This window comes from Acidovorax sp. ACV01 (genome assembly GCF_014851495.1).
Lineage (GTDB): Bacteria > Pseudomonadota > Gammaproteobacteria > Burkholderiales > Burkholderiaceae_C > Acidovorax > Acidovorax radicis.
The window spans coordinates 797,307-852,611 of sequence record NZ_JACUZT010000001.1 but is presented as its reverse complement, the minus strand read 5'-3'; the positions used below and the strand labels follow the sequence as shown (position 1 = coordinate 852,611).

57 protein-coding genes (2 of these 57 running past the window's edge) are annotated in these 55,305 nt (G+C 62.1%); 23 read left to right on the top strand and 34 right to left on the bottom strand.

The genetic code is table 11. The annotated features are described in order from the left end of the window. Positions 1–279, top strand: the 3' portion of a protein-coding gene (locus tag IB243_RS03925; protein ID WP_192425091.1) for a hypothetical protein. Its footprint begins 42 nt before the window's first position; 279 of the gene's 321 nt are visible here — the last part of the coding sequence; its start codon lies off the left edge, out of view; the stop codon is at positions 277–279. 80 nt (positions 280–359) lie between these two features. Here IB243_RS03925 and IB243_RS03920 read toward each other — a convergent pair whose 3' ends face one another. The 3 genes from IB243_RS03920 to IB243_RS03910 all read right to left on the bottom strand — a co-directional run bounded on the left by IB243_RS03920 (position 360) and on the right by IB243_RS03910 (position 2,324). After that, on the bottom strand, positions 360–704 hold the full coding sequence (locus IB243_RS03920) for a VOC family protein (protein ID WP_192425088.1): 345 nt from the start codon (positions 702–704) through the stop codon (positions 360–362). 72 nt (positions 705–776) lie between these two features. Next, entirely contained in the window at positions 777–1,139 is a 363-nt protein-coding gene (locus IB243_RS03915) for a VOC family protein (RefSeq protein WP_192425086.1), read from the bottom strand. 132 nt (positions 1,140–1,271) lie between these two features. After that, complete coding sequence (locus tag IB243_RS03910) at positions 1,272–2,324, bottom strand: site-specific integrase (protein ID WP_192425084.1); 1,053 nt, start codon at positions 2,322–2,324, stop codon at positions 1,272–1,274. A 129-nt stretch (positions 2,325–2,453) separates the two neighbouring features. On the opposite strand from IB243_RS03910, the gene IB243_RS03905 reads away from it, so the two are divergent. Further along, positions 2,454–3,464 carry a DNA-binding protein gene (locus tag IB243_RS03905; RefSeq protein ID WP_192425082.1) on the top strand — a complete coding sequence of 337 codons (1,011 nt, stop codon included), beginning with the start codon at positions 2,454–2,456 and terminating at the stop codon, positions 3,462–3,464. Between the two features lie 39 nt (positions 3,465–3,503). Here the strand turns inward: IB243_RS03905 and IB243_RS03900 are convergent, their stop codons facing one another. Then, positions 3,504–3,968 carry a hypothetical protein gene (locus IB243_RS03900; RefSeq protein ID WP_192425080.1) on the bottom strand — a complete coding sequence of 155 codons (465 nt, stop codon included), beginning with the start codon at positions 3,966–3,968 and terminating at the stop codon, positions 3,504–3,506. Positions 3,969–4,478: 510 nt separating this feature from the next. On the opposite strand from IB243_RS03900, the gene IB243_RS03895 reads away from it, so the two are divergent. The 6 genes from IB243_RS03895 (at position 4,479) to IB243_RS03870 (ending at position 11,990) form a co-directional block, all read left to right on the top strand. Beyond that, the gene (locus IB243_RS03895; RefSeq protein ID WP_192425078.1) at positions 4,479–5,225 is read left to right on the top strand and encodes a hypothetical protein; all 747 of its coding nucleotides are present in this window, start codon (positions 4,479–4,481) and stop codon (positions 5,223–5,225) included. A gap of 80 nt (positions 5,226–5,305) precedes the next feature. Further along, positions 5,306–7,177, top strand: a complete 1,872-nt coding sequence (locus IB243_RS03890; protein WP_225584685.1) for a hypothetical protein — start codon at positions 5,306–5,308, stop codon at positions 7,175–7,177. A 45-nt stretch (positions 7,178–7,222) separates the two neighbouring features. Next, entirely contained in the window at positions 7,223–8,239 is a 1,017-nt protein-coding gene (locus tag IB243_RS03885; protein ID WP_192425074.1) for a hypothetical protein, read from the top strand. A gap of 908 nt (positions 8,240–9,147) precedes the next feature. Beyond that, positions 9,148–9,651: a hypothetical protein gene (locus IB243_RS03880; protein WP_192425072.1), complete on the top strand. Its 504-nt coding sequence runs from the start codon at positions 9,148–9,150 to the stop codon at positions 9,649–9,651. Beyond that, positions 9,641–10,888, top strand: a complete 1,248-nt coding sequence (locus tag IB243_RS03875; protein WP_192425070.1) for a hypothetical protein — start codon at positions 9,641–9,643, stop codon at positions 10,886–10,888. The genes IB243_RS03880 and IB243_RS03875 overlap by 11 nt, the downstream gene beginning before the upstream one ends. A 292-nt stretch (positions 10,889–11,180) precedes the next feature. Continuing rightward, entirely contained in the window at positions 11,181–11,990 is an 810-nt protein-coding gene (locus IB243_RS03870; RefSeq protein ID WP_192425068.1) for an SDR family NAD(P)-dependent oxidoreductase, read from the top strand. Between the two features lie 75 nt (positions 11,991–12,065). Here the strand turns inward: IB243_RS03870 and IB243_RS03865 are convergent, their stop codons facing one another. The 4 genes from IB243_RS03865 to IB243_RS03850 are packed head-to-tail and all read right to left on the bottom strand — an operon-like array spanning position 12,066 to position 15,773. Then, on the bottom strand, positions 12,066–13,490 hold the full coding sequence (locus IB243_RS03865; RefSeq protein ID WP_192425066.1) for an MATE family efflux transporter: 1,425 nt from the start codon (positions 13,488–13,490) through the stop codon (positions 12,066–12,068). Beyond that, the gene (locus tag IB243_RS03860; protein ID WP_192425064.1) at positions 13,474–13,980 is read right to left on the bottom strand and encodes a MaoC family dehydratase; all 507 of its coding nucleotides are present in this window, start codon (positions 13,978–13,980) and stop codon (positions 13,474–13,476) included. The genes IB243_RS03865 and IB243_RS03860 overlap by 17 nt, the downstream gene beginning before the upstream one ends. Before the next feature lie 49 nt (positions 13,981–14,029). Next, positions 14,030–15,283: an MFS transporter gene (locus tag IB243_RS03855; RefSeq protein ID WP_192425062.1), complete on the bottom strand. Its 1,254-nt coding sequence runs from the start codon at positions 15,281–15,283 to the stop codon at positions 14,030–14,032. Further along, positions 15,273–15,773, bottom strand: a complete 501-nt coding sequence (locus tag IB243_RS03850) for a MarR family winged helix-turn-helix transcriptional regulator (protein WP_057224451.1) — start codon at positions 15,771–15,773, stop codon at positions 15,273–15,275. Before IB243_RS03850 ends, IB243_RS03855 begins: the two co-directional genes overlap by 11 nt. 73 nt (positions 15,774–15,846) lie before the next feature. Here IB243_RS03850 and IB243_RS03845 point away from each other — a divergent pair, with 73 nt between their 5' ends. Further along, complete coding sequence (locus IB243_RS03845) at positions 15,847–16,398, top strand: PaaI family thioesterase (RefSeq protein WP_192425061.1); 552 nt, start codon at positions 15,847–15,849, stop codon at positions 16,396–16,398. Continuing rightward, positions 16,395–16,808: a lactoylglutathione lyase gene (gene gloA, locus IB243_RS03840; RefSeq protein WP_010458830.1), complete on the top strand. Its 414-nt coding sequence runs from the start codon at positions 16,395–16,397 to the stop codon at positions 16,806–16,808. Before IB243_RS03845 ends, gloA begins: the two co-directional genes overlap by 4 nt. A gap of 132 nt (positions 16,809–16,940) precedes the next feature. On the opposite strand, the gene IB243_RS03835 is transcribed toward gloA, so the two are convergent. Further along, positions 16,941–17,456, bottom strand: coding sequence for an OmpA family protein (locus tag IB243_RS03835; RefSeq protein ID WP_192425060.1), 516 nt, complete (start codon positions 17,454–17,456; stop codon positions 16,941–16,943). A gap of 106 nt (positions 17,457–17,562) precedes the next feature. On the opposite strand from IB243_RS03835, the gene IB243_RS03830 reads away from it, so the two are divergent. Both IB243_RS03830 and IB243_RS03825 read left to right on the top strand, forming a co-directional pair. Continuing rightward, the gene (locus IB243_RS03830; protein WP_057224446.1) at positions 17,563–18,156 is read left to right on the top strand and encodes a gamma-glutamylcyclotransferase; all 594 of its coding nucleotides are present in this window, start codon (positions 17,563–17,565) and stop codon (positions 18,154–18,156) included. A gap of 98 nt (positions 18,157–18,254) precedes the next feature. After that, positions 18,255–18,782 (top strand): superoxide dismutase family protein, encoded by a 528-nt coding sequence (locus tag IB243_RS03825; protein WP_057224444.1) that lies wholly within the window; start codon positions 18,255–18,257, stop codon positions 18,780–18,782. A 14-nt stretch (positions 18,783–18,796) separates the two neighbouring features. On the opposite strand, the gene IB243_RS03820 is transcribed toward IB243_RS03825, so the two are convergent. Both IB243_RS03820 and IB243_RS03815 read right to left on the bottom strand, forming a co-directional pair. Further along, entirely contained in the window at positions 18,797–19,360 is a 564-nt protein-coding gene (locus IB243_RS03820; RefSeq protein ID WP_192425059.1) for an NTP transferase domain-containing protein, read from the bottom strand. An 83-nt stretch (positions 19,361–19,443) separates the two neighbouring features. Continuing rightward, positions 19,444–20,211, bottom strand: a complete 768-nt coding sequence (locus tag IB243_RS03815) for an SDR family NAD(P)-dependent oxidoreductase (RefSeq protein ID WP_192425058.1) — start codon at positions 20,209–20,211, stop codon at positions 19,444–19,446. 100 nt (positions 20,212–20,311) lie between these two features. On the opposite strand from IB243_RS03815, the gene IB243_RS03810 reads away from it, so the two are divergent. Continuing rightward, positions 20,312–21,220 (top strand): LysR family transcriptional regulator, encoded by a 909-nt coding sequence (locus IB243_RS03810; protein WP_192425057.1) that lies wholly within the window; start codon positions 20,312–20,314, stop codon positions 21,218–21,220. 29 nt (positions 21,221–21,249) lie between these two features. Here the strand turns inward: IB243_RS03810 and IB243_RS03805 are convergent, their stop codons facing one another. The 3 genes from IB243_RS03805 to IB243_RS03795 all read right to left on the bottom strand — a co-directional run bounded on the left by IB243_RS03805 (position 21,250) and on the right by IB243_RS03795 (position 24,774). After that, positions 21,250–23,541 carry a xanthine dehydrogenase family protein molybdopterin-binding subunit gene (locus IB243_RS03805; RefSeq protein WP_192425056.1) on the bottom strand — a complete coding sequence of 764 codons (2,292 nt, stop codon included), beginning with the start codon at positions 23,539–23,541 and terminating at the stop codon, positions 21,250–21,252. A 15-nt stretch (positions 23,542–23,556) separates the two neighbouring features. Then, entirely contained in the window at positions 23,557–24,018 is a 462-nt protein-coding gene (locus tag IB243_RS03800; protein WP_192425055.1) for a (2Fe-2S)-binding protein, read from the bottom strand. A 183-nt stretch (positions 24,019–24,201) separates the two neighbouring features. After that, positions 24,202–24,774: a TetR/AcrR family transcriptional regulator gene (locus IB243_RS03795; RefSeq protein WP_192425053.1), complete on the bottom strand. Its 573-nt coding sequence runs from the start codon at positions 24,772–24,774 to the stop codon at positions 24,202–24,204. A 149-nt stretch (positions 24,775–24,923) separates the two neighbouring features. Between IB243_RS03795 and pdxH the strand changes: the two genes are divergently transcribed. The 9 genes from pdxH (at position 24,924) to IB243_RS03750 (ending at position 32,411) form a co-directional block, all read left to right on the top strand. Continuing rightward, on the top strand, positions 24,924–25,562 hold the full coding sequence (gene pdxH / locus IB243_RS03790) for a pyridoxamine 5'-phosphate oxidase (protein WP_370540308.1): 639 nt from the start codon (positions 24,924–24,926) through the stop codon (positions 25,560–25,562). Between the two features lie 40 nt (positions 25,563–25,602). Further along, entirely contained in the window at positions 25,603–25,998 is a 396-nt protein-coding gene (locus IB243_RS03785; RefSeq protein ID WP_057271623.1) for a VOC family protein, read from the top strand. A gap of 104 nt (positions 25,999–26,102) precedes the next feature. After that, positions 26,103–26,762: a TetR/AcrR family transcriptional regulator gene (locus IB243_RS03780; RefSeq protein ID WP_192425049.1), complete on the top strand. Its 660-nt coding sequence runs from the start codon at positions 26,103–26,105 to the stop codon at positions 26,760–26,762. Between the two features lie 303 nt (positions 26,763–27,065). Next, complete coding sequence (locus tag IB243_RS03775; protein WP_029412874.1) at positions 27,066–27,359, top strand: hypothetical protein; 294 nt, start codon at positions 27,066–27,068, stop codon at positions 27,357–27,359. A 232-nt stretch (positions 27,360–27,591) separates the two neighbouring features. Further along, on the top strand, positions 27,592–28,593 hold the full coding sequence (locus tag IB243_RS03770; RefSeq protein ID WP_192425047.1) for an NADP-dependent oxidoreductase: 1,002 nt from the start codon (positions 27,592–27,594) through the stop codon (positions 28,591–28,593). A gap of 77 nt (positions 28,594–28,670) precedes the next feature. Continuing rightward, a complete protein-coding gene (locus IB243_RS03765; RefSeq protein ID WP_192425045.1) occupies positions 28,671–29,375 on the top strand; it encodes an SDR family oxidoreductase in 705 nt (234 codons plus the stop codon). 51 nt (positions 29,376–29,426) lie between these two features. After that, positions 29,427–30,395 (top strand): alpha/beta fold hydrolase, encoded by a 969-nt coding sequence (locus tag IB243_RS03760; protein WP_192425043.1) that lies wholly within the window; start codon positions 29,427–29,429, stop codon positions 30,393–30,395. Positions 30,396–30,458: 63 nt separating this feature from the next. Then, the gene (locus IB243_RS03755) at positions 30,459–31,259 is read left to right on the top strand and encodes an SDR family oxidoreductase (RefSeq protein ID WP_192425041.1); all 801 of its coding nucleotides are present in this window, start codon (positions 30,459–30,461) and stop codon (positions 31,257–31,259) included. 75 nt (positions 31,260–31,334) lie between these two features. Continuing rightward, on the top strand, positions 31,335–32,411 hold the full coding sequence (locus tag IB243_RS03750; RefSeq protein WP_192425039.1) for an alkene reductase: 1,077 nt from the start codon (positions 31,335–31,337) through the stop codon (positions 32,409–32,411). 284 nt (positions 32,412–32,695) lie between these two features. Here IB243_RS03750 and IB243_RS03745 read toward each other — a convergent pair whose 3' ends face one another. Beyond that, a complete protein-coding gene (locus IB243_RS03745) occupies positions 32,696–33,652 on the bottom strand; it encodes an AEC family transporter (RefSeq protein ID WP_057224425.1) in 957 nt (318 codons plus the stop codon). A gap of 248 nt (positions 33,653–33,900) precedes the next feature. Between IB243_RS03745 and IB243_RS03740 the strand changes: the two genes are divergently transcribed. Continuing rightward, positions 33,901–34,443, top strand: a complete 543-nt coding sequence (locus tag IB243_RS03740; protein WP_192425037.1) for a DUF1697 domain-containing protein — start codon at positions 33,901–33,903, stop codon at positions 34,441–34,443. Between the two features lie 35 nt (positions 34,444–34,478). Here IB243_RS03740 and IB243_RS03735 read toward each other — a convergent pair whose 3' ends face one another. The 19 genes from IB243_RS03735 to IB243_RS03645 all read right to left on the bottom strand — a co-directional run. Continuing rightward, on the bottom strand, positions 34,479–35,168 hold the full coding sequence (locus IB243_RS03735; RefSeq protein ID WP_192425035.1) for an HAD family hydrolase: 690 nt from the start codon (positions 35,166–35,168) through the stop codon (positions 34,479–34,481). 50 nt (positions 35,169–35,218) lie between these two features. Next, positions 35,219–36,304 carry an ABC transporter ATP-binding protein gene (locus IB243_RS03730; protein ID WP_192425034.1) on the bottom strand — a complete coding sequence of 362 codons (1,086 nt, stop codon included), beginning with the start codon at positions 36,302–36,304 and terminating at the stop codon, positions 35,219–35,221. A 118-nt stretch (positions 36,305–36,422) separates the two neighbouring features. Further along, positions 36,423–37,793: a HAMP domain-containing sensor histidine kinase gene (locus IB243_RS03725; RefSeq protein ID WP_192425032.1), complete on the bottom strand. Its 1,371-nt coding sequence runs from the start codon at positions 37,791–37,793 to the stop codon at positions 36,423–36,425. After that, positions 37,790–38,524, bottom strand: a complete 735-nt coding sequence (locus IB243_RS03720) for a response regulator transcription factor (RefSeq protein ID WP_057271631.1) — start codon at positions 38,522–38,524, stop codon at positions 37,790–37,792. Before IB243_RS03720 ends, IB243_RS03725 begins: the two co-directional genes overlap by 4 nt. Positions 38,525–38,628: 104 nt before the next feature. Then, positions 38,629–39,000, bottom strand: coding sequence for a hypothetical protein (locus IB243_RS03715; protein ID WP_192425030.1), 372 nt, complete (start codon positions 38,998–39,000; stop codon positions 38,629–38,631). A gap of 251 nt (positions 39,001–39,251) precedes the next feature. Beyond that, positions 39,252–39,986 (bottom strand): glycosyltransferase family 2 protein, encoded by a 735-nt coding sequence (locus tag IB243_RS03710; protein WP_370540307.1) that lies wholly within the window; start codon positions 39,984–39,986, stop codon positions 39,252–39,254. A gap of 51 nt (positions 39,987–40,037) precedes the next feature. Then, a complete protein-coding gene (locus tag IB243_RS03705; protein ID WP_225584740.1) occupies positions 40,038–40,925 on the bottom strand; it encodes a UbiA family prenyltransferase in 888 nt (295 codons plus the stop codon). Next, the gene (locus IB243_RS03700) at positions 40,925–44,509 is read right to left on the bottom strand and encodes a hypothetical protein (RefSeq protein ID WP_192425026.1); all 3,585 of its coding nucleotides are present in this window, start codon (positions 44,507–44,509) and stop codon (positions 40,925–40,927) included. Before IB243_RS03700 ends, IB243_RS03705 begins: the two co-directional genes overlap by 1 nt. A gap of 320 nt (positions 44,510–44,829) precedes the next feature. Next, positions 44,830–45,300 (bottom strand): group II truncated hemoglobin, encoded by a 471-nt coding sequence (locus IB243_RS03695; RefSeq protein ID WP_192425024.1) that lies wholly within the window; start codon positions 45,298–45,300, stop codon positions 44,830–44,832. Between the two features lie 197 nt (positions 45,301–45,497). Next, positions 45,498–46,232, bottom strand: a complete 735-nt coding sequence (locus IB243_RS03690) for an IPTL-CTERM sorting domain-containing protein (RefSeq protein WP_140426792.1) — start codon at positions 46,230–46,232, stop codon at positions 45,498–45,500. Positions 46,233–46,801: 569 nt separating this feature from the next. Beyond that, positions 46,802–48,424 (bottom strand): sensor domain-containing diguanylate cyclase, encoded by a 1,623-nt coding sequence (locus IB243_RS03685; RefSeq protein ID WP_192425022.1) that lies wholly within the window; start codon positions 48,422–48,424, stop codon positions 46,802–46,804. A 308-nt stretch (positions 48,425–48,732) separates the two neighbouring features. After that, complete coding sequence (locus IB243_RS03680; protein ID WP_225584739.1) at positions 48,733–50,781, bottom strand: TonB-dependent receptor domain-containing protein; 2,049 nt, start codon at positions 50,779–50,781, stop codon at positions 48,733–48,735. A 405-nt stretch (positions 50,782–51,186) separates the two neighbouring features. Next, a complete protein-coding gene (locus IB243_RS03675; protein WP_242421455.1) occupies positions 51,187–51,672 on the bottom strand; it encodes a hypothetical protein in 486 nt (161 codons plus the stop codon). A gap of 37 nt (positions 51,673–51,709) precedes the next feature. Then, complete coding sequence (locus IB243_RS03670) at positions 51,710–52,297, bottom strand: DUF3299 domain-containing protein (protein ID WP_192425394.1); 588 nt, start codon at positions 52,295–52,297, stop codon at positions 51,710–51,712. Positions 52,298–52,478: 181 nt separating this feature from the next. Next, positions 52,479–52,730: a hypothetical protein gene (locus IB243_RS03665; protein WP_057224408.1), complete on the bottom strand. Its 252-nt coding sequence runs from the start codon at positions 52,728–52,730 to the stop codon at positions 52,479–52,481. A 59-nt stretch (positions 52,731–52,789) separates the two neighbouring features. After that, complete coding sequence (locus tag IB243_RS03660) at positions 52,790–54,028, bottom strand: ABC transporter permease (protein WP_192425020.1); 1,239 nt, start codon at positions 54,026–54,028, stop codon at positions 52,790–52,792. Further along, positions 54,025–54,708, bottom strand: a complete 684-nt coding sequence (locus tag IB243_RS03655) for an ABC transporter ATP-binding protein (protein ID WP_192425018.1) — start codon at positions 54,706–54,708, stop codon at positions 54,025–54,027. Before IB243_RS03655 ends, IB243_RS03660 begins: the two co-directional genes overlap by 4 nt. After that, positions 54,705–55,130, bottom strand: a complete 426-nt coding sequence (locus IB243_RS03650) for a Fur family transcriptional regulator (protein ID WP_192425392.1) — start codon at positions 55,128–55,130, stop codon at positions 54,705–54,707. The genes IB243_RS03655 and IB243_RS03650 overlap by 4 nt, the downstream gene beginning before the upstream one ends. A 169-nt stretch (positions 55,131–55,299) precedes the next feature. Beyond that, positions 55,300–55,305, bottom strand: the end of a protein-coding gene (locus IB243_RS03645; protein ID WP_192425016.1) for a helix-turn-helix domain-containing protein. Its footprint extends 852 nt past the window's final position; only the last 6 of its 858 coding nucleotides appear in the window; its start codon lies beyond the right edge, outside the window; the stop codon is at positions 55,300–55,302.

Sequence of the window (55,305 nt, the reverse complement as noted above, 5' to 3'; positions counted from 1 at the left end):
TATAGGAAAAAATTCAGCATGCGAATCCTTCTCGTCTCGACGGTCGCCGTGTTACAGATATTGATTCTCTGCGCAGTTCTTTGGTATGGCTACTTTGGTTTGTATTGGATAGTGGGTAGGTTGAGCACTCCAAGCTTGGGACTGGCGTTGATTAGCGCACCACTCTGTATGTTGGCTGCATTCGCGCTCACTTTTCGGCTGTTCCTGTTCGGACTCAGTTGGACCATCGATTTTGCAGAGCGGCTACATCTGCTCAAAAACGAAGATTCGGACGTTTGATGCGGCCGCGATATGAACCATAGTCGCGCATCTGGCGTTTCATAGGAACGTACGGCAGGTATGGGCGGAATTTCGGTCTCTTACCCGCCCGAGGCCTGTTGAAACGCGATCAGATACCCATTGCAATCGGTGACGGCAAATTCTCTGCTTCCATAGGGCATGTCCTGTAGAGGCCAGGCAACGGACGTTTTGTCTTTGATGACAGAAAAATATCGGTCCACATCCGCGACTGCGAGGTAAATCGTTCCTGAAAAGATGGGATTTGTGCGCCACAAATCTCGGTCCGTGAAAATGAGGCGGGCGCCATACTTTGAGACGGTGATCGTGCTGTCGGCAGTCGAGGCGGTGCTGAATCTAAGCACAGATTCGTAGAAGTTTTTCGTCCGCTCGATATCAAAGCATCGCAACAAAATAGACAAACTCATGTTCACTCCAAGAAGCAATGTCCGACGCCAAATTCTGCCCCACGTTGAAGGAAGCTAGCAGACCCAACGCGGTCAATCGCGAAACTTGCGGCTTGAAACGCTGACCGAGTTCCCATCAGGATCTTTTGTGTTGGCGAATGCGTAGCCGTTTGCTTGATGGATGGCCCCAAAGACAACGCCCTTTGCCCTGGCGGCCTCGACGAACTTTTGCACATCCGTCACCGCAAATGACATCTTCATGGCGGCGGAGCCAAGCCTGAGACTTTTGGCGGCTTGATGGATCAGTATCTCGGCGCCGCCCGCAATCGGGCGAAGCTCGATAAGTCCCTCACTGACTTCGCCGCTCGTCTCGTAGCCAAAGTTTTCGCTGTAAAACAGGGCGGTGCGATGCATGTCCTTCGCATAGACGATGACGGTGCTAAGTGCGATAGTCATGAAGATCAGATGTCTTGTTGAGCGCGGAAGTGTATTGACCTTCCGCTCCTGGCCGACAGTACGCGTTCAACGACGAAGCGTGGATGACAGTAACCGCTGCTATGCAGCCGTCGAGTGGGCTGCCTTGGGGTATCAAAGCAGCTTGGCGGCGGGATTGTCCTTGGACGGGCGGTAGTACCCCACAACGCTGGCCACACTTCGATGGCCGGTCATCGCCATGGTGTCCGCAAGCGGAACCTTCTGCACTGCAGCCTCGGTAACAAATCCAGACCTCAGCGAGTGCGCAGAAAACACCTCCGGCAACCCCGCAAGTTTTGCGCGCTCGCGAACAATATCTCTCACGGCGGCAGGGGAGAGGGGTTCACCAAGGTGACCGCCTTTCCTGACCTGTCTGAATACTGCACCGTCCACGATGCCCGAAGCTGTCAACCAAGCCTGCAGAGCTTCACCCGCAATGCCCTCCAGCGGTTTCACATTCTCCGGCCGATCGGCCGCAGTCTGGTTGCTCTTCGAGTAGGCGAGGGTGTAGGTGAAGCTGCCTGGCCCCAAGCGGTGAAGACTCTTCATCGTTGCGCTCGTCACTTCGGACCGGCGGCGACCGCCCGATGCCCAGGCAAAGAGGAGGAGGGCGCGGTCACGGATGCCCTTGAGTGATTCATCACAGGTGTCCAGGATGGCTATCAATGGGTCCTTGGTCAGTGCATCCTTCTTCTGAGGAAGAGCGCCACGTTTACCGTAGGCCCGGCGTGTCTTGGCCAACAACTCGCGGACTTTGGGATCCTGGCACGGGTTTTTCAACTCTCGGAGCTGGTGAGCCTTGGACAGCACAGCAATCCGGTGGATCAAGGTGTTGAGCGCCATCGGGCCTGGCTTGCCTTTGAATCCCGCATCCACCAGCGCTTGGTCAATTGCAGGCGGTAGCTCGTGAGCCAGGCCATCGGCGGTCGTTCGCTGCGCGTGATCCACGATGAACTGCAGGACGGCGTTCGCCGGGAGTGGCAACGTGATGGCCTGCCCATACCGAACCCCAAACCAAGCAGCCCAGTAGCGCAGCGCGGAGCGGTAGCTCGCCAGCGTGTTCGCGGACTCTCCCTCGCGCATCAATTCTTCCACGGCCTGCGCAGTCACCTGCGACAGGGAAGACGGCTCCAGCGAGGGAACATTTCTCAGAGATGGCAGGCGCATGTCAAAACCAAGGTCGGGACAGGAATATTTCCACAAACAATACATATGATGTATTGTTTACAACTAATTATGATGATAGATCGCGATAAGCATCGATTATCGTAGGTAAAAATTGGATGGAGTAGGGCGATGCAGTCAAAAATTGTTCGAGGTCCGCGCGGTGTGCAAACGGATGAGGTTTGGGCAGCCGCAGACGCCGTCCTCAGCTTGGGCGAACGGCCGACGATTGAGCGCGTGCGCCAACAGCTCGGCCGTGGCTCCCCAAATACAGTGGGGCCGATGCTTGATGGTTGGTATGGCTCTCTGGCCAAGCGGCTGCAGTCGCCGGTAGATGCAGTTGAGCAAGACGATCGCGCCGAAGTCCCCTTGCCCGCCCCAGTTGTCAGGGCTGCAAAAGCCATCTGGGGCAGGGCCCTCCAGCATGCTGATGAGCGTGTGACGGCTCAATTCACCGAAGCTCGCAAAGAGCTGAGCGTGCGAGCTGAGGCGCTACGCCATGCGCAAGACGTCCTGGTACAGGAAACACAGCGGTTGGTCGATCGCAGCGAAGCTTATGACTTGGCTATGCAGGCCAGGGATGCGCAGATCGCCGAAATGGGCCGTCTGGTCCAGGAACTGCAGCAGCAACTTGCGGGAAACCAGGAAATGCTGGCCGCGTCACGCTCTGAGAGCAAGCAACTTCGCTTGGCAGCGGATGCAGAGCGTCGGCGCCAGGAAGCAAAGGAAGTTGAACACCGGGGCGAACGCACGCGCCTGGAAGAGCGTGCTCAGGCTCAGGAACGCAGACTCAATGCAGAGGTGGATCGAGCGCGCCAAGAATCTAAGCGGCTGGCGCTCAAATTGGAGGGCGACGCCCGTGAATCTGCCAAGTCCTTGTCGGCCTCGCTGGAGAAAGTTCGGGAGCTGGAGGCCCTCGTGGGGACACTGCAGGCTGAGAGAGCAAGTTTGGTCACAGACCTGCAGGCCGCCAGAGATGAGACGAAAGACCTGCGGGCAAAGCTAGAGCGGCGCAGTAATGAGATGTTCGCCGTCCTCAGCGAACTGCGCGATCGTTTGCCAACGATCCCGAGCAATGAACCGGTGCAGCCCACCGCCAAAACCCGCAAAACGCGAACTAGAACTAGCAACCACTCAGCTTAATCGTGGACAAGAGTTGTGGGGTACATGGAGCGAACTCAATCAGTGAGATTCGGCGGCCGCGATTGCCAAGATGCGTTCCGCAGGTACGCCTTGTTCAATTGCAGAACGTGGGGTCTGGCCGTCCAAACCCAGCGCTGGCGCCTCTAGAAAGGCGAGCACCTGCCAGCCATCTGCGGCTCCAAGAGCCGAAGCCACAAGCTGCAGCATAGGCCACATTTGGTGTTCAAACTGCCAACGCGGCAGTCTATACCCGCCGTCTGGAATCGAAATTCCTATGCAGCGCTGCGACTCGACCCAGGCGTTGACCCTCACCAGGCTAACGCCAAGCAGGCTAGCTGCTTCGTCAGTTGAGATCATGTCGGCAGCTTCCATTCGATCTCGGCGGAATTTTTCACCAGCACTTAGAAACGCGGCCGACTCGGCGGCTGACGTGTAGGGACCCGACGAAACAGTCGCAGCATATTGAAAATTGTTATTAGGTACCAGGGTGGCAACCTTATTCATATGTTCTTGCGAGCTCTTGGGGCAGTGCGGAGAGTCAGCTAGCGTTCGAGAGGATGTCGGACCAGTTGCTTTTACCACACTATTGCCGTGTTCGATCCGGAAATATGCTCGCGAAACGCGATATTGTTGCTTAATTCAAACGATTACATGCGGTAGCGAAATTAGCATAAAGAAGCAAAAAAGTGCATATATGCAATTAATTTCTAGCCGCACATAGCATATTTGCACTCAGTCACTTTGCAAATATATATTTATTTGAGGGTTAACCCTTAATTTGATAGCCGGGCGCGTTTGAGGAAGGCACGGATCAATGAAATTAATAATACCCAGAGGCTGACATGGATGCCTTTGTTGTGTACAGCTTACCTCTAATTGGATATGCTGAAGGATATCTAGCTGAGACAGGAACTACATGCGCGCTATAGCGCATTGCGTGCAGAAATCACACTACTATGACGCTGTGAAAATTATCACCCTTTGCGCTACGAAATGAATTTTGCAGGAGGCGCGATGAAGTACCGTACTGACGAGTTTTCTTCTAAGGCAAGTACCAGCACAAGACTAGGTGTTCGAATGAGAAGCCAGCTCGCGGATGCCTATAAAGCACGAGGACATTCAACTGGAAAAATCTGGTATCAATACAGCGCCAAGGCTCGCCGCGATATTGCATTTGGGTCAGAAATTGATTACCTACACTTTCTCTACGTCGAATCATCGTTTGACGTTATTCAGGTTGATTGCACGCCAGAATTAAAGGTGCAGCGAGCCGTTGGCAGAAGTTTCGTAGAATACATTAATGCTGAGATCCTGGTGGCAAATAGTGATGTGGTATGGCGCCATGTGTGCTCAGCCAATAAAACGGAAAGTGCACGCTCCAGACAAAGCCAATTGCAAGTCCTCCTTCAGAACTGCGACATGCCAGATGGTGCGCCAACACCACGTGTGGAAATTCTTACCCATGAGGACATGCTTGCCGCGCCACAGCGGATTCGGAATTGGCACTCTGTAGCTGCCTGGCTTGCAGCAGGCCGTGATTGGGCCTTGACCGAGGAGCAATTAGAGGTGGCTGCTTTGATCCGTTCTAAGAAACGGGTGGAGTTCCAAGAAGTGCTTGGGCTCGGTAAAGGTACGGACCGAGACGATCTCTACGGAGTTGCGATATTCCGTTCCATGCAGGCTGGCGCATATAGCAGCAACCTTTTCGATGTGCCCTTCTCAATGCGCACATTTTTCTCCGAAAAACAAGGTTCCGTATGAATCGCAGGCGCCTCACTTTCAAGACTATCTCGCCAGAGATGCGTGACACATGGAAGTGGCCGGAAGTGGATGTAAGTGGTATGGCCTTTGACGACCTAGCGCGTTTTGAGCGCCTTATGCCTGCTGTCGAAAGCTACCTGCGAAATGGCAAGCTCAGGGAGGCTGCGAAGACAGCCAAGATGTCGGAGGATGCGCTGTTAGATCAAGTGAACCGATGCCTCATGCCTCACTCTGATGGTGGCATCGTCGGCTGGGCGGGGCTGATACATCGACTGAGACTCTCCGGCTACGCACGCACTAGTCCGCTCCCCCAAGGGCCCAACGCCAGTCGCCTCGGGGCGAGCGGAGCCTTCCAACGATTCCTAGACGAAAACCTATCTATAAAAAAAGCTCTGGATGAGGCCATTCGGAAAGGCATCGGCCAGGGAAAAGCGCGGGCAGCTTTTACGCTACATAAGGCGATTTGGAAGAAGTTTGTCGATTTGGTAGAGAGTTGCACCCCACCTGACCAGTACCCTCGCAACCAGAAAAGCTTCGCCCGACGGTCGGTAGAGCGCTACGTCACAAACATGATCGCCAATGACGCTAAGGCTCGATCATTGGCAGTGGGGCAGGTGGCAAAAACATCTGGTCAGGTGGGCAACGGTCTGCACTCCTTCGATCTGATCAGGGCACCATTAGATCTAGTGGGAGCAGATGCGCATCACGTCGACTGTTTTGGAATGATCGAGATCGAAGGGCCTGCCGGCCCACAGTTGGTCCCAATCAGCCGCCTGTGGATCTACGTCGTCGTTGACTTCGAATCTCGTGCAGTTTGTGGATACGCAGCTTCATTTCGGACGGAGCCCACCTCGTCACAAATTGAACTGGCCTTGGACATGGCAACCAAGCCCTGGCAGCCCCGAACACTGAACATGGGTACCGTGCGCTACAAGGAAGGTGCCGGCTTCCCAATGGGCTGCGTCGATGGATTCGTATTTGCACCAGCAGCTTTGCGAATGGACAGCGCCGCGCAGAGCTTCGCGAATCGAATAGTACACAGGGTGCGACGTCGGTTTGGTTGCGCAGTGAGCTGGAGTGCGGTTGGGGCTTGGTACCACAACGACGTAGTTGAACGCTTTTTTGGTTTGTTGGAACGTTTCGGTTTGCATCGGTTGCCCACGTCAGTGGGCTCTGGTCCAGCTGATCCTAGGAGGACTGATGGTGCCTCCGCCGCCGTAAAGCTCAAAGTAACGTGGCAACAGCTTCTAGATCTCTTAGACGTTGCAATTGCCGAGTACAACGCAAAAGCCCAACCAGGACTGGGGTACCGGTCACCACTTGAAGTGCTGCGAGATTGCTTTGACCGACACCGTCAGCGGTTCGTACCGCGTCCACGAATTCCTCCAACGTTGTTGACGCCTCGGCTTGGAGTTGAGATCGAAACGCACACCGTACGCGGGTCCTGCGCGGCAGGGAAGCTGAAGAGGCCTTATGTGCAAGTTGATAAGGCAACCTACACCAGCCCAGAGCTGGCATCGCAGTTTGCTTTGATCGGTAGACCAATTGTTCTCCATGTGCATGAAGAAGACATGCGGACGGTTGAAGCCTTCCTTGAAGACGGTACATGGCTCGGGCTACTAACCGTTCGAGAGAGAGGTTGGCGCCGCACGAAGCACTCAAGGGATCAACGCAAGCAAATCAACCGCATGCGCGACGATCGCGAACTCTCAGACATCCGGGGTGGCGACTATGTTGAGTGCTTCCTCGAGCACCTGGCTAGTACCGCGTTGGCCTCTGCTAGGGATCGGCCTGAACGAGTCTCAGAGGACGCGACCCGGCTCGCTGAGGCAATTCGCACGACGGGCGCGACCGTGCCCCGCCTAGGCATGCCCAAACCGGATAGTACCAATGTGATGCCTATTCGGCCGGTTCCCATCTTGCTGAACCTGCCTAAGCCCTCATGGGGTTGACGAATACTGATTGGTGATTTGACGAACTCGGATGGGAGCAGCAACGTGAACTCGACCACGAGCACTATTGACGACGCCAACCGACTAGACCTGCGCAAGCAGGCCTTGTGCGACGCGGAAATGAGGCAGGCGCACTATCTTTCTCATCCCGTTGTCACCGACTCCCTGTATTTGGCTACCGAGCCTGTTAAAGAGGTATTTGAAATCGTCCAGCATCTGATCATTCACCGATTCCCTGGGTCGCCATTTATTGGTGCCTTCCGGATGGGCAAGACGCAGACCATCCAGATCCTCTGCGACGAGTTGAGGCGGATCTTTCCGAAGCTGGCAATTGGAACGCTTATAGCAAAGAAGCACGACAAACCTACGGAGAAGGCTTTCTGGGGAGACGCGCTTGACGACTATGAGCATGGTGCATCGTTGTACGGATCAGCGGCAGAACGGCGCCGACGCTTCATGGCTATGATCGTTTCCGCAGTCTGGTCAGTGAATGGAGACCAGTATGTCTTCTTTGTCGACGAAGGCCAGTGCTGGACTTTGCCGGAGTGGGTCTGGATGCGCGACCTTACAAACGATCTGAAAAAGCGCGGCATTAGAACCACAACAATCGTTTTTGCGCATGAAGAACTCTACGTTTTGCGCGACATGTTGATAAGCACCCGGCGTACAGACCTAATAGGGAGGTTCTTCCACACGCCGTATATCTTCCGTGGCCTGCGCAATGAAAACGAGTTGCAGAGCATGATGCAGTGCCTTGACGATCCATCGAAGCACGAGCATCCCCGTGGAAGTGGGATCTGCATGTCGGAGTTCTTTCTGCCCGCGGCTTATTGCGCGGGTTGGCGTTTGGCCACAGAGGCTCCACTCCTGTGGGATGCCTTTGACCAGGTAGCTGCCCGTCAAGGTCGAATCGCTAAAGACATTGGTATGCAGTGGGTGATGTCATCCATACGCGCCTGGTTGTTCATCGTTGCGAATCACGACAGTGCCGACTTCACGTCCCCGCAAGACTCGTGGATCGAAGCAATCGGCGCAAGTACTTACCAAGCCAGCTTGCAATGATGTCTCACAAGAGCCTAGGCGCTCTTCATCTGATAGATGGCCTCGTCTGCTGCGACAGTTGGTTTGCGCCGGGGGAGGGGCCATTCACCGTTTTGGCCAAACTGGCCATTGCCAACGTACTAAACGCCAATCGGATCTACCGGGTCTTTGGCGTAAGGGCTACCCCGACGCGAGAGGCAACTCCGCACGGTCGTAGCTTGCTTCATCTTGAATGGCTGGCTCGCAGCAGATCAGCGCCACTGCTCGCTGCGAATCTATGGAGCCGAAGCCTGCTGAGCCAATCTCAACGTTGGGGTCAGGCCGTCGCAAGCGATAGAGCACTACGCTACTGCCCAACCTGTTTGTCTATGGGCTATCAATCGTCTTTGTGTCAGGTAGATGGTTTAGTTCGGTGCCCACAACACAACGACTTGCTTCTCGATCATTGCAAAAATTGCAACGCACCGACTCCGCCCTATGCGGTCACGACAGAGGCCTTCGATGAACCGCTGGTCTGCATCCATTGTCGGAAAGCGTACGCCTCAATCTGGGCGTCTGTCGGTGGAGGTTTGTTTCGAGCTCAGGTTGAAGATGAGGGCGCCTACCGTCGTCTCAGCCAATGGTTCGGGCGAGTCGAGACTCTGAACATTCAGTGGCCAGATCGCGTCGCGTGGTTGGCTGATCCTCGCGCCCCAGCTCAAGCGGCAAAGGCAAACAAGCGAATTCAGGTGCTGGCAACCCTCACTAACATAGTGGCTTGTTCGGAGCCGGCGGGCCTTCGTCGTTCCGAGGTTTGGGTTGGAAGTTGGCCGTTGAGTTCGGGTGCCCCGCAGACGCACGCACGCAGCGGAGCAGCTCGGGATGAGATAACGCGAGCGCGAGTCGCTATCTACAAATCGATCCGCCGACATCACGCGACACGGATTGGCATGAAGGTCCAATCGCAAATCAAAGGCGATAGAGAGCGCTTGATCGAGATCAACGAAGGAATGGTGATGCCCTGCAACGAGCATTTCAATCCAGTTGCTCATGGGTTCCTCGCATGGCGGCTTAGATTCGAAAGCAACGTAGGTGAAGAGGGGCGAGCCCGTGGCCTAAGCCTCTTCTCAGTGCTGCTGTTCTGGCCTGTTGACTGGTCGGCGTCCGACATTGCGTGGGGGCACTTTGTTTATCGATGTCTCCTGCTGGATATCAAGACGGCTCGCGAATTGAACAAATCACTAAAGGGTCTTGACTACAACCGACCAAGCGACTTTGCAGCTTGGCTAGAGGTCGTAGGTCTGTGGTACCACCGGTTTGGCTCGCAGACACGTCCATGGCCGGATAGCCTTAGCACCCTGCGCTTGCCCGCTGCAGTGGGCGAGCCTGGCGACATTTGCATCATCACGGCCCCTTCGGCCACATTGAGCCTCGGAACTAGCGATGAATGCTGAACGTCAACTCCATACTCCATCGATCACCACGTTAGAGCGCTTCGTCTCGCCGCCGGGGCTTGACGGAAGTGACGGGGTGAATCGCCTGGCGCCTGAGCGCAAGTCTATCGATGCGGACACCGACGTCGAAGCAGTTAGGGCATGGATATCGAGCTTGAACGACGTATCGGATGTCACGGTAACCAGCTACCGTACAGCGGCCGAGAAGCTTTTGAACTGGTCTTGCTTCGCTCGTGGAAAACCGCTTTCTTCCTTGAATGTTGCTGATCTAGAGGCGTTCGTGGAGTTTCTCGCCGCGCCATATCCATCTTTAGATTGGATCTGCAAGACCCGCGCGCGCGACTCTCTAGATTGGCGCCCCTTTGCAGGCCCGTTATCCCAAGCGTCAGTTCGAATGGTGATCTCCGCTATGTCGTCGCTTTTCCGTTGGCTGAGTGTCGTTGGTTATGCCTCGATGCCTTCCATTTCAGGGAAAAGACGTGTTCGCGATGGTTCTGCCGACCACGGACTCACTTTAAACATCTCGGCCGCCGGTATACCGCGAACTTTCAGTCGTGAGGCGTGGGCTTGGATCAAAGAGGTTCTGATAGGTGGTGTCGATTTTCGTACTCGACTTACCATTGAGCTGCTGTATTTCGCGAATCTCAAATTGGAGGAGATTCGAAGACTACGGCTGGCTGATTGCGTCGCACCGTCGTGCGATTGCGTGGCTTGGCGAGTGCAGGTCGATTCGATGACAAATTGTTTGCGATGCGTCTATGCACTGCCACCACTTGGTGATTCCCTGTCGCAGCTCTTCGAGATGCAGTCAATGTCGGTAAGTACATCTTTGCAGGCACTTGAAAATCGCCCAAAGTCAGAATTACTGTTCGACAGCGGCCAGTGGCTGCGTCCAACCGTCACGCGCATATTGAGACGATCTGCGGACTTGGCTGCGGCAAATGGTGACAATCAAAGCGCGAAAGAACTGCGCGATGCAACCTTGATGTACTTCCGGGGCGCCCTTGAGAGCCATTCAGGTGGAGATAGCGCGTTTGTTTTGGGATTCGTCGCAAACGCCCGAGGCTGCCGCAGCATCGCGGCCCAATACCTTCGACGCACGGTCTTGGACAACGAGGCCACGAATGCTGGCTGGATGCGCCTCGCTGAGCATTGGAGGCCCTACAGTGAGCGACTTTCTTTGGAGGCTGCGAAGGCAGGGCCAGCCACCTTACCTCGCACGCTCAAGCGCGAATAGTCGGGGATGCTATGAACACCAATCTTGCGGCGAGCATCACCACTCATATCCGCTAGGTTGATGTTGACGCCAAGCCGCACGTCATCAAACCCCTAGCGGAACAGAGTCATTCATTGCTAGGTTGATCTTGTCGCGGAACGGCCCTTTGAAAGGGGTGTTTCTTGTCGGACAGCTGTGAACTGCTGATCTATGTTGGTAGATTTGTAATTTAACATAATATACATCGTATCTACTTGAACAGTGTGGGACCGCACAGGGCCGAGATCTCCCTCGGCCGCTACCATCCATGCCCATGACCCTTTCTTCCCAAGCTCTTTCAGCGTCTTCCATCCACTTCGGCCACCAAGGCCGTGTCTGCATCGTCACTGGCGGTGCCCAAGGCATTGGCGAAGCCTGTGTTCGCCGCTTTGCGGTTGAAGGCGCCAAACCGGTGATCGTCGATGTGGACGATGCGCGGGGCCAGGCGCTGGCACAGGAACTGGGCGCGCTGTATGTGCGCTGCGATGTGGGCGACAAGGCGCAGGTGGATGCGCTCGTGGCCCAGACCGTGGCGGCACACGGGCGCATCGACGTGCTGGTGAACAACGCGGGCATCTTTCGGGCTGCAGACTTTCTGGACGTGACCGAGGCCGACTTTGACGCCGTGCTGCGGGTCAACCTCAAGGGCTCGTTCCTCGTCGGCCAGGCCGTGGCGCGGGCCATGGTGGCACACAATGGCGGTTGTGGCGGCGGCGCCATCGTCAACATGAGTTCGGTCAACGGCGTGCTGACCATCCCCAACATCGCCAGCTACAACGTGAGCAAAGGCGGCGTGAACCAGCTCACGCGCGTGATGGCGCTGGCGCTGGCCGACAAGAATATTCGCGTGAACGCCGTGGCCCCCGGCACGATCGCCACCGAGTTGGCCGCCAAGGCCGTGCTGACCAGCGACGAGGCCAAGCAGAAGATCATGAGCCGCACCCCCATGAAGCGGCTGGGCGAGCCGTCGGAGATTGCCGATGTGGTGGCCTGGCTGGCCAGCGACGCCGCCAGCTACGTGACCGGCGAGATCGTGACCGTGGATGGTGGCCGCATGACGCTGAACTACACCGTTCCGGTTTGATTCAACGAGATACTACTAAATTGATAGCTGTTAGCGCTTTATGTATAAGCGCTAGCGGCTATTTTTGTTCTATTTCTATGCCTGCGGCATGCGCCGCAGCAAGCCCGCCATGCTGCGCGGCCATCCCACCGGGCCAAACCAGGCGCCACCCGCAATCGCCCAGGCGTTGACCACTCCATACAGCACCAGCGCCACGCCCTGTGCGGCGAACACCGCCGCCAAACCACCGCCCCAGCGCAGCGCCAGCCAACCACCGGTGACCGCAATGGCGAGCCGCACGATGTTGCCGATCACCGGCCAAAGCAGGCGCCCTGCCCCTTGCGAGGCAAAGTACAGCACCAGGCCCAGACCGAAAAAGCCGTACACCGGCCCGACGGTGCGCAGATACAGCGCGCCCGCCTCCAGCATGGCCGGATCGCTGTTGAACAGCGACAGCCACGCGTTGGGAAACGCCGCTGCCCACAGGCCGATCGCTTCTGCCATCACAAACGCCATGCCGGCGCCGATCCAGGTGGCGCGCAAGGCGCGCTCGCGCTGGCCCGCGCCAATGCAGGTGCCTACCATGGCCACCAACGGCGCGCCCAGGCCAAATACCAGGGGCACCAGCAGGTACTCAAGCCGCGATGCGGTGCCGTACCCGGCAATGGCCGCCGTGCCAAAACCGCCGACCAACGCGGTGGTCACCCCAATCGCCACATTGGTGGCCACGGTCGACACAGTGCCCACCAACCCGACCCGCAGGATGTCCTTGAACAGCACCCAGCGAAACCGGATGTGCGCGAACGATGGCTGCAGCAGGCTGCGCGGCGACCACAGATACGCTGCCAGCACCACGCTGCCGATCAGGTAATACGCCATCAGCGCGATGGCCCCGCCGGCAATGCCCAGGCCGGGGATGGGACCCCAGCCAAAGATGAACAGTGGCGACAACGGCACCAGCACGAAGGCGCCCAGCACCGTGACATAGGCCGGCACGGCCATGTTGCCCGTGCCCCGGATCACGGCCGACAGCGTGTTGAACAGCCACACCAGAAACGCGCCCGCAAAGACCCAATTGGAATAGACCAGCGCCGCGTCCAGCGCGCCGCCTGTGCCGCCCATGCGGGTGTAAAGCCAGCGCCCTCCTCCCACCACACCCACGGTGAAGACCAGCGAAAACACCGCCGCAATGGCGAGCGCATGCAGCACCAGCGCATCGGCATCGTCGCGCCGCCGGGCGCCCAGAGCGCGGGCGATGGCCGACGCAATACCGCCGCCCATGGCCCCTGCAGAGGTCATCTGCATCAGCATGACGACCGGGAAGACGAGCGCCATGCCCGCCAGCGCATCGGTGCCCAGCTTGCCGACAAAGTAGGTCTCGATGAGCCCGACGCCTGCCTGCGCCAGCATCACCAGCACATTGGGCGCCGCCAGCCGCAGCAGCGTGGGGGCAATCGGCGCCTCCAGCAGCATGCGGGTGCGTGGGTTCAGGGGTTCGGTCACATCAGGCCCCTGCCCCATCGGCCGCAGGCCTGCGCGGCACCACGATGCGCACGGTGGACAGCTGCAGCACATCGCCGTGCTGGTTGCGGGTTTCGCTGCGCACGGTGACCATGCCACGGTCGGGCTTGGATTTGGAGGGCTGGATCTCCAGCACCTCGCTCACCACGTGCAGCACGTCGGTGGCGCGCGTGGGCCGGGGCCAGCTCAACTCGACCCCTGCCCCGATGATGCCGCCCGCAATCGGCAGGCCCGTGGTGACCTGCAGGCGCATGGTCACGGACGCCGTGTGCCAGCCGCTGGCCGCCAGCCCCCCAAACAGCGTGGCGCGGGCAGCAGTGTCATCCAGGTGGAACGGTTGGGGGTCGAATTGCGCAGCAAAGGTGGTGATCTGCGCTTCGTCCATGGCGTGTTCGCCGCTTTTGAACAGGTCACCCACAGCGAGGTCGTCCAGGTACACGGGTTGCATGTCGGTGGGGGCGGATGCGGTGGAAACAAGGTGAGCGGTCATGGCAAGAAAAATTAGGAGATGAGGGGATGGTGGACGGGTGTTGGCAGGGTCAGGCGGCTGCAGGGCGCACCAGCCGGGCTTCGCGGATCGGCAGGTTGACCAGGGCCGCGCCCACGGCCAGCACGATGTCGATGTACCAGACCCAGTCATAGCTGCCCGTGGCCTGGAACACGCTGCCGCCCAGGTAGGCACCAAAGAAGCCACCAATCTGGTGCGCCAGCATCACGATGCCAAACAACATGGCCATGTTGGCCGTGCCGAACATCTTGGCCACCAGCCCGACCGTGGGCGGCACGGTGGAGAGAAACGTCACACCCATCACGGCGGCAAAGACCAGCACCACGGTGGGCGTCTTGGGCGCCAGCAAGAAGATCAGCACCGCCAGGCCGCGCGTGGCATACAGCAGCGACAGCAACGACTTCATGCGCCAGCGCCCCACGGCCCAGCCCATCGCCAGGCTGCCGACAATGTTGAACAAGCCGATCATGGCCAGCGACCATCCGCCGATCTCAGGCGGCAGGCCACATGCGGCGATGACGCCCGGCAGGTGCGTGGCGAGGAATGCCACGTGAAAGCCGCACACCAGAAAGCCCGCCGCCAGATACCGGTAGCTCGGCGTGGCCAGCGCCTGGGCAATGGCCTGGCGCGCCGTCAGCGCCTTCTGGCCCGATGCGGCGGCGGCCTGCGCGGCCAAGGCGTTCGAATTGCCCCTGAGCACCCACACCGCAGGCAGCGCCAGCAGCACCAGCACACCCAGCCACTGCATGGCACTGGCCCAGCCCACCGCGGCGGTCAGGCCAATGGCAACAGGCGCCATCACAAACTGCCCAAACGACCCGCCCGCGTTGACGATGCCGCTGGCCAGCCCGCGCTTGTTGGCGGGTACCAGCCGCGCGGTCGCCGCCATCAGCACCGACGGCCCGGCCATGCCTGCACCGCCTGCAGCCAACACACCAATCGCAAAAATCAGCCCGGCCGTGGTGGTCATGTACGGCGTGATGAAGGTGCCCAGTGCCACCAGCGCCACGCCCAGAAGGATCACGCGGCCAGTGCCGATGCGGTCGGCCACCGCCCCGGCAAACGGCTGGGTCAGGCCCCACCACAGCTGGCCGAACGCAAAGGCCAGGCTGATGCTGCCAATGCCCAGCGCGGTGGACGTGTTGAGCGCCGACAGGAACAGGCCCATGGTCTGGCGCGTGCCCATGGTGAGGGCAAAAGCACCTGCAGCAGCCAGCAGGACCAGCCACAGGGCCAGCGGTGCGGCGGACTGGGTGGTGGCTGGAGGGGTGTTGCTATTCGTCATGCCCAGCCTCCTGCACTGGCAGCGCTGCCAGCAAATCCAGTGAGTCGTCCACCAGCGCATGCAGCGCCATCACGCGTTCCACGCCCAGCGTTTCATTCAGAGCAAGCTGCGCGGCTTTCCAGTGGCGTTGTGCCTCGGCGCGTTTTACGCGGCCGGTGTCGGTGATGTGGGCCAGGCGGCTGCGTGCATCTGCGCCTGCCTCCAGCGTCACCCAGCCCGCATCGACCAGGGGACGCAAGTTGCGCGTCAACGTGGAGGCATCCATCTTCATGGCCACAGCGAGGTCGCCCGGCCGGATGGGCCCTAGCGTGAGCACATGCGACAGCAGTGAATACTGCGTGGTCTTGAGCCCGCATTTCGCCATTTCGGCGTCGTAGTGGTTGGCCACGCGGCGCATCAGCTGGCGCAGCTTGAAGTTGGTGCACCCCTGTGGCACCGTCCGGGCAACGGGTGGTGCGGCAAAGTCCATGGTGGATGTGTCGGCTTGCATGGATTTAATTGTATCTGCAATAATTGCATATGCAACTCATGCGTTTCGACCCCACCACTGACCCGGAAAAATCATGACCCAACACAACCACCTTGAACACTGGCTGGCCCAAGAGCGCGACATCCTGTCGCGGCTGGATGCAGGCCCTGGCCCGGGCGTGGCGCGGCGTGAACAGATCGCCCATCTGAACGGCCTGGAGCAGATGCAGGCCATGCTGCGTGGCGAACTGCCCTACGCCGCCATCGCCAAAACGCTGGACTTCTTGATCATCGAAGTCGGTGAAGGCACGGCCGTCTTCCAGGGCACGCCCCGCGCCGAGCACCTGAACCCCATGGGCACGGTGCACGGCGGCTGGTTCGCCACCCTGCTCGACTCGGCCCTGGGCTGCGCCGTGCACACGCGCATGCAGCCGGGGCGCGGCTACACCACGGCCGAGCTGGGCGTGAACCTCGTCAAGGCGCTCACGCCCAAGGTGCAGCGCGTGCGCGCCGAAGGCCGCGTGATCCACTGCGGGCGCCAGCTGGCCACGGCCGAGGCCCGCCTGGTGGGGCCCGACGGCACGCTGTATGCCCACGCCACCACCACCTGCCTGGTTTTTGACATGCCTGCACAATCGAAGGGATGAAATTCCTCCACACGATGCTGCGCGTTGGCAACCTTCAACGCTCGATTGATTTCTATACCCAGGTGCTCGGCATGCAACTGCTGCGCCAGTCCGAGAACCCCGAGTACAAGTACTCGCTGGCCTTCCTGGGCTTTGACGGCGGCAACCCCGGCCAGGCCGAGATCGAGCTGACCTACAACTGGGGCACCGAGAGCTACGAGATGGGCACCGCCTATGGCCACATCGCGCTGGGCGTGCCCGATGCGTACGCCGCGTGCGAGAAGATCAAGGCCTCGGGCGGCAACGTCACGCGCGAAGCGGGTCCCGTCAAAGGCGGCACCACGGTCATCGCGTTTGTGACGGATCCCGATGGCTACAAGATTGAATTGATCCAGCGCGCTGAGGGGACTGGTGGCGCAGGTCTGCGTTAACCATTTGCTATTAAATGGATAGCTTTTTGCACATGATGAATAAGCGCTAGAGTCCTGTTTTCCCCATAAAAAAAACCCGGCATTGCCGGGTTTTTTTTATGGGGCGACCTGCTGGAGGTCACTGCACAGGGACTAGGCGCCCAGGGCCACTTCCACGCGGCGCGCTTCGGCGTTGCTGCCGGTGGCGGTGGTTTCTTCGGGCTTCTTCAGCTCGATCTTGTCTTCCGCCACGCCCAGGCCCTTGAGCGCATCGCGCACTGCAAAGGCGCGTTGCTTGGCCAGCTCGGCGTTCAGGGCAGCGTCGCCCGTGGCGTCATGAAAGCCGGAGATCACAGCCTTCTTGCCTTCGGCCACACCCTTGACCACGTCGGCCAGGGCTTCGTTGGCGCCAGTGGCCAGCTCGGCCTTTGCGGTGGCAAAGTAGAACTTCACCACACCGTTTTCTACACGCACGCTGGCGGAGTCGTCAGCGACTGCTGCCGCTGGCGCGTTGCTTGCAACAGCGGTTGCAGCAGGCTTGGCGGCGCCCGAAGCGCCCACGCGCTTGACCACCACGGTGCCGACCACCGCCGAGATCACCAGCGCAATCAGCGCAAACAGGAAACCCAGGGCAAAACGTTGTTGGCTATCGTCGTCAGAACTAGACATTGGAGATTCCTGCAGTGATTAAGAAAGAATGGTGGGACAGCTGCGGGACCTGCAAGCACAAGTCCCCAGGGCGCTGAAGCAAAGCTTTCGATTGTAGAGTGAACCCATGACGAATCTTCCCGCTCCGCTTCGCGATCCGGCCCCCATGCTGGAGCGCGCCCTGAATGAATGGGGTGGCCATGCGGACCTGTGGATCTTTGGCTACGGCTCGCTGATCTGGCGCCCGGATTTCGACTACGCAGAGCGCCGCCCCGCCAAGGTGCACGGCTGGCACCGGGCGCTCAAGATGTGGAGCCGCATCAACCGAGGCACGCCCGAATGCCCGGGCCTGGTGTTCGGCATGCTGTCGGGCGGCAGTTGCCGGGGCATGGTGTTCCGGGTGGACAAGGCACACGCCCGGCAGGTCATGATCAATCTGTGGCAGCGCGAGATGGTCACCGCCGTGTACGACCCGCGCTGGCTCACCTGCCACACCCCGCACGGCCCGGTGCGTGCGCTGGCCTTCACCCTGTCGCGCAAAAGCCCCAACCACACGGGTGAGCTGCCCGACCACGAGTACTGCCGTATTTTTGAGCAGGCCTGCGGGAGGTTTGGCACCACGCGGGACTACGCCCAGGCCACCTACGATGAGCTGCGCAGGCACGGCATCCATGACCGGGCCCTCGCCCGTTTGATTGCACTGGCCCAAAAAGAGGCATAGTGCACACTTTCCGCAGCCCGGCAGGGGTGCCTGCGCAGGTCACTGCGCGCAGGCCCGCACAATGCCGCGTCTTTTAACGTGCAAAGGAGTCATGAGTCATGAAGAATGTTCGTCTTGCTGGTGTCCTCTCGATGGTCGCTGTAGCCACACTGGCCGGGTGCGCCGCGTATTCCACCGGCCCCACCGCCACGGCCAAGCTGGAACCCACACGGGGCAACACCGCCGCTGGCGCGGTCACCTTTGTGCAGTCGGGCGACGTGGTGAAGGTGTCGGGCTCCATCACCGGCCTCAAGCCCAATGCCGAACACGGCTTTCATGTGCATGAAAAAGGCGACTGCTCCAGTGGCGATGGCATGAGCACGGGCGGCCACTTCAACCCCGGCGGCAAGTCCCACGGCCACCATGGCATGGGCGACCACCATACGGGCGACCTGCCCAGCCTCAAGGCCGATGCCAACGGCGTGGCCACGTTCAACTTTGAATCCAGCACGATCCGCGTGGGCAGCACCGCCAACGACATCGTCGGCAAGGGCCTGATCGTCCACCGCGACCCCGACGATTACAAGACCCAGCCCACTGGCAATGCGGGCCCGCGCCTGGCCTGTGCCGTGATTGCAGCCAAGTAACGCGGCTTTCGCCGCTACCCGCGCGCTGCCAGCAACTGCGCAGCGCGCTCCAGGTCCTGCACAGTGTCCACATCGGTCACCGTGCCCACATCGTCCACATCCACCCACCGTACCCTGCCCTGCTGCGCTTGCTGGCGCACCACGCTGGCAGCGCCGTGCTCGCCTGTCAATGCCAGCAGCCCCGGTTGGCATTCGGCGGCAAAACCCACGGGGTGACCGCGCTCGCCCTGGTACACCGGCATGGCCACGGCACAGTCCGCCTCCGCAAGGGCGGCAGCAATGGTGCGCAAGGTTTCGGGTAATACCAGCGGCAGATCCCCTGGCAACACCAGCCAGCCCGGCGCATCCGCCGTGGCGCGCACGGCTGCCGCAATCGAATCCCCCATGCCCGGGTGCCCGGCATCCTCCAGATGCCAGGGCAGCCCGCTGGCACGCACGGCGGCCAGGGTGTGCTCCAGCACCGTTTTGTCACCCAAGGGGGTGCGCAGCTTGTGCACCGTGCCGCCCGATGCTGCAAAACGCTCGCCCCGGCCAGAGGCCAGCACCAGCACCACGGGAGGCGAGGGATTGAGAGACATGGAGATAGAACCTGCGTTGGGCAATGGGCCGTGCGGTGCACAGCGGGCGCGATTCTAGGCCGTTCGCCGCACTGCGACTTGACTCAGGCCAGCGTGTACCCACCATCCACCACCAGGTTGTGCCCACTCACAAAACTGGCCGCGTCCGACAGCAAAAACAGCACCGGCCCGACCATCTCGGCCGGTGCTGCTGGACGGCCCGCCACCGATGCCTGCAAGGTGCTGCGCATCGCATCCTCATTGCCAAAGGCAGCCAATGCCATGGGCGTGACCGTGGGCCCTGGGCTCACGGCGTTCACGCGGATGCCTTGCTGAAAATATTCCATCGCCGCGTTGCGCGTGAGGCCGAGGGCCGCGTGTTTGCTGGCGGTATAGGCACTGATGCCGTTGAACCCCACCTGGGACGAGATGGACAGGTTGTTCACGATGGCGCCGCCGCCGGTCTTCAGCATGGCCGCAATCTGGTGCTTCATGGCATAGAAGATGCCCATCGTGTTGGCCTGCAGCACCGCCTGCACATCCGCAGCGTTCAGGGTGTGCAAGGGGCCGGCGACCCCCAGGGCACCTGCGTTGTTGAAGGTGCCGTCCAGGCGGCCAAAGTGCTCCACCGTGGCCTCGACACTGCGTTCCACGCTCGCCTCATCGGTCACGTCCAGGGCCGTGACCCAGGCCTGTCCACCGGCAGCGCGCACCCGCTCGGCCACGGCCTCGCATTCGGCCGTGCGGCGCGCGGCCAGCACCACGTTGGCCTTGTGGCGCCCCAGCGCCAGGGCGGTTTCGGCACCAATGCCCGAGGACGCCCCACTCACCCAATAGGTTTGGCCGGCAAGGTTCCATTCGCTGTTTTGCATGTTCTCTCCTGTGGTTTTGCAAGTCAGCGGGCAGCTTATTGTTGAAGTAAAAATAGATAAATAGCCTGAAAATGCACATATCAATGAATGAATTTCACCAATGAGCCTGGACCTCGCCGATCTCAAACTCCTGAGCACCATCGCCCGCCACCTGAGCTTTCGGGCCGCCGCGCAGGACCTGGGCCTGTCGGCTTCGGCCATCAGCCATGCCGTGCGTTCGCTGGAAGAACGGGTGGGCGTGCGCATGTTCAGCCGCACCACGCGCAGCGTGGCGCTGACCCCAGCGGGGCGCCAGTTGCTGGACCGCGTGGGGCCTGCCCTGCAGGATATTGCTGCGGCCATCGACGACATCAACGCGTTTCGCGACACCCCGCAGGGCCAGCTGCGCATCAACGCGCCGCGCTCCGCGGGTGACCTGGTGCTGGGGCCGCTGATTGCGCAGTTTCTGGCGCAGCACCCGCAGGCCGAGGTCGAGCTGGTGCTGGACGACGGGCTGGTCGATATCGTAGAGAGCGGCTTTGACGCAGGAGTGCGCTATGGCGAACGCCTGCAGCAGGACATGGTGGCCCTGCCGTTGGGGCCACCGCAGCGGCTGATGGTGGTGGCCGCACCCGCCCTGCTGGAGCGCGTGGGCATGCCGCACACCCCGCACGATCTGCTGCAGATGCCCTGCGTGCGCATCCGCTTTCCGAGCGGGGCGCGTTATGCGTGGGAGTTTGAAAAAGCCGGCGAGAAGATTGCCGTCGATGTGCAAGGGCGCCTGACCGTGGGCGACATGCCGCTCATCCTGCAGGCGGCCTTGGCGGGCGTGGGTTTTGCGTACCTGTACGAACCCTACGCGCGCGAAGCCCTGGCCCGCGGCGCACTGGTGAGCGTGCTGGACGATTGGTGCCCGCCCATCCCGGGCTTCTACCTGTACTACCCCAGCCGCAGACAGCCCACGGCCACGCTGCGGGCGTTTCTGGCGCTGGTCAAGACGGCCACAGCATCAGCAGCGCCCGGGGGGTGAAGCGCCCTCCCCCCGGGTGCGCGCCGCACTCAAGCCAGCTTGAACGGCAGCTCGCGCGGTGTTTTGCCCGTGAGCTGGGCGATGGCATTGGCAAAAGCCGGTGCCAGCGGTGGCAGGCCGGGCTCACCCATGCCTTTGGGTGGGTCGGCACTGGGCACGATGTGCACCGTCACCTGCGGCATGTCGGTGATGCGCGGCACGGCGAAGTCGCCAAAGTTGCTTTGCTCCACCACACCGTCCTTGAGCGTGATAGCGCCGCCGGGCAGGCACATCGACAGGCCCATCAGCGCCGCGCCCTGCACCTGGGCTTCCACGCTTTTGGGGTTGACCACCAGGTTGCAGTGCACACCGGCCGTGATGCTGTGCAGCTTGGGCGTGCCGTCTTTGACGGACGCCTCGACCACATAGGCCACCACCGATTCAAACGACTCATGCACCGCCACGCCCCAGGCGCGGCCAGCGGCCAGCTTCTTCTTGCCATAGCCCGACTGGGCCACGGCCAGCTGCAGCGCGGCCTTGTGGCGCGGGTGCTTGTCGCCCATCAGGGCCATGCGGTAGGCCACGGGGTCTTGCTTGGTGGTGCGCGCCACTTCGTCGATGAGGGTTTCCATGGCGTAGGCCGTGTGGGTGGAGCCCACGCTGCGCCACCACAGCACCGGCACGTTCACGTCGGGGTGGTGCACCGACAGCTTCATGGGCACGTTGTACGGCTCGCCCATGCCCTCGGTGGTCGTGGCGTCGATGCCGTTCTTGACCATGAAAGCCTCGAACGGCGAACCCTTGGTGATGGACTGGCCGACGATGGTGTGGTCCCACGCCAGGATCTTGCCCTGTGCGTCGAACCCGATCTCGGCGCGGTGCACGTGCATGGGGCGGTAGTAGCCGCCCTTGATGTCGTCCTCGCGGCTCCACAGGGTGCGCACCGGGGCGGTGATGCCCGCCGTGCGCGCCGCCTTGGCCACGCCGCAGGCTTCCACCACATAGTCGCTGGTGGGAATGGCGCGGCGGCCAAAGCCACCACCGGCCATCTGAGTGTGGACCTTGATGTTCTGCGGCTGCAGGCCCAGCGTCTTGGCGGCGGCCATGGCGTCCAGGCCGGGCATCTGCGTGCCCATCCACAGCTCGGCCTTGTCACCATCCAGCTTCACGGTGCAGTTGAGCGGCTCCATGGGCGCGTGCGCCAGGTACGGGAACACGAATTCGGCACTGATCTTGTGGGCAGCGCTCGCCAGCGGCGCCATGTCGGCTTGCATGGCCACGTTGCCGGGCTTGGTGGCCAGCTCGCGGTACTGCGCCAGCAGCGCCGTGGTGTCGGGCTTGCCGACCGCGCTGGTGTCCCATTCCACCTTCAGCGCATCGCGCCCTTGCTTGGCGGGCCAGTAACCATCGGCCACGATGGCCACACCTTCGCCACCCCGGTCGGTGGGCACGCGCAGCACGGCTTTCACGCCCTTGATGGCTTTGGCGGCGCTGTCGTCCAGCGACTTCAGCTTGGCGCCAAACACCGGCGGGCGCGCCACCACGGCCGTCAGCATGCCAGGCAAGCGCACGTCAATGCCATAGTCTTGCTGGCCGCTCGACTTGGCCTTGGCGTCCAGCCGCCCAGTGGGCTTGCCGATAAGACGGAACTGCTTCGGGTCCTTCAAGGTGACCTTTTCGGGCACCGGCTGTTTCATGGCCGCTTCGGCCAGCGCACCGTAGCCCAGCTTCTTGCCCCCGGGGCCGACGACGAAGCCGTTGCTGGTGCGCAGTGCCGACGCATCCACGCCCCACTGCGCGGCAGCGGCCGAGACCAGCATGGCCCGGGTGCGGGCACCCAGTTCGCGGTACTGGGTGTACGAGTTCTTGATGGAGTTGGAGCCGCCCGTGAGGTGCATGCCCATCATCGGGTCGGCATAGGCCTGGTTGGCATCGCCGTGCACGCTGCGCACCTTGCTCCAGTCGGCGTCCAGCTCCTCGGCCAGGATCATGGGCAGGCCGGTCTGCACGCCCTGGCCAAAGTCCAGGCGGTTGATGGTGACGGTGACCGTGCCATCGGCGTCGATGCGGACAAAGGCCGAGGGCTGCTCGAACGGCTTGAGGCCTGCGGGGGCTGCTGCTGCGGCCCCCTGCGCGGCAGCCACCAGCGGAAACGCGCCCAGGGCAAAGCCCGAAGCCGCCGACACCTTGAGGAAGGTGCGCCGTGCGAGACCTCCGATGCCTTCCATTGCATCGTTTACTCCTGAATTGGTAGCTGCTTGCGCTTTATCCATAAGCGCCAGAAGGTGTTTTGGCATGAAAACATGGGCCTGGCCCTGCAGGGCCTGTGCGTCGAAGTGCATGGTGTTCTCCTTCAATCAAGCCAGGGTCTTGGCAGCGTCATGGATGGCCGCGCGAATGCGCACATAGGTGCCGCAGCGGCACACATTGCCCGACATGGCGGCGTCGATGTCGGCGTCGCTCGGCTTCTTCTTGCCCTTGAGCAAGGCGGTGGCGCTCATGATCTGGCCGCTCTGGCAGTAGCCGCATTGCGCCACGTCGTGTTTCACCCAGGCGGCGTGCACGGCCTTGCCCACCTTGTCGCTGGCCGTGACGGCCTCGATGGTGGTGATCTTCTGCCCCGCAGCGGCCGAGATCGGCGTGATGCACGAGCGCACCGGCGCGCCGTTCAGGTGCACCGTGCAGGCCCCGCACAAGGCCTGGCCGCAACCGAACTTGGTGCCGGTCATGCCCAGCGTGTCGCGCAGGGCCCAGAGGATGGGGGTGGATTCATCGGCATCCACAGCCGTGTCTTTGCCATTGATGTTGAGGGTGGGCATCGCGGGGTTCTCCGTGGGGAAGGTGTTGTTGTGTTGCGGGCGCGGTCAAGGAGACAGGGGGGCGGCGTCAGCGACGCCATCGGCCATGAAGGGGTTGGAGCGTGGTGCGTGGCATTTTTAAGAGAATATAAATTCGATTAAAAGATCAACCCCGGGCGGCAAAAAAGCATCGCTGTCTCCCGCTCAGGCCTTCAAGGCGTCCCAGCACAGGCCAAAAGCCATCTGGTGCACGGCGTCTTCGTCGGGCAGCACCTTGGTGCGGATCAGGTTGCCCGTCTCGCGCACCGACCCCACCAGGCTGGCGGTGAGCAGCGGTATCGGCACGGCCTTCAATATTTCTTGCTGCTGGCCCTCTTCCATGAGCGCAAAAAAACCGGCCATCAGGCGGGTCGAGAATTCGCGGTTGCCCTCGGTGAACCAGGGCGAGTTGTAGTACTGCTCCTGGAACACCACTTCGGCATATTGGTCCAGCCGGTGCCGCAGCAGGTTGCCCCAAGCACGCCGCACGCGGGCGCGGTAGGGCATGCCGGGCGCGATGCCTTCCATGATGCGGGCGGCCGTGACCGTCTTGGCATCCTGGTAGAGCTGGCTGATGAGTTCATCCTTGGACGGGTAATACACATACAGCGTGCTGGTGGCAATGCCCGCCGCGCGGGCGATGTCGGCCAGGGTCAGGCCGCTCAGGCCTGTCTGGGCCACCAGCTCGAAGGTGGCCTGGGCAATGGCGCGCTGTTTTTCGTCGTCTTTGGGTTTCATCGATGCAGCAATATAAGCGAATAGTTATTCGGTGACAACCGGGGTCATCGAAGACCCCACGTTACCCCGATCCCGCCTAGCCGTCATGCTCTTTGCAGCGTGCCCACCCTTGCTGGCAAGCGCCCTGCCCCCGCATGCACAATCGGCCCATGACCACCTCCATCGCCGACCTTCGCAAGAGCTATGAGCGCGCCGAACTCAACGAAGACGCCTCGCACGCCGCCCCCCTGCAGCAGTTTGACCAGTGGCTCAAAGAAGCCATCAGCGCCGAAGTGCCCGAGCCCAATGCCATGACCCTGGCCACCGTGGGCAGCGACCTGCGCCCCAGTACCCGCATCGTGCTGATCAAGGGTTATGACGAGCGTGGCATCGTCTGGTTCACCAACTACGACAGCCGCAAGGGCCGCCAGATCGCGGGCAACCCCTACGCGGCCCTGCAGTTCCACTGGGTGGAGCTGGAACGTGTGGTGCGCATCGAAGGCGTTGTGGAAAAGGTCAGCGATGAAGAGAGCGACGAGTACTTTGCCAGCCGCCCGCTGGACTCCCGCATCGGCGCCTGGGCCAGCCCGCAAAGCCAGGTGATCTCCGGGCGGGGCGTGCTGGTGGCCAATGCGGCCAAGTACGGCGCGCAGTTTTTGCTCAAGCCACCCCGCCCACCGCATTGGGGCGGGTATCGCCTGAAGCCTGATCAGTGGGAATTCTGGCAAGGGCGCAAGAGCCGGTTGCATGACCGGCTGCGGTACCGGATGGACGGCGGCGAGTGGGTGCGGGAGCGGCTGGCGCCCTGAGCTTTCACCCCCGGTGGCTCAAGCACGGACGAGGAGCAGCATGTTTTCGCACATCTTTGTGGGCGTGACGGATTTTGATCGCGCCATGGCGTTCTACCGGCCAGTCATGGCAGCCCTGGGTATCGCGCAGCGTTTTGTGGACCCATCCCGTCCTTGGGCCGGCTGGCAAAGCAGCCCCGACCCGCGCCCCCTCTTCCTTATCGGCCGCCCTTTTGAAGGTGAGCATGCGCCGGGCAATGGCCCAATGACGGCCTTTGCCGCCAGCAGCCGTGCGCAGGTGGATGCCGTGCACGCTGCGGCCTTGGCGCACGGTGGCCATTGCGACGGGCCACCAGGCCTGCGGCCGGAGTACCACGCCAACTACTACGGCGCGTACTTCCGAGATCCCGACGGGAACAAACTCTGTGTGGCCTTCCATGGGGCCGTAGACGCCTGAGCCGAAGGCGCCCCCGGCGTTTTTTTGACTATCTCGCCGCCACGAAATCTCTCGACCCAGCAGTCCGGAGCGTTGGGGCCTGGACACCACAGTCGTTCCCAAGAATGATCCGTGGACGAACAAGGCTCAGAAAATATGATGATCGTAATAATTTCTGTTATAGTTGCGGTGTGAAAAACGCTGTCCCCTCTCGCAAAGAACTGAGCCATGAGCGCATCGTGGCGGCTGCTGCACGCGCCATCCGGCGCAATGGATTCAGCGGAGCGGGAGTGGCGGACATCATGAAGGACGCAGGCCTCACGCATGGCGGCTTCTATTCCCACTTCCCTTCTCGGGATGCGATGCTCGCGGAGGCCGCGGACAGAGCGGGCGCGGAAACCGTAGGCCTCGCCGAGGCGGCAGCGGCGGCAGCCCCTGCAGATCAGGCGCTGGAGGCCATGCTGGGCGGCTATTTGTCGGAAGAGCACATCAACAATCCAGAATCTGGGTGCCCCATGGCGGCGTTGAGCTCGGAACTGTCCCGGCAAGCCCCTGAGGTGCGGCGGGCTGCCACCCGGCGGATGAAAGAGATGGTCGATGTGGTCGCGCGGCAGTTACCCGGCTGGGGATCTCCAGACGCTCATGAACGGGCACTTTTTCTGGTGGCCACCATGGTAGGTGCCGTCTCCCTGGCCCGCGCAGTGGACGACCCATCGCTGGCTGAAAGGCTTTGCAAAGCAGCCTTCAAGTACGCCCGTTCCAATGCCGAAGAGTCGCAAAAATGACTTCCTTTTTTGGGCTTTTAATTATGATAACAATCATATTTACTACCGTAAAATGGAACCAAAAAGGCTTTCAGCCAGTCAAGCAAACGTGAGCTTGACCGAAAGGAAACTCGGACTTTTTTTGAGGTGTAAATATGATGATCATCATTTTAACTGTCGAAAGCTAACCTTCAAAGGACCGACCGATTGATTGCAACGACCTACACCCCTTTCACCACAAATCCCGCAAGGTGACTCGCCGCAAGGCCTGACACCCTGCATTTTTCGAGGCACGTGAGCCTCATTTCCTTGGAGATATCCACCATGAACACCTTCTCTCGCTTTCTCTCCGCAGCCGTTGTTGCAACGCTCGCCTCGGCCGCAGCCCAAGCAGCTGAATTGGACCCTTCGCAATTTGCAACCAAGTTTGAAACCAACCGCACCCGTGCCGAGGTAGCTGCCGAGGCCTCTCAGGTGCCAGCGACCCGAAGCCAGATCCCCTCCGGTTCCAAAGCTGAGTCCTACAAGTCAACAGCAGACCGAGCCGCCGTCCAGGCGCAGGCTGCCGACGCCGTCCGTACTGGCCAGATCTCCTCTGGCGAAATTGGCGCACGCTAATTCGGCTGCGGGATCGCGCTTTCTTGCTCGGATTTAAATATGATAAACATCATATTTTTGCGACTAAACCGCTCCAACACTTGGCTGCGGCACTTGCATGCGTTCCCGTTGGCACTGATCGTGGCGATGACACCGCCGTGAGTCCGGACAAGAAGCGCAGCGTGCGCGGGGTTCCAGGCGTTCCTGTGTTGGGCCGTTCACAGACCTGGGTACGCCAGGAGTAAGGAAAACCATGAAAGCATTTGTTCTTGATCGCTACGGCAAAAAAGCGGCTCTCAGATTGGCGGAGCTGCCAACCCCGGAACTGCGCGATGACGAAGCCTTGGTCCAGATCCACGCTGCTGGCGTGAATCTTCTGGACTCGAAGATCCGCAGTGGAGAGTTCAAACTCATCCTGCCTTACCAATTGCCGCTCGTGCTCGGCCACGACGTCGCCGGGGTGATCACCAAGGTTGGCCCAGGCGTGAGGCAGTTCAAGGTGGGTGACGAGGTCTATGCGCGACCGGATGACTTTCGCATCGGGACGTTCGCCGAATTCGTCCCAGTGAAAGAGGCTTCCTTGGCGCTCAAACCAAAGAACATCACCATGGAGGAAGCGGCCTCCCTTCCCTTGGTGGCGCTGACGGCCTGGCAGGCGCTGGTCGAGAAGGCCAAGCTCAGGAAAGGCCAGAAGGTCTTCATCCAGGCGGGCTCGGGTGGCGTGGGGACCTTTGCCATCCAGTTGGCCAAACATCTCGGGGCCACTGTTGCCACGACCACCAGCACGGCAAATGTCGCACTGGTGAAGGGCCTCGGGGCCGACGTCATCGCGGACTACAAGACGCAGGACTTCGAGGAGGTCTTGCACGACTACGACGTGGTGCTGAACAGCCAGGATGGCAAGACCCTCGAAAAATCCCTGCGCGTGCTCAAGGCCGGTGGAAAGCTCATTTCCATCTCCGGCCCCCCCGATCCAGATTTTGCAAGGGAGATCAAGGCCCCCTGGTTCGTGAAGCTGGTCGTGCGGCTGCTGAGCGCTGGCGTCAGGCGCAGGGCATTGGCCCGGCAAGTCAGCTTTTCGTTCCTCTTCATGAGGGCCAACGGGAGTCAACTGCGCGAGGTCACGCGCCTGGTGGAGGCTGGGGTGATCCGGCCCGTGGTGGATCGGGTTTTTTCCTTCGATTCCACCAATGACGCGCTTGCGTACGTTGAGTCAGGCCGTGCCAAAGGCAAGGTCGTCATCAAGGTCCGTTAGCAACACAAGGGGCAGACATGGCAAGGCCGTTTCAGCCCTGAACCACGAAATTCTGAATCTATCGACTGGAGCTTTTTATGAAGATCGAAAACGCTGTCGCCCTCGTCACGGGCGCCAATCGTGGCATCGGCCTGGCCTTTGCACGTGAACTCTTGAACCGTGGCGCGCGCAAAGTCTATGCCGCTGCCCGAGACCCCGCGTCCATCAGCCTGCCCGGTGTGCATGCGCTGAGGCTCGACGTGACCAAGCCCGAGGAAATCGCCAATGCCGTCGCTCAGGCCGGAGACGTGACCTTGCTCATCAACAACGCGGGCATCGCCCAGCCAGGGGGATTTCTCGCTGACGACAGCGAAGAGGTCGCACGCCGCATCTTCGAGACCAATTTCTTCTCCGTGCTGCGTATGAGCAAGGCCTTTGCGCCGATCCTGAAGAGCAATGGCGGCGGCGCCCTGCTGAATGTGCTGTCCGTTGCCTCCTGGGTGAACGGCGGAGAGCTGGCCGCCTATTCCGCCAGCAAATCTGCCGCCTGGTCACTCACCAATGCCCTGCGCAACGAGTTGCTGGCCCAGAAAACCCAGGTGCTCGGCCTGCACATGGCGTACGTGGACACCGACCTCACCCGGGGCTTCGACGTGCCCAAGTCGAGCCCTGAAAAAATCGTACAGCGCGCGCTGGATGGCCTCGAAGCAGGTCTCGATGAAGTCCTTGCGGACGAACTCACCATGCTGGTCAAAAACGGCATGACGGCAGCCAGGCCGAGCTACCTCCACCCACTGGGCTGAGCATGCCCCGATACCCCGCCTTTGTGTCTTTGGCCTAGCGAAAGCCCTCCCATGACTCCTCTGCTGAAAAAAGCGGCAGCCACGCTGCTTGCGCTGGCCGCCCCTTTTGCCTCCACCCCATCGCATGCCCAACAGGCTGCGCCCGATGGCACAAGCCGTGCCGTGCCAGTCGCAAGCCAAGAGCGGCCGACCTGGGTCAAGGTTCCCACGCAGACCATCTCGGCGGGCGGGGTTGACTTTGCCTACCGTGAACTGGGCAAGCACCACGGCGGGATACCTCTGATTCTGCTGGTCCATCTGGCTGCGGTCTTGGACAACTGGGACCCACGGGTCGTGGACGGGCTGGCCGCACAGCGCCACGTGATCGCATTCGACAACCGGGGGGTGGGTACATCCAGCGGCGCGCCATCAAACACCGTGGAGCAGATGGCCGACGATGCGATCATCTTCATTAAGGCCAAGGGTTACCAGCAGGTCGATCTGTTCGGTTTCTCGATGGGCGGAATGATTGCCCAGGAGATTGCCTTGAAGGAGCCAGATCTGGTTCGCAAGATGATCCTCGCCGGCACGGGCCCAGCGGGTGGTGAAGGCATCAGCTCCGTTGCGGGGGTCGCCAATCTGGATCTTTTGCGAGGCCTTCTCACGGGCCAAGATCCCAAACAGTTCCTGTTCTTCACCCGCACGCCGGGCGGCATCGAAGCCGGCAAGGCGTTCCTGAAACGGCTGTCGGAGCGCACAGACGATCGTGACAAGGACATCACGGTGAGTGCCTACGTGGCTCAGTTACGGGCCCTGAGCGCCTGGGGCAAGAAGGCGCCCGCCGATCTCTCCCGGATCAGACAGCCGGTGCTCGTCGCCAACGGAGACAACGACAGGATGGTCCCGACGATCAACTCGCACGACCTGGCCCGGCGCCTACCGAACAGCCAACTGATCATCTATGCAGACGCGGGTCATGGAGGGGTCTTCCAGTTCCATGCTGACTTCGTATCCAGCTCGCTCGAATTTCTTGCCCGATAGATCAGATCGAAGCATTCGCTGGTCAAACGCTCAAATCAAATCAATTCAATTGGAAAGCTATCAATGACAAATCACCATCCTAAAAAAGTCGCCCTTGTCACCGGGGCCTCCTCCGGCATCGGGGCCGTCTATGCAGACCGCCTCGCTGCGCGTGGATACGACCTCATTCTTGTCGCCCGGCGCGCCGACCGCCTGGAAGCCCTCTGCGCCCAGATCGCGAAGGCGCACGGCGTCACGGCCGAGCCCATCGTGGCCGATCTGACCCAAGATCACGATGTGGCGCGCATCGAAACGGTTCTGGCCACCAATGGGGATGTGCAAATCCTGGTGAACAACGCCGGTCTTGCGCGCCTGGCACCGGCCGCCCAGATGAAGGCAAACGACGTGGTGTCCCAAATTGCGCTCAACATCACGGCACTGACGCGCCTGACGCAAGCTGCGGTGCCTGCCTTCGTGGCGAGGAAGCAGGGCCTGATCATCAATATCGCATCCGCCCTCGCCGTCCACGCGCTACCGATCAGCGCCATCTACAGCGGCACCAAGGCCTTCGTATTGCAATACAGCAGAGGCCTGCAGCAAGAACTGGCGGAAACTGGAGTGAAGGTTCAGTTGCTCCTGCCCGCATCGACAGCCACCGAGATCTGGGATCTGTCAGGCGTCCCGCTGGCTGCCCTCAACAAGGAGACCTTGATGACGACCGAACACATGGTCGATGCGGCGCTCGCGGGCCTGGACCAGGGCGAAACGATCACCTGGCCATCCGTCGCCGATGCCAGTCTGTGGGAAAAGTACGACGCCGCTCGCTCCGCACTGTTTGCGGGCACCCAAGCTGGAAAGCCCGCCCCTCGTTACCAGATCGCTTGATGCCAGCGAACTGACCACTGGCTGCTTTTCCCCTTCTCTCTCCCTTCCCCTCTTTGCATTTTCCAAGGACAGCCCATGCTTTTTGAAGCCTTCTCCCTGCGTGCCACCCCGCTCAGCAATCGCACGGTGATGTCGCCACTCACGCGCAGCCGCGCGAGCGACAGCAACACGGCCAATAGCCTGATGGCCACCTACTACGCCCAGCGTGCAAGCGCTGGCCTCATCATCACGGAAGGAACCTCGCCGTCACCCAACGGCTTGGGCTATGCCCGCATACCGGGGCTGTTCAACGACGCCCAGGTGCAAGGTTGGAAGTTGGTGACCGATGCGGTTCATGCAAAGGGCGGCAAGATCGTCGTGCAGCTGATGCACACCGGCCGGGTGTCCCATCAGGCCAACCTGCCGGCAGGTGCCGAGGTGCTTGGACCATCGCCCGAAACCTGCCCTGGCGAAATGTGGACCGATGCGCAAGGCAGCCAGCCACACACGCCGCCGCGCGCCATGACAGAGGCCGACATTCAAAACGTGATCGGCGAGTACGCCACGGCCGCGCGCCTTGCCATCCAGGCTGGCTTCGACGGCATCGAATTGCACGCAGCCAACGGCTATCTGCTGGAGCAATTCCTGAACGCCAATGTCAACCGCCGCACCGATGGTTACGGCGGCACGGCCGAAGGGCGCAACCGGCTGGTGCTGGAGGTCGCCCACGCGGCCGTGAAGGAGATCGGTGCTGAGCGCGTCGGCATCCGCCTTTCGCCCCATGGTGTGGTCAATAGCACTGGCGCATTCGAGGGCGTGGACGAGCAGTACCTGGCGCTGGCCAAGCAACTCTCCGCACTCGGCCTCATGTACGTTCACGTTCTGGACCATTCGGCCATGGGTGCCCCGCCGGTTCCGTCGCAGCTAAAGGCCAATTTGAGGGCTGCGTTCGACGGCCCTTTCATCCTCGCAGGCGGACAGGACAAGGCGCGCGCACAACAGTCTCTGCACGAGGGCCGCGCAGACCTGGTCGCCATGGGCAGGCCGTTCATCGCCAACCCAGACCTGGTCGAACGCATGCGCCAAGACGCGCCTTTGAACGCACCCGACCCCGCCTCGTTCTACACGCCCGGTGCCAAGGGCTACACGGACTATCCGACGCTCGCAGGTTGAGCATCGCATCCAGCGTTCCCGACTGCGCTGGCAGGCCTTGGGATTCCTGGGCCGTTCTACACGACAAGGAGAAGGCTTTGGGTACCTGCTCAACCAGCAACATCGGGAAACGGGCGCTGGTGACCGGAGCGTCCAGCCGCATTGGTGCGGCCTGCTGTGGTTTCAGCGCCTGACGGACCTCCTGCTGCCGCAAAAGTGAGGGCAGCATGAACCGCCTGAATGCGCAGAGTTTCCCCGGAGGCAAGGGGCAGCGGAAAACCGCCGTGCAGATCATCCCCTCAAATTCAGTTCGCCACCCAGCGCGTCACTGCCAAGATCACCACCGGCATCGTCACCAGCCCCAATGCCGTAGACACCGCCACACTCGCCGTCACTTCATCCTCGGCCACCGCGTAACGCTGCGCAAACAGGAACACGTTGGCCCCCACCGGCAGTGAGGCCGCCACGATCATGACCGCCAGCGGCATGCCTGACAGGCCCAGTGCCCAGCCCAGTGCGGCCAGCACGATGGGGTGCAGGACGCATTTGACGAGTGCAATGCGCAGGGCGGCCTTGAAGTGGTGGCCGACCTTGGTAAACGCCAGCGTCACCCCCACAAGCAGCAGTGCAATCGGCCCCAGCGCCTGGCCCAGCAGCAGCAAGGGTTTGTCCACCACCTGTGGCACGACCAGGCCGGTCTGTGCAAACAGCAGGCCCGCAATGATGGGAAGTGGCACCGGGTGCACGATGCCGTTGCGCATGGCCTGCAGCACGGTCCGCCACAGGGGCTGCTGCGCCCCGCCCTCGCGGCCTGCATGTTCGCGTGCGGCGGCCAGTTCAAACACCACGGTGGCAGCGGTCAGCAGGATGAGCGAGTGCACCGAGATCAGCGTGAACAGAGTGACCAGCCCCGCGTCGCCAAACACCAGGCCCACCAGCGGCACGCCGATCATCAGCGTGTTGCTGAAGGTGTTGGCCAGCGCCCGCGCCGCTGCCAGCGTGTTAAAGCCCTGCAGTGCCAGCGTGGCCGCGTACACCATGCCAAATGCCACAAAGTAGATGCCCACAGGGCCGAAGTCGAGGTCCTGGATGTGCACCGTGCTCATGGTGCGAAACAGCAGCGCGGGTGTGAGCACCATGAACACCAGGTTGGCCAGGTCCTTCACCGCCGCCGCCCGGATCCAGCCGCGCCGTCCCACGTAAAAGCCGATGGCGATGAACAGGATGACGGGGATCAGCGAGGTGAAGACAGCGGAGTTCAAGGTGCAAACCGGCAGGCGAACAATGGGCGGGCCCCTATTGTGGCTTGACTGGCGGAGCACTGCCTCCATTTGCTATTATTTTAATAGCTATTGACGCAATACCATAAAGCGCCGGAGGGTTATTTTCTTCCAATTCAATCCAATCCAATCCTCTCCGAACTGGAAGCAGAACCCGCTCGCGCTTGCACCGATGGCAGCCGATGTGGCGCTGTGAGGTATTCTGAAACACCGCCCTGTTCCTTCCGCCCATGAAGTTCGCCGCCTTCTTCCGCAATCTGAACCTGGGCCATGGCAATGCGCCGTCGCGTGCCGCGCTGGAAAGCGCATTTGTGCAAGCCGGGGCCGATGAAGCCGCCTCGTTCCAGACCAATGGCACGGTCGCCTTCAGCGCGCGCGGCGTGCGGCCCGCGCGCAAGATTGCACGGACGGTGCAGCAGGCGTTGGCCACCGGGCATGGATTTGACGAACCCGTATTTGTGCGGACCATGGCCTACCTGCACACGCTGATGGCTCGCGATCCGTTTGTGGGCATGGACAAGGCGCCGCCCATCTACGACTTCTACGTGACCTTTCTGCACGACGACGCAAAGGTATTGCCCGCTCTGCCTACCTGCAATGCCCGCGGAGACGTCCAGGTGCTGCTCTACACCGACGCCGAGCTGCTGTCGCTGAGCCACCTGACCGGCAAGACTCCGGGAAACCCGAACGTGTTTGCCGAACAGCTGCTGGGCCTGCCCGCCACCACGCGCACCTGGGGCACGGTGGCCCGGCTGGTCCGCAAATTTGGCTGAGGCCAGGGCCTGCGTTTGCGCGATGGCCGCTGCGTTCAGGTCCGCGCAGGCAAGGCGTCCGCCTGCCGCTGGCCGGCCGGCGACAACAGCTTCAACACGCCTTCCAGCCCTTCCACCTGGTGGTCGGCCAGCTCCCAGGGCTGCACACCGGGCCGCACGGTTTGCACGGTGGTGGCCCGCAGAGCGCGCCCGGCTGCCAGTTCGGACAGAGGGTTGTCTCCAATCACCAGGGCCTGCTGCGGTGTGCAGCCTTCGCGCGCCAGGATCTGCTCGAAGAGGGGCCGTTTGCCGTGCAGGGCACCGACTTTGTCCTGGGGGTCATCAATAGCGTCGATGAGCACCTGTTCAAACCACGGCCGGATGCCGAGCGCATCGATCTTGCTGTCCTGCAGGCGCCGAAATCCACTGGTGACCAGGTAGCGCCGCAAGGGAATCCGCGGCAGCAGACCGATGTCGGGGTAGCCCTGCAGCGGCGCGCGCACCTGCATCTGGCTGAACTGCTGCCAGCCCGCCGCGCGCATGGCCGGCGTGAAGCGGTAGCGCTCCGCCACCAGGTCAAACGCCGTGAACCAGCATTGGTGCAGGGCCTGCTCCAGCACGGCGGGGGTCAGCGTGTGCCGATTGGCCTGCCGTATGGCTTCAAAAGCAGGCTCGAACAACGGCCCCACGGCCCGCGCGTCGAGCAGGCAGTTGTCCAGGTCAAAGATCGCAACGGCGTAGTGCATGCGGATAGCGCTCAGATAGAAAAAAAAGAATGGATGAATGGCACTGCGCCTCACCTGCCGACCACGGAGACACCGTGGTCGGCCAGCGTCAGGCTCACGGGGGCCCCCACATCCAGCTCCAATTGCACCTGGGGCGAGACCACGAAGATCTCGCCCAGCGCGCTGGCAAATGTGTATTCCATGATGCTGCCCAGGTAGGTGCGTTTGGTCAGCCGCGCCGCCACGCCGGTAGACGTGGCAGGCCCGATGACCCAGGCCTCAGGCCGCACCGCGATCTTGACGGGGCCAGGCGCCAGCGCGGCAGGCGACGGCACGCGCAAGGGGCCGAGCTGGGCATAGCTGCCGCCTGCCGGGTTTGCCGTATCTGCCGCGTGGTTGTGGCCCTCGAACAGCATGGCCTCGCCCATGAAGCCCGCCACAAACTCGGACGCAGGCTGCTCATACAGCTCACTGGGCGCGCCGCGCTGGGCGATGGCGCCCTTGTTCATCACCACAATCTGGTCGCTGACCGCCAGCGCCTCGCTCTGGTCGTGGGTGACATAGGCCACGGTCAACCGCAGGCGCTGCTGCAGTGCGCGGATTTCCTCGCGCATGGAGCGCCGCAGCCGGGCGTCCAGGTTGGACAGCGGTTCGTCAAACAGCAGCACGGCGGGTTCCAGCGCCAGTGCCCGCGCCAGCGCCACCCGCTGCTGCTGCCCGCCGGACAGTTCGTGGGGCCTGCGCAGGTTAAGGCCATGCAGGCCCACCGTGTCGAGCATGGCGCGGGCCTTGTCGCGCACCTGCTCTTTATCGAAGGGGGCCGTTTGCAGCCCGTAGCACACGTTGTCGATCACATTCATGTGCGGAAACAGTGCATAGCTCTGGAACACCAAGCTCACATTGCGTTGCGCCGGACCGAGGGTGGTGACCTCCTGGCCGTCGATGAAGATGCGGCCCGCCGTGGGTGATTCGAGCCCGGCAATCATGCGCAACGTGGTGGTCTTGCCGCAGCCCGACGGCCCCAGGATGGTGGTGAGCGTGCCACGCGGCACCGTGAAGCTGATGTGGTCCACCACCAGCGGGTCGCTTTCAGAAGCGCCGTAGCGCTTGCACACGCCCTGGAATTCAATGCCGTAGGAAGCAGCGGGGTTCGTCATGGGGCACGCGGTGAATGCGTCAAACACGGAAGGGTAAAAAAGCGGTGGATGAAAAACGGACTTGAAATGCGGGGCGGCATGCTGCGGGCTGCGGATGGGTTCTGTGAGCGAATGGGGCTTAGTTCCACGCCACCACCGCGTCCACGCCAATGACCTGGCCTCCATCAAGGCGGTTGAACAGCGTGACCTCGGCACCCATCGACTCCGCGATCTGCCGACAGATCGACAGCCCCAGGCCCACGCCGCCCTTGCCCGCAGAAAACGGCTGGAACAACCGCTGCCGCACGGCATCGTCTATGCCAGGGCCTTCGTCCCACACGAGCACCTCCCGCCGGCCGGTGCAATTGCGCAGCAGCACCCCCAGCCGCCCGTGCGCGGGCGTGTGGTGGATGGCGTTGGCCAGCAGGTTGCGCATCAGCTCCCCCAGCAAAGCCGCATCGCCGGGGGCCGACAGTTCGGGGCCTTCCAGCGCAAAGTCGAGCCGCTTGGCGGCGATCAGCGGCGCCAGCTCCATCACGGCCTCGCGCGCAATGGCGTTCAGGTCCACGCTGGGCAGCTCGCCCATGCGCTTGAGCTGCTCCACCTTGCTCAGGCTGAGCAGCTGGTTGGCCAGGCCCGAGGCCCGGTCCACCGTGTGCAGCATCTGGTGCAGGGCATCGGCCACCAGCATGTCGCCAGAAATGGCCGACTGCAGCTGTGTGCGCAGTACCGCCATGGGGGTACGCAGCTGGTGCGTGGCATCGGCCAGAAAGCGCCGCTGCTCCTCGATCCAGCGGTTCTGGCTTTGCTGCAGCTCGCCAAAATGCTGCACGGCCGGCGCAAGTTCGGACGGGCCGTCATACCCATGGCCCGGGCTGCCAGCGCCCGGCTGGGTCAGTGACACATCCGCGTGCCGCAACCATCCCGAGGCCGTGCGTGCCAGCACCACCACCACGGCGGTCATGGCCAGTGCCAGCAGGTACACCGTGCGCAAACCGGCGCCGCCGCCCAGCAGGCGGGACACGCTGGGCACCCGTTCGCTCAATGGGCGGGCGACCTGGCGCACCACGGGCTCGCCGGCGCCCTGCCCGTCCCCCGTTGCCGCAGGCGGCTGGTGCAGTGTGACCGCCACCCGCACCAGTTGGTCCCCCACTTGCGCCAGGTAGAAATGCACACTGCCCTGCCCCTGCGCCGCCTCGGTGGGCGGCACACGCGGCAAGGCGGCGCTGCCAGCCAGGCGCTCGCCATCCACGCGGCTTTCGCGAAACCACGCCGCTGGGGCCGGCCCCAGGGGGGATTCATCGGATGCACCAGGCAAGACCTCTGGCCAGTGCGCCAATGCGGTGCGCAGGGCTTCGTCCTGCGCTGCGGCGCCGTGCCGCACCTGCTGCACCACGTGCGCGGCGGTGATCAGGGCCACCAGCGCCCACAGCGGCCCCAGCAGCCACACCAGCAGCAGCCGTTGCAGCGAGCCGCCGCGCGGGTGCCATTGCCTCCAATGCACGCTCACCGGGGGGCCCCTCCTTTTTCAGCTTTGTCGCCCTTGTCGCTTTTCTCCCCTTTTTGCGCGGCCATGCTGTCGGCATCGCACAGCAGGTAGCCCACGCCGCGCAGCGTGACGATTTCGGCATTGGTGCCCACGAGTTTCTTGCGCAGCCGGTGCACCACCACCTCGACCGCATCGGCCTGCACCTGCTCATCCGTGTTGGCAAACACCTGGGTGCGCAGCTCTTCCTTGCTGACCACCCGGTCGATGCGCGACATCAGGAGCCGCAGCAGTTCAGCCTCGCGCTGCGACAGCTCCAGCGGCAGCGCATCGTTGTAGAACACGCCACTGGCCGGGTCGCGGTACAGCGTGCCGCAGCGCAACTGCCCGTCGCGCCCCACCCGGCGCGTGAGCGCCCGCAGGCGCGCCACCAGCTCGTCCAGATCAAAAGGTTTGGCCAGATAGTCGTCGGCCCCCGCCTCCAGCCCCGCCACACGGTCGGTCACCGCGGCGCGGGCCGTCAGCGCCAGCACGGGCGTGGTGCTGCCGCCATCGCGCAGGCGCCGCAGCACCTCCAGACCATCCAGGCCCGGCAAGGACAGGTCGAGCGTGATCACATCAAAAGCCGTGCGCCGCGCCGCCGCCAGGGCCTCTTTGCCGTCGGCACAGCACAGCACTTCAAAACCGCGCGCCACCAGGCTGCGGCTCAAGGCACCGGCCAGATCAAAATCGTCTTCGACCAACAGCAGTTTCATGCTGCGATCATGCCGCCTGCGAGCGGGCTCCGGCCACTGTGCTTTTACCGAGGGGGGATGAAAGCAAGTCGAAAGCCGCAGTGCGCCGAGGCCAGACTGTCGGGTCACGCCACCGAATTTGGTAGCCGCCAAACCGGGTGCACCACCGCATGGGACGGCGCTGAGAAGCGCTTTGTCCAGTGGCTGATCTCTCGCAGACGCAGGCTTTCACGCAATGCATCACCCGCATGGCGGACGTTCTGGGCGCATTGCACGGGGTTGTTTTCGAAAAGATGGAGTTCAGAGGCGATGTGCCCGGCATCTCGAAGCAGCGCGGTGGCGGCCCCTTTGCGATAGGCGTTGTGGATCATGCGAAGGTCGATGACCACGCACCGATGGCCTGCGCGGAGCTTGGAGACCAGGCCTGTGTAGTGCCTGGAGTCCCTGAAATGGGGAGAATCCCCCGCCGCCTGATCCTGAAAGTCGTCGTAGAGCATCCAGCCCAGAGTCTCCAGGCGCCTGGCTGCATGAGACTTTCCTGAACCTGGGAGCCCTCCAAAAAGCACAAGGCGCGTAGCCCCGTGGGGGGAAATCCTGGCACTCTGCGCACCGACCACCACAGACCCCTCCATCAGCGCGACATCCTGCACTGCAGGGCGAACCAATTATTCTTGGCCACACTGGTTTGGGGAAAGGTCGCCAAAGATATTCGGCATGAAAAATTAATCATCGGTGTTGATCAACACAATCACCGAAAGATATTGTATTTTACGATGCAGTAGAGGGCTCTTACACCGTCTTTCCATCCGATTTTCTTGCCTTCATCGTAGGTTCTCCCGAAATAGGAAATTCCCACCTCATAGATGCGGCAGCGCAATTTCGAGACTTTGGCCACGATCTCCGGCTCGAATCCGAATCTGTTTTCTTCAATGCGGATGGATTGGATTATTTCGCGTCGGAAAGCTTTATAGCAGGACTCCATGTCCGTCAGATTCAAATTGGTGAATACGTTGGAGGCCAATGTCAGGAACCCATTGCCCACGCGATGCCAGAAGTACAAAACGCGGTGGCAACTTCCACCGATGAAACGCGAGCTGAATACTACATCAGCCCTGTTGGATAAAATAGGTTCTATTAAAATAGGATATTCATCTGGGTTGTATTCAAGATCGGCATCCTGAATGATGACGATATCCCCGGTGGCATGTTGGATGCCAGACCTGAGTGCAGCCCCCTTGCCTTGATTGGTTTCATGAAAGACAAGCCTGTCAATCTTGCCAGCCAACTCATTCGCAAGTATCTCTCTGGTTCCATCCGTTGAAAAATCATCGACGACGATGATTTCTTTCAACGGAAAAGGTGCCGCACGCACCGCATCCACAATGGCCCGAATTGTGTTTTTCTCGTTAAAGCACGGAATGACAATCGTCAGCTTCGTCGAAGAAGGCATGCGTTGCATTTTTGAGATTATTTGTGTTTGCACGTTATTTTCATTGGCAACAATAGACCATTGCCAAAAATGGCAGCGATTTTTTCACGCCAAAATCACAAAAACGACCATGGCGATGCCGATGCCCGCGTAAAGCACGCGATAGCGCGCCTGCAGGCGACGCACAGCCTCGAACGTGAGGCCTTCGCGCAGCGCCTGCAGCATCCAATACAAATGCACGGGGTAGATCGCTGCAACAAGAAGGGCCAGCAACTGGGGGACCGTCCCCTTCATGGCCAGCGCGATCAACAGGGCATCGGCCAGCGTGAAAAGCACGAAGCTGGCAATGAAACTCTGTTTCTTGCCAAATTTCACGGCATTGGTTTGAATGCCGTTGCAGAAATCGGCATCGCAGTCGCGTACTTCTTGCGTCAGGTGTCCTGCACTGAATATGGTGGCAAAAAATAATCCGATCTGCAGGCCATTCATGTCAGGGTTTTTAAATACCGAGTAGCCCAGCAAAAAGTGCAGCAACCCACTGACCACATGGAGCAGCGAGTTCGCAAGCGGGATGCCCTTCATGTAGACATGGGGGACGGAATACAGTGCGCTCGCGACCGCGATCATCAGCCCAATCACCAGCGTTGTACGGCCCAACTGGCTGAAAGCCATCAGGCTCAGCAAGAGCAGGATGAGCAGCAACGCCCCGATCTCATTGCGCCGGATACCACGATTCAGAAAAACCCCTGCCGATCGGGTCGGGTCCCGAAGATCGTGGTGCACGCCAGACCAATCGTTGAGCATGAAGACATGGGCCACCAGGAAGGCGTTTCCAGCGGCCAGCAGCAACAGCAGCGCCGCGCTCTGGTGCGTGAAGTGGCCCATGGCAAACACGGCGCCCAGCAACGGCGCACCCTGGAGCACCAGCACCTCGTCGAATCGAATGCACGACAACAAGCGCAAAAGCCACCGGGCTCTTTTGGGACTGTCCATCATGGTGTTTTCCGAACCGTGCGCGCGCCATCGGCTGCGTTGCTGTTGTTGTTGCCGTCATTGGCGGCCAGAAGGCCCAGGCGCACGCTTTCCAGATACAGCTTCAGCCAGATCGCATACCCCAGGTCTTCCGACCAATAGAACCTGCGTACCGAGGCGGTGAGATCGTTGTGGTACAGCAAAGGCGGATTCAGCTTGACCAGCGAGAAGTCATTTTTCGACAGCTCCTGCAACAACCCAAGAACCTCCGCTGACGTGGGCGCCTTGCCGGTGCCCTCCTCCAGCCGCTGCAGCATGTGGCCCGCGTTCAGCCAGATTTCTTGCCCTGGCACGGCCGTTTGCAAACGCGATGGGGGCAGTTGCACATCACAGCCAACGGCTTTCATGTCGGCCTGGCGCATGGCGGGTACCAGCGGAGCCCTGCGGTAATAAACCCAGAGGCGGTCCTGGTCGATGGCGTGGTGAAGTGCGCTGCACAGCGACTGGGCCGCCGGTGGGTCGGCCTGCGCCAGCCACATCAGCACATGCATCTGGATGGCCGCGTCGGTGGGATTCGGGTCGGCGCCCGGGTCGATGCACCGGTATTCATTGCGTTGCCCCAGCCAGGTTTTGTACAGACCTTCGGCGGTGCGGTACTGCATCAGCGCCGCCAGGGCGGGTGATCGCAGTGCATCGGCGCCGGGCGCCAGCCTCCAAACCAGGGCGGTATCGTCGGAATCGGGCGTGATGGGGCACAGCCCGTGTGCGGTCATGGCAGCGCCGTCAGGCCGGCCGTGGTACCGGACGAGTCCGTTGGCCTCGATCTGGTTGCGCAGATGGGTGCGTGCCCGTTCCAGGCTTCCTCCCAGCCCGGCGGGGCCAAGCTTTGGACCGAGAACATCGACCATCATCGACGTGACGTAGGTGTTCATCTCCAGCTTCGGCTTTTCAAAGCGCTCTTCGCTGGTGTAGGAGGTCAGCCAGTAGCCTTCAACCTGCTGGCGGCGGCTGATCAGGCCCACCGCCTTGAGCGCGCTGTGCGCCAACTCACCGTGGCGCGTGGGGCTGGGGTCTTGCCTCCCTTTGTCGGGCGAAGTTGACCGCGTCGCGCCCGCTGCCGCAACTTGCGCCTGTTCGATGCGAATCTCGTGAAGGCCGATCACCAGGTTCCGGGTATCTCCATTGGGCAGCGGCTTGATCGTGGCGGTATCCGTTGCAAAGAAACTGAGGGTGTTCCGCCCCGCATGGAGACGGGTGCGGGCCACGACGGACGCCTTCCCCTGGAAGGTGTGTTCACCACCCACAGGGATGCCGCCGTGCAGCACCATGACCCGGCGGTCGGGCGCCGTCAGGCCGTGGCCCGGGGATACATCGAACCGGATGTCCACATCGCGGTCTTCCCGGGACCACAGCGCGAACTCGATGCCCTCGGCATGCCCCTGCCCCATCCACAGGAACCCATGCTCTCTGCGCCCAAGATTCTCAATGGGCCACGGTGTCTCCAGTGAGGCTGGGTCGATCCCCACCTTGGTTTTGAGGGCGTCGTCGATCCTGATCAATGGCGCAGCGGGGGGCGCTTCCGCCGTCTGGAAGGGCCGCTCGTTCACCAAAGCGGTGCCGCTGACTTCGAACAACCGCATGCTGGGTGTCTTGAGGGGGATGGCCTTCAGTCCGGCTTGTACGGTCAGCCAGTTCACCATTTCGCGGGTATCGACGGTCGGGAACCACTCGAAGAACACTTGGTTGTCGTTCTGGATCAAGACGTGGGTCACTTTTTCCGCTGCAATCAACCGGCCCATTCGTTCCGGATCAAAAGGCCCCGTGCCCCAAGGGATCACCGCATTGGAAAAACCTGTTTCTGGTGAAAAGAGTGAATAGTCGCGGGCATCCTGGTTTCCTACGAAAAGAATGCGGGAGCCCGTCGGCATCATCGACCCGGTAATTTCCTCGAAAGGCTCGCTGCGCAGTTTTTCCGACGCGGGTGCTGCAATCGCCTGTACGGCGTCGTAAGCCAGAGCCCTCATGGGTTGGTATGCAGAATAGGCGACCACCATCGCAACGAGGGCCTGGGCAAATTTCTTTGTCGAAAGGTGCGGTGCGATCAAGGCAATGCCGATGGGCAGCAGCAATGCATAAGGGCCGATGAGAAATCGCCCAGGCACTTCAGACTGGGCCATCCACCGCGCGCCAAAAAGAACGGCTCCCAGCAACGGAACGGCCAGCAGCGTTTGTGCTGAAACCGCAGTCAGCCTCACGTGTGGCCAAGTTGTCACCACGTTGCGAATCAGAAGCGGCGCGGCGATCAGCAACACAGGAATCCATAGCAGCCCCCACAACGAAAACCGTGTGGAGTGCTCTGGCAACGAATACACGAAACTACCTGGCCACGAGCCCTTGTTTTCACCCGCCAGGGGGGCACCTGCGCCCACGGAATAAATGAATTGGTTGGCTGCGCTGCTGATGCGGGACCGTGTTTCGGACGAAGCCGGAACGTCCGGCAACTCCAGGAGCAAGAATACAAAACGAACGGCGTGCGTGTAAATCACCTGCGGTGTGATGTCCGCCTGCACAACGCGCCGGACTTCCTGGGGCCCCAGGGGATGCTGGTAGAGCGCCGTGTTGAATGCCAATGGAATGAGCAGCGAACTCAAAACACCCGCACACACCCATCCTGCGGCGAGGGCCTTGAATCGCGCCGTGAATGAAAATGGACCCGGTGCCCACCACAAAATCAGCAGCAAGCTGGGGATGATCGATACAGGAAAAGACCGGACATTGATGCTCAATACCGTAAAAATCCCCAGGAAAAAATATTGGAGCTTCGATCCGTCAGGCTGGGTGCAAATGGAAACCACCCAATAGGCAACACCCAGCAAGGTGACGATGGACCAGATTTCTGGCTTGAGCCCCGCTGCACTGAATGCTACAAGCGGCGTGGATATCAAAATCAGCACACCCACCAGAGCAACCGTCTGGCTTAATTTCAACGCACGCAATAGGTAATATTGGCCCATTGCGGCCAGCGGGAATGCCAGCCAAAACACAAGGCGGCCCACGGCCTCGGCTTTCGTCAGCAGCACCGGCCACAGAAAAAACAACTCACTGCCAAAGGGAATCATCGTCTGCCGGATGTTGTGCGTGTCAAACGGGAATACCGTCTGGTGCTGAATCCAGTAGATGACCCGTGAGGCGTGGTACATCCTGTCGTCGTAATTTTGAATAGGGGCTGCGGCCTGCATCACCAGCGACACGAAGAGGATCGCGCAAATGGCAACCAGTGTTATCACTCCCCACTGTGACAATCCCATCCAAAATGCTGCCAGCCTTGCGCGCTGCCCTCCCCACGCCTCCAGAAAACCACGAAGCGTGGGCCGGCCCATACTCTTGGTGAATTGCAAGGTGGCAATACAAACAAGCACTTGAAGCAGCATCCACGCCGCTGGATTCAATTTGTGAACCAGGGAAGTCAGGCTTGCAAGCGCGCCAATCTGAAGCATCACGCTTGCAATAAAAATCCAGAAACCGTCGGCCGGCGACCTGGCAAAGCGTGAGGCCCAACGCTGCGAAGGCCATATAATCAACAAAAAAGAAATGAAGAAAATCATATATTCATGCGATATTTATATCAATTCGCATTAATATAAAATTATCAATCAGCACTGTTGATTTTATAAACAGATGGTTACCAGTATGAATATAACATGCCACCTCACTGCGCATCATCTCGTGGTTATCCGAAAGATCGGCGCAAATACTCCGAAAGCATGCAGTGAGCGGGTGCGAAAGGCCATGCCCGTGGGGGAAACCCACTCCATCGGTCCCGCAATTTGGCGCTGGCACATGAACGAAGCGGCCGATGATCTGCGCCAACCGTCCCCGGGAAAGCACTTCCTTGTGTCGCACCCGGTCTGCAGGGCCGCGCCGCTCAGCCGGTGTAGGGCCCTTTGACTTCGCCCCATCCCCACCGGGGCATCGGGGCGTTCTCGTCGACGGATGCGCCCGGCTGCGAATTGATCACGGCCAAGCGCGAACCCCATTCCAGGTAGCCCACCAGCGCGGACCGGAACTCCGGGTCTTCCGGCATGCCCAACTCGTCTGCCGTGTCCAGCAGAAGGCCCACCCATTGCCGCCGCTGCGCCTGCGTGAGGTGCCGGTTCAGGTGCTGCTGGATCATGTGGGGGTGCCCGCCGTGGTGCGCCGAATAGGCCGCCGGGCCACCCAGCACCTCCGCCAGAAATGCCGCCACATGGGCCGGATGCTCGGCCCCCATGTTTGCGAAGACCGGCGCCAGCACCGCATCGTCGTGAACACGCTCGTAGAAACGGGTGGTCAAGCGGGTGAGTGCCTCCATGCCGCCAAGCCATTCATAGAGGGTGGGGATCTGTGGATCGGTCATGTGCGGAAATGGGTGGTGGTGAGGACGAACGGGGAGAGATCGCTCAACAGGCCGGGACAACCTCTCCGAAACATGGCGTTTTTGGGCGAGGTATGGCGGGATCGCTCCGCCGAGCTTCGATGATTTGCACCTGTCGAGCCACCAGCTCCGCCAAAAGAGGTGCGCTGAGCGGGTGTGCGACCAGCACCGTGTTGTTGTCAGCGCTGCCCATGCGCCAAGCGCTTGCCGTCACGGCGCTGCAGCCGCTGAAATGCAACCATCGCCATCCACCCCGCCATGGCCATCAACGCCCACTCGGAAAGGGTCGGTATGGAGGAAGCTGCCACCGCAGCAGACCACACCAGCGAAACAGGGATTGCAGAAGAGGTGCTGGTATCGCTGCCGGCGAAGCCGCATGAATCTGCCACGCCTGCGGTGGAAACGGCGATCCCACTGCAGAACATGTTGTGCCTTGCAGCTGTGGTGCTGGTCTCGAAGAAGGAAAACCGGTCACCGATGTTGTGGGGCGCTGCGCCCGAAATCCAGCGCTGGATAAGAATGTTCACACCCGTAATTGCCCCGCTCGCATCGGTCGTGACCCGGAAGTTCCAGACCCGGGTATTCGGGTCTGTATGGGTGTATGTGGTCAGGCCATCTGAAAAACTGAAGGCCGACACCAAGGCGCCCAACTGCGCAGACGCCAGGTTGGCTGCCAGCGGCGCGGTGGTGGTGAACGAGCCAGACGTGCTCATCGCCGCGGTGAAGTTCTGGCACGGTGGCGTGCCGCACACCGTGAAGTTGGTGAAACCCGTGTAGTTGCCTGCAGCGGTGGCCACGTAAGTGGTGGACTGCGCTTGGGCCGCCCCCACTGCGCCCAGCAAACAAGCAAGTGATCCCAGCCACTTCCAGACACTTTTTTTGAACATTTTTTGGTTTCCACGGTTGGTGAGCATGTTGCGCCGCCCCGGGGCACTTGGTTCCCGTTGACTGCTCCGATCGCCGCCCCTGCCAGCCTCGGCGCCTCAATATGTTACCTGTGCGGGCTGCGCGCGTGCCCCCCGGATTCGGGCTCGGCGTATCCCGCTTGACCCGCCTCTGCTCTGGGCATCGTGACCGGGCTTCCAACCAGCATCTTTGAATTCGTCACAGACGTGCTGGTGTTCAGGTGCCAGCGCGCCAAACTCTGGAAAGCCCGTTTTGTTCTGATCAAGGCAAGGCCCCTTGGGTTGGCTGGCGCCGAGAGTGCCCCATCCGTCAAGGCCTGCCACGGTCAACGCAAAGCCGGGGTACTATTGTCTGCTATTTTTATGATAGCTGATGGCGCTTGATGAACAAGCGCGGAAGTCCAAAAACATGTTCGATTACCGGCCTCCAATGGAGGCAGCAGCCATCGACCAGCAATAACCCCCTGGTCCCAGGCACAAGCGCACTGGAAGCACCCCAGCGAAACCACCGAAAACCAGAAGGGGATGAGGAAGGCAAGCCATGCGACAGCCTCGCAGGTAATTGTCCCTGACACGCTTTATTGAAACACGCACACGCCCAATGACTGACTTTTGGCCCGGTACATGGCGGTGTCTGCAGCGCGCAGGTAGTCGTCGACCGTCGCCAGCCTGGATGCGCTGCTGGCCAATCCGATACTCGCACCACTGATCACGGTGTGCCTGCCAATCACGTAAGGCACTTCCAGGGCGGCGGCAATCTGCCCAGCGCGTTGGCTGGCTTCAGCGGGATCAATGGACTCCAACAGCACATTGAACTCGTCGCCACCCATGCGGGCGACCAGATCCACCGCCCGCACGCAGGATTCGAGCCGCCGTGCCACCTGTTGCAACAGCTGGTCGCCCACATGGTGCCCGTAGCTGTCATTGACGGCCTTGAAACTGTTGAGATCCAGCAGCAGCACGGCGAACATCGTGGCTCCATCGCGTGCCGGCATTCCACCACCGTTCACCACCTCGTTCTGGTGCAGCGCGATGAGATGCGCGAGGCGATCGCGGAACAACGGCCGGCCGGGCAAGTTGGTCAGCGCATCGTAGGAACTACCACGTTCGGCCAGATCGCTCAACGACCCTGCCATGCGCACCGCAACGCCGTCTTCGAACTCGGCGAGCCCGCGCCAATTGACCCACACCAGCCGCCCCGCCCCGTGGAACGCGCGGAAATCCACCGAAAAGTTCGGGCTGTTCCCCGATAGGTGCCTGCGGTAGGCCTCCTGCACGCGCACGCGATCCTCGGGATCGATGAGCTGCTCGAGAAAGCGCCAGCCTCCGTCATGCACATGATCGCGGCTACCCAGCCCGACGATCTGGAGAAAACGCCCGGACACATGCAGGGCGTCCGTTCGCAAGTCCCAATCCCAGATGCCGTCATTGGATCCGCGCGTCGCCAGCGAATAGCGGTTTTCGGAGCGCAACAACTCGAGTTCGGTGTTCTTCTGCTGGGTGACGTCGATCATCAGGCCGATCATGCGGTTCGGCCGCCCCGGCTCGACCACTGCGCGGCACAGATCACGCACCCACACGACCTTGCCGGACTTGGCAATCAGCCGATAACTCATCTCGTAGGCATGGCTGTGCGTGGCGTTGTATGCGGCATCGTCGATCAGCAGGGCCTGCTCCAGATCATCGGGATGCACATGCGCGCGCCAGAAGCCCGGGTCAGAACGCCACTCCTCCACGGAGTAACCGAACAACCGTTCGACCTGCGGGCTCAGGAAGGTATTGCCCACGCCGATTTCAGCTTCCCACACCACGCCATCAATGGTTTCCAGCAAGCGCAGAAAGCGCTGGCGAATTTCCACCAGCACCTGCTCGGTGACCTCGGTAATCTCGATCAGGACACCCTGGCGGCTGATCACCCGATCCGCCGCATCCGTCTCCGGGTGGAGCTGCAGACGCACCCAGCGATAGTCCGCGTCGGCAAAGCGCAAGCGGAACACCGGCATGCCCGAGCGCATGGTGCCGATGTCGTCGGGATGCACGAATTCAAGCAATGACCTGCCAAGCGCTGACGCCACCGAATGGCCGGTGAGCTTGTGCCACGCCGGATTCAGATAGGTGATCTCCCACAGCGCATCGGTTTGCACCACCGCCTCGGGTAACAATTGCAGCAGTTTTGCGGACGGCGTGGGAGTGGTGGGCATGCAGGGCTATTGCAAATGGGTCAGATTCATGCAGGGCCGCGCCGAACAAGTCCTTCGCGCGTCGCGCAACCCGGCGTTGGGCGGCCTGCTGCGGTGCCAATCCCATTTCCGAATCGGGTGCGCGTCATCACCGGGACTGAGGCTGCGTCGCCTTGACGGATCGAAAAATCAACCACGTCAAAGCGAGTATGGCATGCATCCAAGGCACCTTTGGACTCGGTGGCTTGGGTGGTTTGGGGCCGGGAGGTGTGCGAGCCAGTAATGCCCTCCTCCGTCGCTGGCTCGCTCACATCACGACGGAATCCCCGTCAAAACGCCACCTTCACCCCCACCGTCAAATTCCGCCCCATCAACGGCGCGGCGTTCTTGATGAAGGAGGTGTGCGCATACGCCAGGCGGTCTGTCAGGTTGTTGGCCTTCAGGTACACCTGCCATGGCGTGCCGCTGCCGAACTGGCCGTTGTAGCTGACGCCCAGGTTCAGCATGCCGTAGCCGGGTGTGGCGGTTTCAAACTCTGCCACGCGGTTCTGGCGGGCCACTTGCACCCATTCGACCTGGCCTTCCCAGGCGTTCCAGTTGCCGTCCAGGCGGAGACCGGCGCGGGTGGCGGGGATGCGGGGCAGCAGGCCGCCGCCAACCAGACGGGCGCGCACGGTGTCGCCGAACAGGGTGATGCCCAGGTTGCGGTTCAGGCGCTGGCGCACCTGGCCTTCGATGCCGGAGAAGGTAGCGTCCGCCTGGCTGTACTGCAGCAGTTGCAGGCCCTCCACTTCATCGAGCGTGCGGCCGTAGATGTAGTTGTTGATGCGGTTGCGGAAGACGCTGACGCCGAAGGTGGTGTCGCCGCTCGTTTTCTTCAGGCTCACGTCGATGTTTTGCGAGATCTCGGACTTCAGGTCTGCGTTGCCGCGTTCGTACGTGCTGGTGGCCATGTGCAGGCCGTTGGCGTACAGCTCTTCGGCCGACGGCGCGCGGCTGGCGCGGGTGAACGAGGTGCCGACCTGGTAGCCGGGCGTGAACTTCCACACCGCGCCCAGCGACGCGGAGGTGCCGTTGTGGCTGCGTTCGATGTTGCTCGTTTGGGCTTCTGCCGTCTGGCGGTCGTGGCGCAGGGCGGCTTCAAAGCGCCAGTCGCCCAGGCGGTATTCCTCCAGCGCAAAGAAGCCCAGCTTGCGGGTGATGGTGGGCTCCACATAGGCCTCTTCGCCCTCGGCGCTGAACTTGCGCTGCGAGGTCTGCAGGCCGATCAGGCCCTTGAAGCCACCAATGGGCTCGTGCTGCAGCTCGATGCGGGTGTCGTAGGCCTTGTTCTTGAAGGTGGTGCTGATGGCGCCGTCCTCGACCTCGTCGTGCACGTAGTCGGTGACGCCGGCGCGCAGGCGCAGGGCCGAAAAGCCAGCGAACGGGTTGCGCAGCTCGCCGCGGATGTCAAAGCGTTCGCTGCGCAGGTCGACCACGGGCACATCGCCCGCCTCGGCGCCGTGGTCGTGGCCGTCTTCCTCGTCACCTGCATGCGCGCCGCAGTGCAGGTGGTCGCCGTGCGTGTGGCAGCCTTCAAAGCTGTGGTTGTGGCCCGGCAGGCCGTACTTGGCGGTCTGGCGGGTGTAGGCGGCGCCCAGGTAGCCCTGGTCGCCCACCCACGACAGGCCCACGCTGCCGGTGTCTGTACGGTTGAAGCTGCCCAGCACCTTGCGGGTGGGTTCGCCCTCGGGCGCCCAGCCTTTGCCGACGCGATAGTCACCGGCGTCGCGCGCCACGCCTTCCACGTGCACGGCCAGGTTGCCGGTGCCGCCGGTCAGTGAGAAGGCGCCTGCTTTTTCACCCGCGCCGGAGTTGGCGCGCAGCTCGGCACTGCCCTCGTAGCCCTTCTGGGGGATGGCGGTGGGGATCTTGCCGTCGAGCACATTGACCAAGCCACCCACCGCACCGTTGCCATACACCAGGGCCGAGGGGCCGCGCAGCACTTCGATCTGCGTGGCCAGCAGCGGCTCGGACACCACGGCGTGGTCGGGGCTGATGGTGGAGGCGTCATGCAGCTCGGCCCCATCGGACAGCACCTTCACGCGCGGGCCGTCCATGCCGCGGATGATGGGGCGGCTGGCGCCCGCGCCGAAATGGCTGCTGGTGATGCCGGGCTCGCTGTTGAGCGTCTCGCCCAGCGTGGCCTCGCGGCGGCGTACGAGTTCGTCGCCCTCCAGCACGGTCACGGGGGTGGTCATGTCGTTGGCACCCAGTTGCAGGCCGCTGGCAGAGACGGTGACGGGAGGCAGGCTGGGCGCGGCGGCACTATTGTCGGCAGGCGCGGCACCCGGCGTGGCCTGCGCGTGCGCCACGCCGGTGCCAGACAGCGCCAGCATGGCAGCCAGGGCCACGGGGTGGAGGGTGGGACGGCCGCGAAGAACTGCGACCAGGCGGCGGGAAGTGCGGATGGTGCGGGTGGCATTGCGCGCGGTATCGGGAGCGGTGTGTGTCATGGTGCGGTGTCGCAACGGGTGCGTGTACGTCGATGGGGTCGGGTGGGGCGTGGCGCATGGGCCGGTGCTGGGCGGGGCCAGGCAGGCACATGGTTTCCACGCACGGGGCGCAAAAATATGAATAAAATGGCTGCCAGCGCTTTTCCATCAAGCGCTGATAGCTATTAATTCAGGAGCAATTCAGGGGCGGGTACGCAATGCGCTGCAGGCGCCACGGGCTCCGTACGCAGCCCTGCAAGGCGGCGAGAAGGTGGAGCCCCGCTGACGCTAGGCACGAATGCGGCTTTGTCAGGCCGTGGGCGGGCCACGCGCCTGGAACAGCGCAACGTGCGGGGCTGTAGAGCGCCCGGCATGTTGTACCGGTGGTGCCTGCGCGGGCACCGGTGCGGGCAGCGCCTGGGGTGCGCTGTGCAGGGCATCGCCCAACGCAAGCTGGTCGAGCAAAAGGCAATCCACCGGGGCGTGGGGCGCCAGGAGCAGTGAGAGCAGCCCGTGGGCGTGGCCTGTCTCTGGGGATGCAGCGGCGGGCGTTGCCGCTTCTGCAAGGGAAACGGCAGAGAGCCCGTGGCGCACGGTGGCTTGTTGTGCACCCTGCAGTGCGTGGCCTGCGCGCATCTGCTCCAGCGCCCCCGCATGCTCCACCTGGTGCAGGCGCCCCAGCGTGGGCACCACCACCAGGGCCAGCAGCAGCCAGGCCAGGGCCGCCTGCGCAGGCAGCTGCTGGCGCAGGCGGCGCCACAGCGCGGTCAGCCGGGGGGGGAGCAACGGGTTCACGGGTGGAAAGAAAAGACTTTGAACAGGCTCTATGAAGCTATTTCACCGGCACGGCTTCCACCACGCGGTAGTACAGGCCGTATTGGTCGTTCGTGAGCACGGAGAACTTGCCCTCCACCACCACAGGCTCCAGCGAGTAGCGCACGGGGGTCTTGGCCTTGACCTCGACCATGCTCTCGGGCCCGCCGGGCAGGCAGAACGAGCAGGTCAGCGGCACGGAGGTGAGCAAAAAGTGCGTCTGCGTGCCCTTGGCATCCAGCGGCACCATGAAGCCCTGGATGCGCTGCGTGGTCTTGTCCATGCCCTTTTGTGCGTCGTTGAACACGGGCAGGATGCCATCCTTGGTGGTCTTTTTGGTGAGGTCGGTCAGGACGGACCACGGCACCACGTCATTGCGCTGGGGCAGCGGGGCAATCGGGCTGTTGGGGCTGTGGTAGCCCGCGCCGGAGCCCGATGGCATGGCGGTGCCCGCGCCCGCAGGCAAGGGTGAAGAGAGCGCGGGTGCGGTGGTGGCGGTCGGGGCCGCTGCAGGGGTCTTGCCCGTGGCACGCTCGAAAGCGCCGGGCTCCGGCTTGGTGGGCTGCTGCTGGGCCAGTGCCGCACCGGCCCATGCCAGCACCACCATCGCCCAGGCGCTCCGTGCAGCGCGGGGCCGGCTGACTTCGGAATCGGGTGATGCGGCGGGGTGACGGTGGATGCGGGGGATTGCCATGGCGGTAAACCTGACCTGTTGCGTTCTCAGAAATGGTAGCGGGCCGGGAGGCCCATCGCCTCAGTGACCTGTGCAGTGACCTGTAAGTCCGTGCTCAGTGCGCGTGCTTCATGCCGCAGTATTTGCCAATCCCAAGACCCTTGCAGGCAGTCTGGAGTTCCTTCTGGCAGATGTCCTCGCCCTTGCCGGATTCCAGGCACTTGGCAGCAGCCTCGTGCGCGGCGGCCATGGCGCGGTGGCGGGCGATGTCCTCTTTGGTCTCTTTGTCGTTGTGGGCCTGGGCGTGCGCCAGGGCTCCGACGAGGAGCATGGGGGCCAGGGCGAGTGCGGTGAGGAGTTTTTTCATGGAAGGCTTTCAGGTTGAGTCGGCGGATGGTTTTGAGAGGTCGGAAGTTAATGGTTGTGTCAGGGCTGGCCTAGCAGGTCGGCAACATTGGTGCGGTACGCCTGCATGGCAGGCAACAATGCCGCCAGCGCTGCCACACCCGCCGCCAGCAGGGGCACACCCGCCTCGGCAGGCAGCCAGATCCAGCCAGTGACGGGCAGCAACCCCTGCGCCTGCAGCGCCCAGCCCAGGCCATGGGCCAGGCCGTGGCCTAGCAGCAGGCCCAAAACAGACGCCATTGCGGCCAGCCACAGGGCCTCCCACAGCACCAGCCCCGCCACGCGGCCCGGGGGAGCGCCCAGCATGCGCAGCATGGCCAGGTCGGCCCGGCGCTCGCGCACGGCGTTCCACAGGGCGATGAACACACTCAGCGCGGCCACGGCCAGCAGCACGCCGCCGAAGGCGCGCAGCACATCGGCGCCCACGCCCAGCAAGCGCAGCAGGCGCGTGACCTCAATGGCGGGCGCCGCTGCCTGCATGGCGGTGTCGGCATTGATCTGGCGCGGCAGCGTGATGGCGGCCATGGGCGTGCGGTAGCGCACCAGGGCCACGGTCACTTCGCGCTCTTCTTTCAGGATCTCCAGGTCCTCGGCGTCGTTGGCTGTGGCCGTCTCGTGCACCATCCAGACGGATTCGGTGCTGGTGAGGATCAGCCGGTCGAGCACGCAGCCGCAGGGCGCCAGCACGCCACTCACGCGGTAGGGGTGGTCGCCGTGTGCATGCCCTCCTCCCCCCAGCCCATGGCTGCCGACGAACGGGGCCCCCACCAGCGGCGTACCGCCATTGTCGGCCTTGACGATGCTGCGGGCCACCGTGGCGCCCAGCACCGCGTCCATGGGCTGCTGCCACAGCGCGCCCTTGGCAAATTGGACTTCGTAGTGCAACAGATAGTCGGGCGTGGTGCCCACGATGCGAAAACCCTGGTAACTGTCGCCCAGGCTTAAGGGGATGACCTGCGCCACCAGCGGGTTCTTCTGCAGCGCCTGCACCTCCTGCAGCGGGATATTGCCCGTGGGCACGTCGATGTGGAACACGCCCGCCAGGATGAGCTGCAGCGGGCTGCCCTTGGCGCCCACCACCAGGTCGATGCCCGAGAGGTCGCGCTCAAACGCCTTGTCGAGCTGCGTGGCCACCAGCAGCACCAGGGTGATGGCGGCCAGGCCCAGCGTGAGCACCAGCAGGTTCAGCACCGCCGCCAGCGGGCGGGACCACAAGTAGCGCCATGACAGGCGCGCCAGTTTGAAGACTCCTGAATTCATAGCTGCTCGCGCTTATCTATCAAGCGCTGGGCGCCCATTTCATTCAAATCCAGCGTCTGCACACCGGCCAGGGCTTGCACCACACGGTGGTCGTGCGTGGCAATCACCAGACTGGCATCACAGGCGGCAGCGCTTTGCTGCAGCAGCGTTAGCGCGTCGGCAGCGGCCTCGTCGTCCAGGCTGGCCGTGGGCTCGTCGGCCAGCAGCAGTTGTGGCGCCAGCAGCACGGCCCGCGCCAGCGCCACACGCTGCGCCTGCCCGCCCGAAAGCTGGTGCGGCTTGCGTGCCGCCAGCTCGGCTACGCCCACCTGCGCCAGAGCGCGGCGGATGGCTGCATCGTCGCGCGGCAACCCGGCCGCAAAGTAGACCAGCGCCAGGTTGTCGGCCACCGAAAGCGCGCTGCTGAGGTAGAGCTTCTGCGGCAGAAAACCAATGTTGCGCGCGCGCCAGGCATCGATCTCGGCCCCGCGCTGCGTGCCCAGCTGGGTGCCCGCCACAAACAGGTCGCCCCCGCTGGCACCGCGCAGCCCGGCTATCAGCGAAAGCCAAGTCGATTTGCCCGAGCCAGAACGCCCGCGCAGCAGCAAGGTGCCGCCTTGGCGCAAGTCCACGTCGGGGAAGCGCAGCGGCGCAGCGCCGCCCGTGGCGTAGGTATAAGCAAGGCCCCGGGTGCGGATCATGCGGCGGCGCTCTCGGAAGGGTGCGCGCAGTCTGCACAGCGCCCGTGGACCGCAATGTCCACCGCCAGGCTCTCATGCCCAGCCGTGGCCAGCGCCTGCAGCACCTGCTTGAGAGCGGTCTGCACCTTGGCGGAGCCCTGCGACAGGCGGAACTGGCGGTGGCAGTCGTCGCATTCAAAACGTGGGGCGGCGCCCTCTTCGCCTTGGGGGGCCCGTGCGTAACGGGTGACGCGGGCGGCATCGACCTGCTTGTGAAGCAGGCCCGCAGTGGCAAAACGGTCGAGCATGCGGTACACGGTGACCTTGTTGATGGGGGCGCCAGCAGTGGCGAGGGCGGTCTCTACCTCGGGTTCTGAGAGCGCGGCATCAGGACGCGCTTCGTACAGCGCCGCCAGCGCCCGCGTGGCGCGGGTGGCGCGCATACCGGGCGGGAGCGACCAGGGCTGGCGGTGTGGGGGTGAAGAGGTTGGGGCGAAGGGCATGGCGGAATGCAGCGAGCAGGCAAGGCCTGTAACGCAATTGGGTTGCATTATGCATGCGTGCAGACCCTCTCCAGGGGAAGCCTCGCGATCTATCGCAGGCGCTGAAACACTACGA

Bases quoted from the DNA above. Each gene is read 5' to 3' on its own strand.
- IB243_RS03665 (WP_057224408.1), bottom strand. From the start codon at position 52,730: ATGAAAAAACTCCTCACCGCACTCGCCCTGGCCCCCATGCTCCTCGTC.
- IB243_RS03775 (WP_029412874.1), top strand. From the start codon at position 27,066: ATGAACACCTTCTCTCGCTTTCTCTCCGCAGCCGTTGTTGCAACGCTC.
- IB243_RS03690 (WP_140426792.1), bottom strand. From the start codon at position 46,232: ATGCTCACCAACCGTGGAAACCAAAAAATGTTCAAAAAAAGTGTCTGG.
- IB243_RS03740 (WP_192425037.1), top strand. From the start codon at position 33,901: ATGAAGTTCGCCGCCTTCTTCCGCAATCTGAACCTGGGCCATGGCAAT.
- IB243_RS03880 (WP_192425072.1), top strand. From the start codon at position 9,148: ATGAAGGTCCAATCGCAAATCAAAGGCGATAGAGAGCGCTTGATCGAG.
- IB243_RS03910 (WP_192425084.1), bottom strand. From the start codon at position 2,324: ATGCGCCTGCCATCTCTGAGAAATGTTCCCTCGCTGGAGCCGTCTTCC.
- IB243_RS03825 (WP_057224444.1), top strand. From the start codon at position 18,255: ATGAAGAATGTTCGTCTTGCTGGTGTCCTCTCGATGGTCGCTGTAGCC.
- IB243_RS03785 (WP_057271623.1), top strand. From the start codon at position 25,603: ATGTTTTCGCACATCTTTGTGGGCGTGACGGATTTTGATCGCGCCATG.
- IB243_RS03865 (WP_192425066.1), bottom strand. From the start codon at position 13,490: ATGGGGCAGGGGCCTGATGTGACCGAACCCCTGAACCCACGCACCCGC.
- IB243_RS03850 (WP_057224451.1), bottom strand. From the start codon at position 15,773: ATGCAAGCCGACACATCCACCATGGACTTTGCCGCACCACCCGTTGCC.
- IB243_RS03855 (WP_192425062.1), bottom strand. From the start codon at position 15,283: ATGACGAATAGCAACACCCCTCCAGCCACCACCCAGTCCGCCGCACCG.
- IB243_RS03695 (WP_192425024.1), bottom strand. From the start codon at position 45,300: ATGACCGATCCACAGATCCCCACCCTCTATGAATGGCTTGGCGGCATG.
- IB243_RS03835 (WP_192425060.1), bottom strand. From the start codon at position 17,456: ATGTCTAGTTCTGACGACGATAGCCAACAACGTTTTGCCCTGGGTTTC.
- IB243_RS03780 (WP_192425049.1), top strand. From the start codon at position 26,103: ATGATCCGTGGACGAACAAGGCTCAGAAAATATGATGATCGTAATAAT.
- IB243_RS03700 (WP_192425026.1), bottom strand. From the start codon at position 44,509: ATGATTTTCTTCATTTCTTTTTTGTTGATTATATGGCCTTCGCAGCGT.
- IB243_RS03805 (WP_192425056.1), bottom strand. From the start codon at position 23,541: ATGCACTTCGACGCACAGGCCCTGCAGGGCCAGGCCCATGTTTTCATG.
- gloA (WP_010458830.1), top strand. From the start codon at position 16,395: ATGAAATTCCTCCACACGATGCTGCGCGTTGGCAACCTTCAACGCTCG.
- IB243_RS03715 (WP_192425030.1), bottom strand. From the start codon at position 39,000: ATGCTCTACGACGACTTTCAGGATCAGGCGGCGGGGGATTCTCCCCAT.
- IB243_RS03795 (WP_192425053.1), bottom strand. From the start codon at position 24,774: ATGAAACCCAAAGACGACGAAAAACAGCGCGCCATTGCCCAGGCCACC.
- IB243_RS03845 (WP_192425061.1), top strand. From the start codon at position 15,847: ATGACCCAACACAACCACCTTGAACACTGGCTGGCCCAAGAGCGCGAC.
- IB243_RS03860 (WP_192425064.1), bottom strand. From the start codon at position 13,980: ATGACCGCTCACCTTGTTTCCACCGCATCCGCCCCCACCGACATGCAA.
- IB243_RS03815 (WP_192425058.1), bottom strand. From the start codon at position 20,211: ATGCAAAACAGCGAATGGAACCTTGCCGGCCAAACCTATTGGGTGAGT.
- IB243_RS03705 (WP_225584740.1), bottom strand. From the start codon at position 40,925: ATGGACAGTCCCAAAAGAGCCCGGTGGCTTTTGCGCTTGTTGTCGTGC.
- IB243_RS03830 (WP_057224446.1), top strand. From the start codon at position 17,563: ATGACGAATCTTCCCGCTCCGCTTCGCGATCCGGCCCCCATGCTGGAG.
- IB243_RS03905 (WP_192425082.1), top strand. From the start codon at position 2,454: ATGCAGTCAAAAATTGTTCGAGGTCCGCGCGGTGTGCAAACGGATGAG.
- IB243_RS03720 (WP_057271631.1), bottom strand. From the start codon at position 38,524: ATGAAACTGCTGTTGGTCGAAGACGATTTTGATCTGGCCGGTGCCTTG.
- IB243_RS03760 (WP_192425043.1), top strand. From the start codon at position 29,427: ATGACTCCTCTGCTGAAAAAAGCGGCAGCCACGCTGCTTGCGCTGGCC.
- IB243_RS03735 (WP_192425035.1), bottom strand. From the start codon at position 35,168: ATGCACTACGCCGTTGCGATCTTTGACCTGGACAACTGCCTGCTCGAC.
- pdxH (WP_370540308.1), top strand. From the start codon at position 24,924: ATGACCACCTCCATCGCCGACCTTCGCAAGAGCTATGAGCGCGCCGAA.
- IB243_RS03875 (WP_192425070.1), top strand. From the start codon at position 9,641: ATGAATGCTGAACGTCAACTCCATACTCCATCGATCACCACGTTAGAG.
- IB243_RS03900 (WP_192425080.1), bottom strand. From the start codon at position 3,968: ATGAATAAGGTTGCCACCCTGGTACCTAATAACAATTTTCAATATGCT.
- IB243_RS03730 (WP_192425034.1), bottom strand. From the start codon at position 36,304: ATGACGAACCCCGCTGCTTCCTACGGCATTGAATTCCAGGGCGTGTGC.
- IB243_RS03670 (WP_192425394.1), bottom strand. From the start codon at position 52,297: ATGGTGGTGCTGGCATGGGCCGGTGCGGCACTGGCCCAGCAGCAGCCC.
- IB243_RS03685 (WP_192425022.1), bottom strand. From the start codon at position 48,424: ATGCCCACCACTCCCACGCCGTCCGCAAAACTGCTGCAATTGTTACCC.
- IB243_RS03920 (WP_192425088.1), bottom strand. From the start codon at position 704: ATGAGTTTGTCTATTTTGTTGCGATGCTTTGATATCGAGCGGACGAAA.
- IB243_RS03755 (WP_192425041.1), top strand. From the start codon at position 30,459: ATGACAAATCACCATCCTAAAAAAGTCGCCCTTGTCACCGGGGCCTCC.
- IB243_RS03890 (WP_225584685.1), top strand. From the start codon at position 5,306: ATGGCCTTTGACGACCTAGCGCGTTTTGAGCGCCTTATGCCTGCTGTC.
- IB243_RS03895 (WP_192425078.1), top strand. From the start codon at position 4,479: ATGAAGTACCGTACTGACGAGTTTTCTTCTAAGGCAAGTACCAGCACA.
- IB243_RS03915 (WP_192425086.1), bottom strand. From the start codon at position 1,139: ATGACTATCGCACTTAGCACCGTCATCGTCTATGCGAAGGACATGCAT.
- IB243_RS03770 (WP_192425047.1), top strand. From the start codon at position 27,592: ATGAAAGCATTTGTTCTTGATCGCTACGGCAAAAAAGCGGCTCTCAGA.
- IB243_RS03660 (WP_192425020.1), bottom strand. From the start codon at position 54,028: ATGAATTCAGGAGTCTTCAAACTGGCGCGCCTGTCATGGCGCTACTTG.
- IB243_RS03800 (WP_192425055.1), bottom strand. From the start codon at position 24,018: ATGCCCACCCTCAACATCAATGGCAAAGACACGGCTGTGGATGCCGAT.
- IB243_RS03655 (WP_192425018.1), bottom strand. From the start codon at position 54,708: ATGATCCGCACCCGGGGCCTTGCTTATACCTACGCCACGGGCGGCGCT.
- IB243_RS03820 (WP_192425059.1), bottom strand. From the start codon at position 19,360: ATGTCTCTCAATCCCTCGCCTCCCGTGGTGCTGGTGCTGGCCTCTGGC.
- IB243_RS03810 (WP_192425057.1), top strand. From the start codon at position 20,312: ATGAGCCTGGACCTCGCCGATCTCAAACTCCTGAGCACCATCGCCCGC.
- IB243_RS03650 (WP_192425392.1), bottom strand. From the start codon at position 55,130: ATGCGCGCCACCCGCGCCACGCGGGCGCTGGCGGCGCTGTACGAAGCG.
- IB243_RS03680 (WP_225584739.1), bottom strand. From the start codon at position 50,781: ATGCTGGCGCTGTCTGGCACCGGCGTGGCGCACGCGCAGGCCACGCCG.
- IB243_RS03765 (WP_192425045.1), top strand. From the start codon at position 28,671: ATGAAGATCGAAAACGCTGTCGCCCTCGTCACGGGCGCCAATCGTGGC.
- IB243_RS03870 (WP_192425068.1), top strand. From the start codon at position 11,181: ATGACCCTTTCTTCCCAAGCTCTTTCAGCGTCTTCCATCCACTTCGGC.
- IB243_RS03750 (WP_192425039.1), top strand. From the start codon at position 31,335: ATGCTTTTTGAAGCCTTCTCCCTGCGTGCCACCCCGCTCAGCAATCGC.